Source organism: Pseudogracilibacillus sp. SO30301A, from assembly GCF_037072025.1.
Lineage (GTDB): Bacteria > Bacillota > Bacilli > Bacillales > Amphibacillaceae > Pseudogracilibacillus.
Genome location: NZ_JAXHDD010000022.1, coordinates 1 through 57671 on the forward strand (window position 1 = coordinate 1; position 57671 = coordinate 57671).

General features: G+C 35.2%; 57 protein-coding genes, 8 tRNA genes and 2 other annotated features (1 of these 67 running past the window's edge). Of the genes, 13 read left to right on the forward strand and 52 right to left on the reverse strand.

Annotation, left to right across the window (positions count from 1 at the left end; all coding sequences use genetic code 11):
- Window positions 1-180: 180 nt before the first annotated feature.
- From SPD89_RS11790 to SPD89_RS11825, 8 genes are all read right to left on the reverse strand, one after another.
- A tRNA-Ile gene (locus SPD89_RS11790) sits at window positions 181-254 on the reverse strand.
- Between the two features lie 16 nt (window positions 255-270).
- Window positions 271-344: transfer RNA gene (locus SPD89_RS11795), tRNA-Gly, on the reverse strand.
- Between the two features lie 77 nt (window positions 345-421).
- A tRNA-Leu gene (locus tag SPD89_RS11800) sits at window positions 422-504 on the reverse strand.
- Between the two features lie 60 nt (window positions 505-564).
- A tRNA-Lys gene (locus SPD89_RS11805) sits at window positions 565-637 on the reverse strand.
- 57 nt (window positions 638-694) lie between these two features.
- A tRNA-Gln gene (locus SPD89_RS11810) sits at window positions 695-769 on the reverse strand.
- 57 nt (window positions 770-826) lie between these two features.
- Window positions 827-898, reverse strand: a tRNA-Glu gene (locus SPD89_RS11815).
- Between the two features lie 10 nt (window positions 899-908).
- Window positions 909-999, reverse strand: a tRNA-Ser gene (locus SPD89_RS11820).
- Between the two features lie 5 nt (window positions 1000-1004).
- Window positions 1005-1079: transfer RNA gene (locus SPD89_RS11825), tRNA-Asn, on the reverse strand.
- Window positions 1080-1779: 700 nt separating this feature from the next.
- Here SPD89_RS11825 and SPD89_RS11830 point away from each other — a divergent pair.
- On the forward strand, window positions 1780-2778 hold the full coding sequence (locus tag SPD89_RS11830) for a proline dehydrogenase family protein (protein WP_336262155.1): 999 nt from the start codon (window positions 1780-1782) through the stop codon (window positions 2776-2778).
- 302 nt (window positions 2779-3080) lie between these two features.
- On the opposite strand, the gene SPD89_RS11835 is transcribed toward SPD89_RS11830, so the two are convergent.
- The 5 genes from SPD89_RS11835 to acpS form a co-directional block, all read right to left on the reverse strand.
- The gene (locus tag SPD89_RS11835) at window positions 3081-3452 is read right to left on the reverse strand and encodes a type II toxin-antitoxin system PemK/MazF family toxin (protein ID WP_336262156.1); all 372 of its coding nucleotides are present in this window, start codon (window positions 3450-3452) and stop codon (window positions 3081-3083) included.
- A gap of 4 nt (window positions 3453-3456) precedes the next feature.
- A complete protein-coding gene (locus SPD89_RS11840; protein ID WP_336262157.1) occupies window positions 3457-3741 on the reverse strand; it encodes an antitoxin in 285 nt (94 codons plus the stop codon).
- 187 nt (window positions 3742-3928) lie between these two features.
- Window positions 3929-5041 (reverse strand): alanine racemase, encoded by a 1113-nt coding sequence (gene alr / locus SPD89_RS11845; protein WP_336262158.1) that lies wholly within the window; start codon window positions 5039-5041, stop codon window positions 3929-3931.
- A gap of 162 nt (window positions 5042-5203) precedes the next feature.
- Complete coding sequence (locus SPD89_RS11850; protein ID WP_336262159.1) at window positions 5204-6232, reverse strand: LolA family protein; 1029 nt, start codon at window positions 6230-6232, stop codon at window positions 5204-5206.
- Window positions 6233-6375: 143 nt separating this feature from the next.
- Window positions 6376-6732, reverse strand: a complete 357-nt coding sequence (acpS, locus tag SPD89_RS11855) for a holo-ACP synthase (protein ID WP_336262160.1) — start codon at window positions 6730-6732, stop codon at window positions 6376-6378.
- A 127-nt stretch (window positions 6733-6859) separates the two neighbouring features.
- On the opposite strand from acpS, the gene SPD89_RS11860 reads away from it, so the two are divergent.
- A complete protein-coding gene (locus SPD89_RS11860) occupies window positions 6860-7630 on the forward strand; it encodes a rhomboid family intramembrane serine protease (RefSeq protein ID WP_336262161.1) in 771 nt (256 codons plus the stop codon).
- 306 nt (window positions 7631-7936) lie between these two features.
- Window positions 7937-8797, forward strand: a complete 861-nt coding sequence (locus tag SPD89_RS11865; RefSeq protein WP_336262162.1) for a cytochrome c oxidase assembly protein — start codon at window positions 7937-7939, stop codon at window positions 8795-8797.
- Between the two features lie 105 nt (window positions 8798-8902).
- Here SPD89_RS11865 and SPD89_RS11870 read toward each other — a convergent pair whose 3' ends face one another.
- From SPD89_RS11870 to SPD89_RS11975, 22 genes are all read right to left on the reverse strand, one after another.
- Window positions 8903-10051 carry a thiolase family protein gene (locus SPD89_RS11870; protein WP_336262163.1) on the reverse strand — a complete coding sequence of 383 codons (1149 nt, stop codon included), beginning with the start codon at window positions 10049-10051 and terminating at the stop codon, window positions 8903-8905.
- Window positions 10052-10346: 295 nt separating this feature from the next.
- Window positions 10347-10868, reverse strand: a complete 522-nt coding sequence (locus SPD89_RS11875) for a hypothetical protein (RefSeq protein WP_336262164.1) — start codon at window positions 10866-10868, stop codon at window positions 10347-10349.
- A gap of 282 nt (window positions 10869-11150) precedes the next feature.
- Window positions 11151-11579, reverse strand: coding sequence for a hypothetical protein (locus SPD89_RS11880; RefSeq protein WP_336262165.1), 429 nt, complete (start codon window positions 11577-11579; stop codon window positions 11151-11153).
- A 184-nt stretch (window positions 11580-11763) separates the two neighbouring features.
- Window positions 11764-11949 (reverse strand): hypothetical protein, encoded by a 186-nt coding sequence (locus tag SPD89_RS11885; RefSeq protein WP_336262166.1) that lies wholly within the window; start codon window positions 11947-11949, stop codon window positions 11764-11766.
- A gap of 61 nt (window positions 11950-12010) precedes the next feature.
- Window positions 12011-12811: a hypothetical protein gene (locus tag SPD89_RS11890; protein WP_336262167.1), complete on the reverse strand. Its 801-nt coding sequence runs from the start codon at window positions 12809-12811 to the stop codon at window positions 12011-12013.
- A gap of 61 nt (window positions 12812-12872) precedes the next feature.
- Window positions 12873-13727: a hypothetical protein gene (locus SPD89_RS11895; RefSeq protein WP_336262168.1), complete on the reverse strand. Its 855-nt coding sequence runs from the start codon at window positions 13725-13727 to the stop codon at window positions 12873-12875.
- Window positions 13728-13858: 131 nt separating this feature from the next.
- Window positions 13859-14182: a hypothetical protein gene (locus SPD89_RS11900; RefSeq protein WP_336262169.1), complete on the reverse strand. Its 324-nt coding sequence runs from the start codon at window positions 14180-14182 to the stop codon at window positions 13859-13861.
- Entirely contained in the window at window positions 14173-14577 is a 405-nt protein-coding gene (locus SPD89_RS11905) for a hypothetical protein (RefSeq protein WP_336262170.1), read from the reverse strand. The genes SPD89_RS11900 and SPD89_RS11905 overlap by 10 nt, the downstream gene beginning before the upstream one ends.
- Window positions 14578-14985: 408 nt before the next feature.
- A complete protein-coding gene (locus SPD89_RS11910) occupies window positions 14986-15534 on the reverse strand; it encodes a hypothetical protein (RefSeq protein WP_336262171.1) in 549 nt (182 codons plus the stop codon).
- A 297-nt stretch (window positions 15535-15831) separates the two neighbouring features.
- Window positions 15832-16479, reverse strand: a complete 648-nt coding sequence (locus SPD89_RS11915; protein WP_336262172.1) for a hypothetical protein — start codon at window positions 16477-16479, stop codon at window positions 15832-15834.
- Entirely contained in the window at window positions 16476-16937 is a 462-nt protein-coding gene (locus SPD89_RS11920; RefSeq protein ID WP_336262173.1) for a DUF5085 family protein, read from the reverse strand. Before SPD89_RS11920 ends, SPD89_RS11915 begins: the two co-directional genes overlap by 4 nt.
- Complete coding sequence (locus tag SPD89_RS11925) at window positions 16934-17392, reverse strand: DUF5085 family protein (RefSeq protein WP_336262174.1); 459 nt, start codon at window positions 17390-17392, stop codon at window positions 16934-16936. Before SPD89_RS11925 ends, SPD89_RS11920 begins: the two co-directional genes overlap by 4 nt.
- Window positions 17382-18182: a hypothetical protein gene (locus SPD89_RS11930; protein WP_336262175.1), complete on the reverse strand. Its 801-nt coding sequence runs from the start codon at window positions 18180-18182 to the stop codon at window positions 17382-17384. The genes SPD89_RS11925 and SPD89_RS11930 overlap by 11 nt, the downstream gene beginning before the upstream one ends.
- Before the next feature lie 15 nt (window positions 18183-18197).
- Window positions 18198-19394 (reverse strand): T7SS effector LXG polymorphic toxin, encoded by a 1197-nt coding sequence (locus tag SPD89_RS11935; protein ID WP_336262176.1) that lies wholly within the window; start codon window positions 19392-19394, stop codon window positions 18198-18200.
- Between the two features lie 57 nt (window positions 19395-19451).
- A complete protein-coding gene (locus tag SPD89_RS11940) occupies window positions 19452-19721 on the reverse strand; it encodes a TIGR04197 family type VII secretion effector (RefSeq protein WP_336262177.1) in 270 nt (89 codons plus the stop codon).
- Window positions 19718-20140, reverse strand: coding sequence for a YwqH-like family protein (locus SPD89_RS11945; protein ID WP_336262178.1), 423 nt, complete (start codon window positions 20138-20140; stop codon window positions 19718-19720). Before SPD89_RS11945 ends, SPD89_RS11940 begins: the two co-directional genes overlap by 4 nt.
- Before the next feature lie 14 nt (window positions 20141-20154).
- Entirely contained in the window at window positions 20155-24612 is a 4458-nt protein-coding gene (gene essC, locus SPD89_RS11950) for a type VII secretion protein EssC (protein ID WP_336262179.1), read from the reverse strand.
- 46 nt (window positions 24613-24658) lie between these two features.
- A complete protein-coding gene (essB, locus tag SPD89_RS11955; protein WP_336262180.1) occupies window positions 24659-25957 on the reverse strand; it encodes a type VII secretion protein EssB in 1299 nt (432 codons plus the stop codon).
- Between the two features lie 148 nt (window positions 25958-26105).
- Window positions 26106-26357 carry an EsaB/YukD family protein gene (locus SPD89_RS11960; protein WP_336262181.1) on the reverse strand — a complete coding sequence of 84 codons (252 nt, stop codon included), beginning with the start codon at window positions 26355-26357 and terminating at the stop codon, window positions 26106-26108.
- A 104-nt stretch (window positions 26358-26461) separates the two neighbouring features.
- Complete coding sequence (gene essA / locus SPD89_RS11965; protein WP_336262182.1) at window positions 26462-26956, reverse strand: type VII secretion protein EssA; 495 nt, start codon at window positions 26954-26956, stop codon at window positions 26462-26464.
- A complete protein-coding gene (gene esaA / locus SPD89_RS11970) occupies window positions 26931-30464 on the reverse strand; it encodes a type VII secretion protein EsaA (protein WP_336262183.1) in 3534 nt (1177 codons plus the stop codon). Before esaA ends, essA begins: the two co-directional genes overlap by 26 nt.
- Before the next feature lie 245 nt (window positions 30465-30709).
- Window positions 30710-31006 (reverse strand): WXG100 family type VII secretion target, encoded by a 297-nt coding sequence (locus tag SPD89_RS11975; RefSeq protein WP_336262184.1) that lies wholly within the window; start codon window positions 31004-31006, stop codon window positions 30710-30712.
- Window positions 31007-31361: 355 nt separating this feature from the next.
- Here SPD89_RS11975 and SPD89_RS11980 point away from each other — a divergent pair, with 355 nt between their 5' ends.
- Window positions 31362-31580: a hypothetical protein gene (locus tag SPD89_RS11980; protein WP_336262185.1), complete on the forward strand. Its 219-nt coding sequence runs from the start codon at window positions 31362-31364 to the stop codon at window positions 31578-31580.
- Between the two features lie 12 nt (window positions 31581-31592).
- The gene (locus SPD89_RS11985; protein ID WP_336262186.1) at window positions 31593-31868 is read left to right on the forward strand and encodes a YciI family protein; all 276 of its coding nucleotides are present in this window, start codon (window positions 31593-31595) and stop codon (window positions 31866-31868) included.
- A 134-nt stretch (window positions 31869-32002) separates the two neighbouring features.
- On the opposite strand, the gene typA is transcribed toward SPD89_RS11985, so the two are convergent.
- Both typA and SPD89_RS11995 read right to left on the reverse strand, forming a co-directional pair.
- Window positions 32003-33829, reverse strand: coding sequence for a translational GTPase TypA (gene typA, locus SPD89_RS11990; protein ID WP_336262187.1), 1827 nt, complete (start codon window positions 33827-33829; stop codon window positions 32003-32005).
- 105 nt (window positions 33830-33934) lie between these two features.
- Window positions 33935-34549: a yteA family sporulation protein gene (locus SPD89_RS11995; protein WP_336262188.1), complete on the reverse strand. Its 615-nt coding sequence runs from the start codon at window positions 34547-34549 to the stop codon at window positions 33935-33937.
- A 255-nt stretch (window positions 34550-34804) separates the two neighbouring features.
- Between SPD89_RS11995 and SPD89_RS12000 the strand changes: the two genes are divergently transcribed.
- Window positions 34805-35692 (forward strand): NAD(P)-dependent oxidoreductase, encoded by an 888-nt coding sequence (locus SPD89_RS12000; protein ID WP_336262220.1) that lies wholly within the window; start codon window positions 34805-34807, stop codon window positions 35690-35692.
- A 237-nt stretch (window positions 35693-35929) separates the two neighbouring features.
- Here the strand turns inward: SPD89_RS12000 and SPD89_RS12005 are convergent, their stop codons facing one another.
- The 3 genes from SPD89_RS12005 to SPD89_RS12015 all read right to left on the reverse strand — a co-directional run bounded on the left by SPD89_RS12005 (window position 35930) and on the right by SPD89_RS12015 (window position 37386).
- On the reverse strand, window positions 35930-36241 hold the full coding sequence (locus SPD89_RS12005; protein WP_336262189.1) for a hypothetical protein: 312 nt from the start codon (window positions 36239-36241) through the stop codon (window positions 35930-35932).
- Between the two features lie 173 nt (window positions 36242-36414).
- A complete protein-coding gene (locus tag SPD89_RS12010; protein WP_336262190.1) occupies window positions 36415-37104 on the reverse strand; it encodes a class I SAM-dependent methyltransferase in 690 nt (229 codons plus the stop codon).
- 81 nt (window positions 37105-37185) lie between these two features.
- Window positions 37186-37386: a cold shock domain-containing protein gene (locus tag SPD89_RS12015; protein ID WP_207519268.1), complete on the reverse strand. Its 201-nt coding sequence runs from the start codon at window positions 37384-37386 to the stop codon at window positions 37186-37188.
- Between the two features lie 259 nt (window positions 37387-37645).
- Between SPD89_RS12015 and SPD89_RS12020 the strand changes: the two genes are divergently transcribed.
- Window positions 37646-38362 carry a DUF421 domain-containing protein gene (locus SPD89_RS12020; RefSeq protein WP_336262191.1) on the forward strand — a complete coding sequence of 239 codons (717 nt, stop codon included), beginning with the start codon at window positions 37646-37648 and terminating at the stop codon, window positions 38360-38362.
- A complete protein-coding gene (locus SPD89_RS12025; RefSeq protein ID WP_336262192.1) occupies window positions 38363-38737 on the forward strand; it encodes a DUF4363 family protein in 375 nt (124 codons plus the stop codon). It begins immediately after the preceding gene.
- 560 nt (window positions 38738-39297) lie between these two features.
- Here the strand turns inward: SPD89_RS12025 and kynB are convergent.
- From kynB to kynU, 4 genes are read right to left on the reverse strand one after another with little or no spacing between them, the layout of a single operon-like run.
- Window positions 39298-39936: an arylformamidase gene (gene kynB / locus SPD89_RS12030; protein WP_336262193.1), complete on the reverse strand. Its 639-nt coding sequence runs from the start codon at window positions 39934-39936 to the stop codon at window positions 39298-39300.
- Window position 39937: 1 nt separating this feature from the next.
- Window positions 39938-41287, reverse strand: coding sequence for a sodium-dependent transporter (locus SPD89_RS12035; RefSeq protein ID WP_336262194.1), 1350 nt, complete (start codon window positions 41285-41287; stop codon window positions 39938-39940).
- Window positions 41288-41310: 23 nt separating this feature from the next.
- The gene (gene kynA, locus SPD89_RS12040) at window positions 41311-42165 is read right to left on the reverse strand and encodes a tryptophan 2,3-dioxygenase (protein ID WP_442961140.1); all 855 of its coding nucleotides are present in this window, start codon (window positions 42163-42165) and stop codon (window positions 41311-41313) included.
- A 21-nt stretch (window positions 42166-42186) separates the two neighbouring features.
- Window positions 42187-43470: a kynureninase gene (gene kynU, locus SPD89_RS12045; RefSeq protein WP_336262195.1), complete on the reverse strand. Its 1284-nt coding sequence runs from the start codon at window positions 43468-43470 to the stop codon at window positions 42187-42189.
- Window positions 43471-43673: 203 nt separating this feature from the next.
- On the opposite strand from kynU, the gene trhO reads away from it, so the two are divergent.
- Both trhO and SPD89_RS12055 read left to right on the forward strand, forming a co-directional pair.
- The gene (trhO, locus tag SPD89_RS12050) at window positions 43674-44639 is read left to right on the forward strand and encodes an oxygen-dependent tRNA uridine(34) hydroxylase TrhO (RefSeq protein WP_336262197.1); all 966 of its coding nucleotides are present in this window, start codon (window positions 43674-43676) and stop codon (window positions 44637-44639) included.
- A gap of 53 nt (window positions 44640-44692) precedes the next feature.
- A complete protein-coding gene (locus SPD89_RS12055; protein WP_336262198.1) occupies window positions 44693-45082 on the forward strand; it encodes a thiol-disulfide oxidoreductase DCC family protein in 390 nt (129 codons plus the stop codon).
- Between the two features lie 391 nt (window positions 45083-45473).
- On the opposite strand, the gene udk is transcribed toward SPD89_RS12055, so the two are convergent.
- On the reverse strand, window positions 45474-46112 hold the full coding sequence (gene udk / locus SPD89_RS12060; RefSeq protein ID WP_336262199.1) for a uridine kinase: 639 nt from the start codon (window positions 46110-46112) through the stop codon (window positions 45474-45476).
- A gap of 311 nt (window positions 46113-46423) precedes the next feature.
- Between udk and SPD89_RS12065 the strand changes: the two genes are divergently transcribed.
- Window positions 46424-48079, forward strand: a complete 1656-nt coding sequence (locus SPD89_RS12065) for a glycerol-3-phosphate dehydrogenase/oxidase (protein ID WP_336262200.1) — start codon at window positions 46424-46426, stop codon at window positions 48077-48079.
- Between the two features lie 595 nt (window positions 48080-48674).
- Here the strand turns inward: SPD89_RS12065 and proS are convergent.
- The 4 genes from proS to SPD89_RS12085 form a co-directional block, all read right to left on the reverse strand.
- On the reverse strand, window positions 48675-50111 hold the full coding sequence (gene proS / locus SPD89_RS12070) for a proline--tRNA ligase (protein WP_336262201.1): 1437 nt from the start codon (window positions 50109-50111) through the stop codon (window positions 48675-48677).
- Window positions 50112-50173: 62 nt separating this feature from the next.
- Window positions 50174-50409, reverse strand: a binding site (T-box leader).
- Window positions 50410-50545: 136 nt separating this feature from the next.
- Window positions 50546-50689, reverse strand: a complete 144-nt coding sequence (locus tag SPD89_RS12075) for a hypothetical protein (protein WP_336262202.1) — start codon at window positions 50687-50689, stop codon at window positions 50546-50548.
- 794 nt (window positions 50690-51483) lie between these two features.
- Window positions 51484-51681, reverse strand: coding sequence for a hypothetical protein (locus SPD89_RS12080; RefSeq protein WP_336262203.1), 198 nt, complete (start codon window positions 51679-51681; stop codon window positions 51484-51486).
- Between the two features lie 33 nt (window positions 51682-51714).
- Window positions 51715-51885: a hypothetical protein gene (locus SPD89_RS12085; RefSeq protein WP_336262204.1), complete on the reverse strand. Its 171-nt coding sequence runs from the start codon at window positions 51883-51885 to the stop codon at window positions 51715-51717.
- Between the two features lie 290 nt (window positions 51886-52175).
- On the opposite strand from SPD89_RS12085, the gene SPD89_RS12090 reads away from it, so the two are divergent.
- Window positions 52176-52301, forward strand: a complete 126-nt coding sequence (locus SPD89_RS12090) for a hypothetical protein (protein WP_336262205.1) — start codon at window positions 52176-52178, stop codon at window positions 52299-52301.
- A gap of 531 nt (window positions 52302-52832) precedes the next feature.
- On the opposite strand, the gene serA is transcribed toward SPD89_RS12090, so the two are convergent.
- From serA to thiD, 3 genes are all read right to left on the reverse strand, one after another.
- Window positions 52833-54419 carry a phosphoglycerate dehydrogenase gene (gene serA, locus SPD89_RS12095; RefSeq protein WP_336262206.1) on the reverse strand — a complete coding sequence of 529 codons (1587 nt, stop codon included), beginning with the start codon at window positions 54417-54419 and terminating at the stop codon, window positions 52833-52835.
- Between the two features lie 269 nt (window positions 54420-54688).
- Window positions 54689-54912 (reverse strand) — a binding site (T-box leader).
- A gap of 740 nt (window positions 54913-55652) precedes the next feature.
- Window positions 55653-56201 carry a cysteine hydrolase family protein gene (locus SPD89_RS12100; protein ID WP_336262207.1) on the reverse strand — a complete coding sequence of 183 codons (549 nt, stop codon included), beginning with the start codon at window positions 56199-56201 and terminating at the stop codon, window positions 55653-55655.
- A gap of 29 nt (window positions 56202-56230) precedes the next feature.
- Window positions 56231-57070, reverse strand: a complete 840-nt coding sequence (thiD, locus tag SPD89_RS12105; RefSeq protein ID WP_336262208.1) for a bifunctional hydroxymethylpyrimidine kinase/phosphomethylpyrimidine kinase — start codon at window positions 57068-57070, stop codon at window positions 56231-56233.
- A 137-nt stretch (window positions 57071-57207) separates the two neighbouring features.
- Here thiD and SPD89_RS12110 point away from each other — a divergent pair, with 137 nt between their 5' ends.
- Window positions 57208-57671, forward strand: the 5' portion of a protein-coding gene (locus SPD89_RS12110) for a hypothetical protein (RefSeq protein ID WP_336262209.1). 133 nt of this gene lie beyond the right edge of the window; only the first 464 of its 597 coding nucleotides appear in the window; its start codon is at window positions 57208-57210; the stop codon falls past the right edge of the window.

Here is a 57671-nt window from a genome sequence, read left to right on the forward strand (position 1 = left end):
GATTTACCACTTATGTGGTAAGTGATTAATTATATCACACACGTAATTTCGTGTCAATATATTTATTCTCGCTTCTAATAAAATAAGATTTTCATTCGCCTGCCAAGAGACAGCTTTACTAGTATGTCACATCTTTAAATCGATGTCAATACCATTTCGAAAAACTTTTTAGAAACGATATGGGCCTGAGTGGACTCGAACCACCGACCTCACGCTTATCAGGCGTGCGCTCTAACCAGCTGAGCTACAGGCCCACTATTAAAGATAGTTTGGAGCGGGTGATGGGGATCGAACCCACGACATCAGCTTGGAAGGCTGGAGTTTTACCACTAAACTACACCCGCACTATTTTTTAAGCACAAGAATTAATATAACACAAAGAAAAATAAAATGCAAGTATTATTTTAACAATTCTTGTTAATGCGGTCGAGAGGACTTGAACCTCCACCGAGTCTCCCCGACTAGGCCCTCAACCTAGCGCGTCTGCCATTCCGCCACGACCGCAAAAAAATCAGAGTATAATTCTTCAACAGATCAATGATGATGAATGTATAAAAATAAAAGTGAGCCATACAGGACTCGAACCTGTGACCCTCTGATTAAAAGTCAGATGCTCTACCACCTGAGCTAATGGCTCATAATCACTACGTAGCTTACCAGATTTAGAGCATCTACGCTTGTGTCATAAAAGTAATGGCTGGGCTACTAGGATTCGAACCTAGGAGTGACGGAACCAAAATCCGTTGCCTTACCGCTTGGCTATAGCCCAATCAAAATTATGTCGGATTCTTAATTCATCAATATTTACAGAGAAGAAAGATAGTAATGACCCGTACGGGATTCGAACCCGTGTTACCGCCGTGAAAGGGCGGTGTCTTAACCACTTGACCAACGGGCCAAAAAACAAATGGCGGAGAAGGAGGGATTTGAACCCTCGCGCCGCTCACGCGACCTACGCCCTTAGCAGGGGCGCCTCTTCAGCCTCTTGAGTACTTCCCCAAATATGGCTCCACAGGTAGGATTCGAACCTACGACCGATCGGTTAACAGCCGATTGCTCTACCACTGAGCTACTGTGGAAAATGATTAAATAAAAGAGATTAATTTATTCTTCGAGAAAAACGTAAAGAGAATGTTCAAAAGTCCGGTAAAAATGACACTGCGAATTTCGCACGAATGCTTGTTTCTCCGCTACTCATGTATCTAAATGTATACATTCCGTTGCTCGAAACTGCGCCGCCTCGAACTTCTTGATCCTTTTTATCCTTTTTTAAACACGCACTTAAATAACTCGTGAATAACAGTACTTCAAGTACGCTTAATTAAATAATCTCAACTTAATTTCTAAACTCTACTGCTGTTAATTATTCGAGCTGTAAGTTGTCCATCTATGACAGACTTTTCATCGTTGGAAATTACAACAGCAAGAAACAATATACATCATTTTTAAAATACTGTCAACAATAAAATGATATTTTTTTGTATTTATTTGAAAATCTACATTTTATAATGAAACACGCAACCCTTTAGAAATTTTTATCTATTATAATTTACCACGTGAATAAGGATTTCGTCAATTTATTTACTTACTTTTCAATTAATGAATAAAGATTTATCACCCTTTTAATTCTAGAAATATGTAATGTTCACTTCTTTTTCAAATAAGAATTATTTTTTCTTATTACTGACATAATAACGATAATGTTTTAATGCCATTTCATGATATTATAATTATTGTAACATGTAATATTATTTAGTCTGGAAAGGAGTTTTGAAAAGAATGGCTAATTTGACAAGAGATTTTTTTATCGCATTATCTAATAATAAGTTTTTAAATAAAAGTGCTAAAAAATGGGGTTACAATTTAGGCGCTGAGCAGTTTGTTGCCGGAACTGATATTGACAGTGTGATGAGATCCGTAAAGCGACTAAATGATAAAAGAATTAGCTGTACAGTTGATAATTTAGGTGAATTTGTAACGAAGAAAGCGGAATCTACTGCCGCTAAAAATAAAATTATCGAAGTAGTTGAACGCATTCATAAAGAACAAGTAGATTGCCATATATCAGTTAAATTGACACAGCTTGGTTTAGATATTGATGAGGAATTTTGTTTAGAAAACATGCGTGAAATTGTTGGTGTTGCAGATAAATATAATATTTTTATTAATATCGATACAGAAGATTATGGACATTATGCGCCAACAATGCGAGTGTTAAGTGAACTATTAAATGATTATAAAAATGTCGGAACAGTAATTCAGTCTTATTTTTATCATGCCGAAGAAGACATGGACAAGCTAAACGATGTACGACTTCGAATTGTTAAAGGAGCTTATAAAGAGAGTGAAGAAGTTGCATATCAGTCTAAAGAAGATATTGATCGAAATTTTTTAAAGCTTGCAAAGAAAAGACTCAAAGGAAATGCTTTTACTTCTATTGCAACACACGATCATAACATTATTAATGAACTTAAAACTTTTGTTGAAGAAGAAGGTATTGACAAAAATAACTTTGAATTTCAAATGCTTTACGGTTTCCGTACAGATATGCAGGAATCATTGGCTAATGAAGGATATCTATTCTGTACTTATCTGCCATTTGGCGATGACTGGTACGGTTACTTCATGCGACGATTAGCCGAGCGCCCACAAAATATTAACTTAATCTTAAAAGATAAGCTCTATACATCTGAAAATAAATTGAAAAAAACTCCAATCATTATAGGAGCAGCATCACTTGCAACTATCGCATACTTATTCACTAGACGGAAAAAGTGAAGTATTAATTAAAAAGCCTCCGATGTTTTCTGGAGGCTTTACCTATGTACCGTTACGCTAGATTTTCATTTCACTAAAGTTTTCACCCACTCTATTTGCGATTTAACTACGGATAGTTGGATTTGTCCATAGGATCGCAATATAACCACATAACCACGGAAGAAAACATTATCCACGAAATACACGTTTTATCCATGAATGTTGGATACCCAAGAGATACACATAAAAATCATGAAATCCGTTAAAAAAGTTGCAAATTAAAAACTCCCTCACATCCTATAAACATGGGGAGCTACTAGCCGTTATTGATCATCTTCATATATACTTTTAAAGCCCAGACCTAAGCTAATTTCCAAAGCACGATTGATTAGTTTCATTGTATCTATATCTAATTTCGTTATCTTATCTGTAAGTCTCTGTTTATCTAGCGTTCTGATCTGCTCCAATAATATAACCGAATCACGTTCAAACCCATGTTTTTCGGCTTTAATTTCAACATGGGTTGGTAGCTTTGCTTTTTGTATTTGGGCGGTAATCGCAGCGACGATAACGGTTGGACTAAATCTATTCCCGATATCGTTTTGGATGACCAACACTGGCCGCACGCCTCCCTGCTCAGAGCCTACAACAGGCGAGAGGTCAGCGAAGTAGACTTCGCCCCTTTGCACGATCAAATCGCTACACCCCGATCACTAAGCGGTCTGAGGTAATTTTAGCCTCCTCTTCAGCTAAAAATGCTTCTGAACAAAGATTTAAGTTGATTCTTGCCATTTCCTCGTAGCCTTTTTGCATCGACTCGTGCAGCTGACGTATCTCTTTTTTATACTGGACATAATTTTTCGTCGCTTGATAAATTAAATCATTAATATCCTTATTCTCTTGCTTTGCCATTCCATCCACCTCAATGAATAGATTTTTTGGTAATCTGATTAAGACTTCCTCTAATCTGTCTGGCAACACCATACACCTCCGCTGATAGTTAAACGACCTATGAAATTCTTACTTAATAGTACCATTTTAGCTACCAATTTGCAAAAGGAAATTGAAGAAAATGCGGTTAAAGTAGATCCATTATTATACATACTATAAAAATTATATATATATTACACTATTGACTCTGTGAAAATAATATCGGTATAATTTCAATTATTTATACATACATTCTTGGGATCCGATCCGTAAGCATACAAGGTATTTCATAATTTATCGTTCCTAAATAATTCGCAACATCGTCCATCTCAATCATAGAACCATTATCTTCACCAATTAGAGTTACTTTTTTACCTACCTCATACTGCTTGTCTAATTTAATCATCATAAGATCCATACAAATTCTTCCGACAATCGGCATCTTCTTGCCATCTACTAGAACATAAAACCCTTGTAAGCCCCTTCGCCAACCATCTCCATACCCAATAGGTACAGTCCCAATCCACGCATCTTCTTTGGTGATAAATGTTGCCCCATAACTAACAGATTCACCTGCGCTTACTTTTTTAACTTGAATCAATTCGCTATAAAGAGAAAAAGCTTGTTTTAATTTTACATTTGCCATTCCCCTAATATCTGCAGAAGGATAAAGACCGTATATTGATACTCCAAACCGGGTATATTGAAGCATTTTTTCGGAATACTGAATTCCGGCAGCACTATTTCCAATATGCGTTATAATTTGATGAGGATATAACGATGTTAGAGTCTCAAGCATCTCTTCGTAACGCAATCGCTGTTTATTAAATAATTCAGAGCCAATTTCATCAGCGGTTGCAAAGTGCGTATATGCACCAGTAAGTCGTACATTCTCCATCCTTTTGACCACATTGACAATTTCTTTTAATTGATCTTTTGTAACTATTCCCGTTCTGTTCATCCCTGTTTCAAATTCAATATGCAATGATAAGGGTTTATTAAAACGTTCATTCTGTATAGATTCTAACCAATCAAGTTGGAAAACGGAGAGCGTGATACCCAAATTTGCAGCAACATATGCATATCGGGGAGGTACTCGACCGATAACTAAGATCGGTTCTTCAATACCATGTTTGCGTAATTTTACCGCTTCTTCTAATATGGCTACCATTAAAAAGTCTACTCCCATATTTAAAGCTGTCTTGGCAACTTTAACACTTCCATGTCCATAACCATTTGCCTTTACTACTCCCATAACTTTTCGGCCTTCCGGAAGTAAATTTTTCAGTTGTTGTATATTATATCCAATTGCATCTAAATTTATTTCAGCCCAAGTGTTTCGATATCTATTCATATGCTCGCTCCTTTCATTACAACAATTATAATATGTTTAAACAATAATCTTATCTTGAATTTTACTCTAATCATTCTTGTATTTCAACCGATGTAAGCGTTTTCTCCGTTGTACAGTAAGTAAAGGAGCAGACTCAAGAAACTAGAGACTGCTCCGTTACAGTTATTTTATTTCCTCACCTTGAATAGATGATGCAACTTCAATCAATTCTTCCATTGTCATATCATCACTTGCTAGATAAAAGTCCGTCCCATTATAGTTCCACTCAATTGTATTATTCGTTAATGCTCCGATACTATAGCCCAAATTTACAACATCTCCAGTTACTTCTTCGATCATTTCTCCGCCAGATGTTGGTACAGAAGTAACTTTTTCTTGGATAAGCGTGAAATTACGATCACCTTTAAATGTCATTATCACCCGCTCACCGTCTTCCAAAGTTACTTCCTGCTTTTCTACCAACTCGGCGCCTAATGTCTTAAGCGGGAACATAACCGCGAGTTCCATTTCCTCCATATCAGAAACGGACATCTCATTCATTGTATTTTCTATAATACTTTCACGATCGAAATCATGTTTTGCAAAACTTGGATTTAGATCAATCGTATCAAATGCAACTTCAACAAGGACATTCTTATCTTTATCCATTATTTTTACACCAGTAGGCGTATAGCTCTTTTTATCAAAGTATACTTCTTGATATGGTAAATTTGTTGAATTTTGATAGTTGGTCTTTGTTAAAAAAACATAATGGGTTTCACTTTCTGTAAAAGTAGCATCTTTATCGGCAAGAACATCATTTACAAGTGATTGATACAAATATGGTTGACTACTGTTTTCTGGCCAATCTGTCTGAAACTTAAAACTCTTTTTAAGTGCCGGTGTTAATACGAAAACTCCTTCATCATTTTTTAAAATAACTTGACCGCCTTCTTCGTCTTCATTTTCCAAACCAACACGATAAAAATCTTCTTGTCCCTTTTTAAACCAAATATCAACTGCATAGCTCCGTTCTTCTTGTCCCGTTTTCATCGTCATTTCTGCTTTTGCTTTGTAGCCACTTATGTCCTCTAAAGTCCCGTCAATTTTTTTAATGACATTTTCTTGCGACTTTTCTCCACAACCAGCAGCAATTAATACGAGTAGACCGATAAAAATTAAGAACGAAAAATTCCTTTTATTTTTTGTCATCCACCTATCCCCTTTGTCTCATTTTCGTTAAAGGACTTTCCTGTTTTTGCAAACAGTAACACCTTCTCACCTGCACTAAACTATATGAGACAAGTTTTCAATTTATGCAAAAGTATTTGTTTGCTTATTGAAAACTATTAGAGTTAATTGGTGATGACAACTTGAGCAACAGCATATTGTTTACTATGGCTAATTGAAATATATATTTTATTAGGATCATATCCGGGGGCAGTAAGAGTTGGCGCCCCTTCAGATCCGGATAAAATTTCTATATGTTGAAAGCTCAATTTACCTATGCCTTTTCCGGTCGCTTTTGCAAATGCCTCTTTTGCTGCAAAGCGACCTGCTAAAAATTCTAGTTTCCTTTGTTCTTTTTTAAAACTAATATATCTTTCTTTTTCATTATTGGTTAATATCCGGTCAATAAAACGTTTGTTTCGAAACACTGCTTTTTGAATTCGTTGTAATTCGATCATATCAATTCCAATTCCACTAATCATTTTTCATTTACCTTTCAATCCCTTTCTATATATGCAAATATATTTTTTTACAATAATCATTATACATGACTTCAAGTATTAGAAGGTTTATATTATAATTCAAAGTTATTTTTCCTGGGAGGATGTTATGTTTATACGTACAGAACGAAGTGTTCAAGAGTTTTTACGCTTTTATCCTGTCATTTCAACAATTGTCATCATAAATCTTCTGTTATGGGTAGTAATAGACATAGTACAATTGCCGATCGGTTATACAATTTACAATTGGGGGATTGGCCATAATCTTTCCGTGCACCATGGTGATTATTGGCGTCTAATTACCCCGATGTTTCTTCATAGCGGGATTGGCCATGTTGTATTTAACTGCTTTGCTCTCGTTTTATTCGGACCTGCGTTAGAGCAAATGCTTGGAAAGACAAAATTTATTCTTGCTTATTTTTTCACGGGGATCGCTGGGAATTTAGGAACTTATGTAATCGACCCTGTTTCTATTACTCCACATTTAGGCGCATCAGGTGCGATATACGGGTTATTTGGCATTTATATGTTCATGGTTTTGTTTCGAAAAGATTTAATTGACCCTGGTAATGCACAAATCGTCAAGGTTATATTTTTTATCGGTTTATTGATGACCTTTATTCAACCAAACATCAATATCGCAGCCCATATTTTTGGGTTTATTGGTGGGTTTGCAATTGCTCCAATTATTTTAACGAATACACGTCCGTTTTCCATGGCAAGAAATCGTCCCCGTTACCGAGATAATACAGATGATGTTCAGTTTAATCCGAACAGATGGAATAAACGACGCATTATCCCTACAAAAGTTCGGAAAAATTTTTTTTGGATTATTTTCGGTATACTTGTTCTATTAGGATTGCTCAGCCGCTTCTTTTAGCAATAACTTACTTTGGCGATTTAACAAACTTTTGCTAAAATGGTTTAAAGGAGTTAATAGAGGATGTTCAAAAAGTCCGGTAAAAATGACACTGCGAATTTCCTTCGCTGGCTTGTTTCTCCGCTCCTTGAAAAAGGAAAGCACTTTTTCTGCGTGCTAGAAGCGTTCGCTCATGCATCTAAATGCATACATTCCGCTGCTCGAAACTGCGCCGTCTAGACTTCTTGGTCGTTTTTATCCTCCTTTTTGAACACGCACGAATTAACTACAAATCAATACTATAAAAGAAGCGGTGGTGAATAATTATTGTTCGGTTATTTACTTGAGCATCATTCTTTCTATACTTTATTTAAATTGCACTGGATTATTGTTCTATTAGCTGTCACTTATTTTTATATTAACAAATTAATCCATTCGCCGCTCTATCCTGTATCGCGAGGTCAAAAATATTATTTTTTCATAGGAATCATACTACTTTTTTTCGTAAAAGCGACACCGTTAGATATCATTTCTACTCATTATTTATTCAGTGCACATGTTTTACAATTATCTATCGTATTTTTTATCGCTATTCCTTTACTCATATTAAGTTTACCGGTGGATTTTCTCCGGCAATATATTTGGAATCATCGTACAAAATTTGTTCTTAAAATTCTAGCACATCCGTGGTTATCATTAATTACCTTTAATGGTTTACTAACAATTTATTTAATCCCAGCGGTATTTAACATCGTTCATACAAATATTTTCTTATCCTTTATTGCTCAAGCAATATTAATTGGTAGTGCCGTATTTATGTGGTGGGTTATCATTAATCCAGTCCCAGAAATAAAAGGGCTTGACTATTTGCTTCGTGCCCTGTATATATTTTTAGCATCCATTGCACTATTTCCAATCGGATTCTATTATGTTATTATACAGCATGCCCACTTTCCTGCTTACATCCCTTTAGAACGAGAAATAATTCATGCACTTACCTCTGTGTATGATCAACAGCTCGCTGGGGGAATATTGAAGATACTGCAATTAGCAAGTTATTCTTTTGCTTTATTATTAATGTTATTTAAATGGGGAAAACAAGAAGAAGCTAAAGAGGGTAGTGTTGATGAAGAGCATATCCGCTATGCTAGAGGTGTAGTAATTCATTTGGATAAAGATAAAAAGTAATAAGAAGCCAAATGTTAAGGCTTCTTATTTTTCTTGTTAAAATATATAGCTGCACTCATTATTTATTCGAGCCACTAAGCATTATTTCTAGCGACAATTTTACTTTCACATACGTTCAATTACCGTTGCATTCGCCATTCCCATTCCTTCACATATTGCGAGTAGTCCATATCTTCCTTCTATCCGTTCTAATTCATGAAGTAGAGAAACAAGTAACTTTGTCCCGGTTGCGCCAAGTGGATGCCCTAATGCAATTGCTCCACCGTTTACGTTTAATTTTTCCGGATCAGCTTGTAAGTCGTTTAGCCAAGCAAGTGGTATAGGTGCAAATGCTTCGTTTACTTCATAACGATCTATATCATCGAGTGTTATTCCAGCCCTTTTTAATACTTGTCGCGTCGCCTCAATGGGTCCTGTTAACATTAATGTCGGGTCAGAACCAACCACAGTACGAGCGATAATTTTTGCTCGTGGCTTTAATTCCAACGCATCAGCTTTTTCCCGGGACATTAAAAGAACAGCACTTGCTCCATCACTCATCTGGCTCGCATTTCCTGCAGTTATTTTTCCATCTTCTTTAAATACGGCTGGGAGGTTACCTAATATTTCTAATGACGTTTCCGCTCTTGGCCCTTCATCAATGGAAACAGTGCGCATCTCTCCATTTTCTCCTTTGACATCCACTGGAACGATCTCATCGTTGTATCTACCTTTTTCAATTGCTTGTAGTGCTAACGTATGGCTTTTTAACGAAAATTCATCGAGTTCTTGTCTTGAAAATCCCCATTTATCCGCAATCATTTCTGCTGAAATACCTTGATTCACAATATGGTGTTTCGAGGTAAGCTTTTCGCTTGGCGTTGTATCTCCCACATTTCTAAACATTGGTGATCTAGTCATACTTTCAACGCCACCCGCAATAACAATATCCATATCACCAGAAAGTATTGCTTGTGCACCAAAGTGAACCGCCTGTTGACTCGAACCACATTGACGATCAATTGTTACACCAGGAACGTGTACTGGAAAACCTGCAATAAGTGCAGAAGTTCGTGCAACATTCATCGCCTGTTCATTCACTTGCGTAACACACCCAGCAATAACATCCTCCACATCACTTTTATCAATACCTGCCCGACGAACTAGTTCATCTAATACTACCGCAAAAAGCTCATCTGCCCGGTAGGAACTAAATACTCCTTTTCTTCTTCCAACCGCTGTTCTGCATCCTTCTACAATAACAACCTCTCGCATCGTCACACCCCTTTTTCTATTCTACCATTATTATACATCTACTACTTCTTTTCTGAAACAATTTTCCGTAAACATTGAACGCTTAATATTAGAAAACTTTGCTTATTCACAAAAGAAAACACGTCAACTGGCAGGCCATTACTGGCGGTAACTCAGCGATTGTTGCACTTATGTAAATAAGTTAAAAACTCGTACCTAGTCCATACGGCGAGAAATAAAGTTGCACTTAGGCGAGTCGAGAAAAGTTTTTTATTTACCTGCCAAAAAAGAACCTTGACATTAAAGGTTCCTTTCACTAAGTAATTGTCTTATTTAATTTAAATCTTTCAACTGGAAGTCTGCATAATAATGTAACAAATATGATTAACAAAGCGATAGCTAAAAGTAGCATTGGTAGCCAATTATTAAATAGAAATAACAACAATACGATTATAAAAGCTATGAAAATACAACTAGTTGTAATCACTTCTATCTTTAATACTTTTTCTCCTTTTTCAATATAACGCTCTACCATATATTCTGACTGAAAAACTTCCTTTTTTTCTTCATAAGCAAATTTATAGAAATACAATCCCAGAATAATGCTTAAAGCACCAATAACAAATAGCAAGATGACATTTAACGTATTTATTGGATAATAAACATCCTTTAAAATACGTAGTAAAGCTAAAGCAAGCACGAAAGCAATCCAGTATAATACCGTACTTGTTTTTTTATGATACGCTTTATAAACTTTCTTAGACTTTTGATCTAAGAACAATGTATAAGCTTGGGTATCTCTACTTTTTTCCGTATAAAATGGAATTAAATTTTTCAACTGCTTCTCCCCCTTAAATTTGGAGGTTTTGGTTTCCCTACCTAGCTATAAATTGAACCGAGATTACAAAGAATCCAGAAACTGTGTCCCTTATACTTCATGCTACCTTTACCTCATTATCATAGATCCAATCAAAAAGCACCGATCCACGAACACCAATAGCAAATCAGTTTTTCACCAAACGGTATCACTGAACCAATTGCCATACCAACTAGACCTGTTCCAAGATAAACCTGTTGCCTTAATAGCTGCGTCTGATAATAAAATAAATTTCTTCCTTGATTATGTTCCGTCCTTTATATTATCTCCACTGTTCCAAGGGTGTAAATTTCCTTCTTTATCAAAGTTAAAACTATCGAAACGTGATTTGCAGTATTGTATAACAAGTTGCTCCGGCAAAACAAATAGCATCGTATAAAATATTAAAATACTTAGTACTGTCATTCCCAATGCTTCAATATCTACTAAGTGAAATGTGTTTACTATATATCTAATAATGAGAACCATCCCTGTACTACCAATAATTACTGCTGGCAGATAAGATTTTGTTTCAAACCTTCCTCGTATTTTCTCTTTTTGCGAACCGATTCTGTATGCACCTTTTCGCAACAATATATAAAATCGAATAAAAGTGGCTAAAAAAATTAAAATCCCGAAAGCGATTATTAAAAGGGTAATATTCAACAGTGAATAATCCGTCTGAATTACCACCAGGTCGGATCCTATTAAAGATAGTGATCCTATAAGAAAAAATCCAGTCAAGTTTTGAGAAACTAATATTACGATGAAATATTGCACTTTTTGGTTTTTCATGTAAACACTAGGAATAGCATAAATGACCGATAAGATGACTAGAATTACTGTGATCCCCAAATGAAGATAAAATAAGACTTCTTTATAAGGATATATTGTATGGCTTGAAATAACTACGGTAAATTAAGAAAAACAATAAAACTTGAAAAAATATCGACAACACCAATGTTCCACCTAAAGATTTAGGGCTCTGCCTACCAGATTCAAAAGGACCTCTTAACACTGCAAAATCTTGTTCATCTAAATTGTTTAACTTTTTAAAGATCAATCTCTTTACACCTTCTTAAATTAATAAACTTTCAGATTGAAATAAGGCTTAGTGAACTTCTCTAATGTTCGTGTGAATGGTTCATTTCATTAGACAACGGCTTTAAGTTCCCATCTTTATCAAAATTAAAACTATCAAAACGAGTTTTACAATATAAAATAACTAATTGTTCAGGTAAGACAAATAACATAATGTAAAATAATATGGGACCAAGGATAATCAAGAAAATTGTATTCCCGTCAAAACTAACTATGTTTTTGAATGTGTATTGCATAAATAAAGTCAATCCTGTACTTGCTAAAATTGCTATTGGAACTAAAGATTTTAATTCAATTTTCCCTCTCAGTAATGCTCTTTTTGATCCAGATCGATACTCCCCTTTTTTTAATAAAAAGTAAAATCGAATACAGGTGATTATAAATATTAATATACCAGCACTGCTTGTGACTAAAATGATGGTAAAAAGTGATTCTTGGTTTACGACGAACAATTTTTCTGAGCCAATTAGGAATAAGGATACGATATAAAATGATACCCCGGCAATGTTTTGTGATACTAATATTACGGTAGCATATTGCATCTTCTGACCTTTCATGTACACCGCCGGTATAGAATAGATAATCGACAGTAATATTAAGATTACAGAAAAAGTCGAGTAAACTAATAATATAGTTTCTTTAAAACGAAATAATGAATCCCCTTCTGATATGTCATATACCATATATAACATCAATACTTGAAAGACAATACCAAGAAGCAATGTCCCTCCAAGGCTTTTAGGGCTTTGTCTACCAGATTCAAAAGGCCCCCTTAACACTGCAAAATCTTGTTCATCCAAATTATTTAATTTTTTACAGATCAATCTCTTTACACCTTCTTAAATTAACAAAGTTTCAGATTGGAATAAGGTTTAGTTATCATCTCTAATGTTCGTTCAAATGATTCATTTCATTGGACAACGGCTTTAAATTCCCATCTTTATCAAAATTAAAACTATCAAAACGAGTTTTACAATATAAAATAACTAATTGTTCGGGTAAGACAAATAACATCGTATAAAAAACTAGAGGGCCCAATAGAATAAGCATCATTATATTTCCATCAAAACTTATCATATTTTTAAAGATAGACTGTAGTAGTAAAGAGATCCCTGTTCCAACAATAATTGCAAAAGGTAATAATGATTTAGCCTCAAACCTAGTTCTAAGTCGGGCTTTCTTAGAACCTAAACGGTATTCACTTTTACTTAAGAGTTTATAAAACCGAATAAAAGTTACGATAAACGTTAGTATTCCAAGGCCAACCATGATGAGTGTTATCTGAATTAATTCGGATTGTTCAATAGTAAATAACCTATCTGAGCCAATTAAAAATAGAGAACTAATGAACAACATCACGCCAAATAAGTTTTGTGAAACTAATATTGAAATGAAATATTGTATTTTCTGCCCTTTTTTATAAAAGGACGGGATAGAATATAAAACTGAAAATATAATTAATATCGTTGTTCCTACAAGATGTATATAAAACAAGATATCCTTATAAGGAAATTTCGTATTATCAGCTGCAACTAAATATGTTAAAGTAAATAAAAGGGTCTGTAAAAACACCGATAATATTAGAATCCCCCCAATAGTTTTTGGACTTTGTCTCCCTGATTCCAACGGTTCTCGTAATACAGCAAAATCTCTTTCTTCCAGTTTATTTAATTGACGATAAATCATTTTTAAAAATTCCCCTTTAGCTAAACCAACATCAAGCTTATTTAAAAATTCCACTCTGATAAACCTTCTTTTCCTCGTAAGCGGATATGCTATCAGGTACACTATGCCCGATTCTTAGCTTTATCCCCACTCTCCCAAGGCTGTAAATTTCCATCTTTATCAAAGTTAAAACTGGTGAAACGTTTTTAACAGTATATGGATATTGCGGAGTAAGCAAATAAATATATTCCCATAAAAAACACTGCGAAAAACAAGATAACAAAAATCATGTTTTCTATATCACCTGATAAAAGGCCTTCAACCAAAAATCGTAAAATAAACACGAGACCTATTGCAACGATAATAAATTCGGGTAACTTTGAAAGTGTAGAACGCTCTCTTTCTAAGACTTTCTTATGATCATATTTTTTAGAGCCCTTTCGGTAGTCTCCCCTTTGTAGCGAACGTTGTAATCTGATGAATATGGCAACCAAAAATGCTATCCCTAATAATAAAACACCTACTGCCAAATAAATGCCCCCTCGGTAAGATCCACTGACCGAACCAACATAAAAAGTGCGGCGAAGTAGGGGAATATGCTGATAAAATTTAATAGTGTAAGACTTCCTATTATTAACTGACCTATTTGATTTTTACGATAAATAGCTGGTATAGCAAAAATTATTGATCCTATTATTAAGATAAAAGTTAGAACATATTGTATTGTCAAAAGCAGTCTTTTGTTGTACTCAGGATGCATAAATGGATCAGCTGCTGCAAAAATCCCGAGAGCGAACAACAGTTGACCGATTATTCCTACGAGGAGTACATTCCGCAAATTATTTGGAGTTTGTCTACCCGATTCAAATGACGTTCTAAAAAGTGCGAAATCCTCTTCTTCTAGTCTATCTAGGATTTTAAACAAAAACGATTACTCCTTTCCAACAAAATGAACAGATCGGTTGATATTAAAATTGCTTCTAAAAAACATTCCTTCTTCCGATTGGTTCGTGAATTTTTCTTCATTTAGTAAGAAAATCTCTGCTAACATTATCTCATTAGTGGGGTCACTTATTATGGAATAAAAGCGAGGATCACTCACACGGTATCCTTGCTCATCTAAAATTCAGTGGAGTCTTGAATCGCTTCATCAATATCTTCAGGTGAAAACTTAAATTTTGATTTTATCACCGTATACTTCTAGTAAAACGCAATAAAATGTATTTTTCAATGAAATATTGTGAGGATGAGAATGGTCTTTTATTTTTTGGTAGGCAGCTGAAAATCCACCTCTTGATCCGCTTGACGTAAATCTAATGCTCCTTCTATAAAGTTAATTTTTATCAAATTCCAGTTTATTTCTAAATAAAATTTGATATCTTATAAACGAAATATTACAAATAATACAACCTAAAATAAGAAAAAAAGAAAATGATACTATTAGCCAGATCAAGGAAAGATAAATAAGAAATAAAACTGTAAAAATAATCGAGATAGCAAATAAAAGTACCGCCATTAACAATTCATTTCTATAATACTTTTTCCCATCCTGCATATAATCCTTAATCGATTCTGTAGAAATATCCAAAGGTCGTAACTCTCCAATTGTCCCTTTATAAAAGGAAATACCAATTCCCATTCCGACTACTATTGTAACTAGTGTAAAAGCAAACAGGGTAACTGGATGTTCATAGGTTATTGGAATTGCTTTAGCGACCCTCAACAAGGCTAAAATAAGCACAAATGCAATCCAATAGAAAATCTGATTAATGGATTTATGGTTCGCTCTATATACTTCTTTGGTTTCTGGATCGATAAATAAAGTAAATGCATTTTTTCCTTTAGTCATTTCCGCATAAAATGGAACAGGTTTTTTTCTCATTTCTATCTCTCACTTATCTTTAAGTTATCCAAATACGGATCCTAGATCTATAAACAAGCCTTTAACCGCTTCTCCAATTTCTTTACCGACATCGTTTACTGTTTCAGTACATTCCACAAATTATCCGGCGTTTGTCTACCTGATTCAAATCACGTTCTAAAAAGCGAGAAATCCTCTTCTTCTAGTCTATCTAGAATTTTAAACAAAAACGATTACTCCTTTTTCGTAAAGCGAACAAATAATATCTGTTTTATCAGATGTAAAAACCATAGCAAGTTCGCTATGGCTTTTACATTTTTATTCAACAAAGTCTATTCTAAAATTATCCATTTCCATATGCACATTTTCATCACTTAATGTGTCAAATACTTCTTCATCTTCTTCAGTAATATCTACAAAGAATGGTATAGCACCATTTTTCTCAAGTACACCAATATAGTCCTCTGTCAGATCTATTTCATAATTTTCAAATATATATTCTCCGTCTTGATTTCCAAAAGTTAAATCAAAAGCAATATTTTTTATCGGATCTTTCAAACGATTGATAGCTAAAAACATTAAAGAAATACTATCATCTTCAAAATAAACTACATCTAAAGGTAGTAAACTAAAATCATCATGATCACCCATTTTGGGGTCATTCTCTATCTCAGCCTGAATAGCTTGATAAATTTCATTATTTTCTACCGTTATTCCATCTTCTTCATCAACTTTTAAAACTTGAAGAGTTAAGTCTTCTTTTTCTTCTCCTTCAGCCAATTCCTCACCCTCATATTGATTTTTTCCTTCAGTGTTAGTCTCACCCGAATTATTATTTTCTGTTTCTTCTACTCCCTCTTCAGCGGTTTCATTTTCTTTATCACTTGTATCATTACTCGTCTTATTTCCACAAGCAGCTAGACCCAGAACTAAAACAAACGATAAAATCAAAATTAATTTCTTCAAAATAACAACTCCCTTTTTATTCCTACGCTCATTTCTAGATAATGTTTTCCTTTGTTATTCGTTTTAAATTCAAAAAATACCGGTGTTCTTTGTTCCAACCCATGTTGTCTAATATAATGCATGAGATCCCAATATTTTACTTGTGACTGTTCGTCAAACTCATCGAATACACGGGTCATTATCATCGGTTGGATAGTAAAATAGCTTCTAAAAAACATTTCTTCATCCGATTGGTTCGTGAATTTATTTTCTTCAATTGGTAAGAAAATCTCTGCTACCATTACCTCTTCAGTTGGTTCACTAATTAGCGAATAAAAGATAGAACCACTCACATTATATCCTTGCTCATCTAAAATTCGATGGAAGTCTTGAATAGCTTCATCAATATCTTCAGGTGAAAACTTATAGTACTTCGAAACAACATTTTGATAAGCGATTTTATGATTCTCAAATATCACAATTGATCGCCCCGTTTCTTAACTGGTACAAACAAATCAATAATGTATTCACCGTATATTTCTAGTAAGACGCAATAAAATGTATTTTCCAATGAAATATTGTGATGATGAGCATAGTCTTTTATTTTTTTGTAGGCAGCATGGAAATCCACCTCTTGATCTGCTTGACGTAAACCTAGCGCTTCTTCTATAAATAATTTATCCAAGAAGCTAAAATTCGGATCCTCCTCTACCTTTACCTTCTCGTTAATCGGTAAATAATACGTAAATCGACCGAATTTATCTTCATTTTCTTCTGGTGTAACTGAAAAGAAGATAGGACCATTTTGATAAATATCTTTAATAAGCGTAAAATCTTCCATTAATAATATTCCTTCTTGCCAATCTTCTCTTAGCTGTCTTGTTTCATAAATTAATAGATTATCAAAACTAAGTGATCGGATTTCAAATTTCATTTACTTCATTCACCTCACTTGAAAACGGCTTTAAATTTCCTTCTTTATCAAAGTTAAAACTATCGAAACGAGTTTTACAATATAAAATAACTAATTGTTCTGGTAAGACAAATAACATCGTATAAAAAACTAGAGGACCTAATAAAATAGCCATCATTATATTGCCATCAACACTTATCATATTTTTAAAAATATACTGTAGCAACAAAGAAATCCCTGTTCCAGCAATAATTGCAAAAGGCACTAAAGATTTAGCTTCAAACCTAGTTCTTAATTGTGCTTTCTTGGAACCTAAACGGTATTCTCCTTTACTTAGTAGTTTATAAAATCGAATAAAAGTTACGAGGAATGTTAGTATTCCAAGGCCAAGCATTATGAGTGATATCTGAATTAATTTAGATTGTTCAATAATAAATAACCTATCTGAACCTATTAAAAATAAGGAACTAATAAACAACATCAATCCAAATACGTTTTGTGAAACTAATATTGAAATGAAATATTGTATTTTCTGCCCTTTTTTATAAAGGGACGGGATAGAATATAAAACTGAAAATATAATTAATATCGCTGTTCCTACAAGATGTATATAAAACAAGATATCCTTATAAGGAAATTTTGTATTATCCGCTGCAACTACATATGTTAAAAAAAATAAAAGAGCCTGTAAAAATACCGATAAAACTAATATTCCTCCAAATGATGACGGACTTTGTCTCCCTGATTCTAAAGGTCCTCGTAATACAGCAAAATCTTTTTCTTCCAATTTATTTAATTTACGAAAAATCATTTATTAGATTCTCCTTTAGCTAAACCAGCCTTTTAATTTACGAAAACCACCTTTTACTCTATCCATTACCGACTTTTTAGTTTTACCTAATTCTACATTCAACAATACATTCACAAACATTCCAGCAACTACACCCGCTGCCGTTCCAACACCCGGTATCGGAATCAATACTGTACCTGCTGCCGTAAATCCAGCTTGAACAGCTCCACTAACTGCCGTATCAATAACCGTATCTTCTGTGGCACGAACGTGAGCATCTTTCCCTTTAAGTCCTGCTGCTTTGGCATCATGATAGTTACTATAATAACTGAGACCCGCACTCGCTGGTCCCAACGCCTTACTAGCACCTTTACCAAAACCAGCCATTCCTTTAACTCTATCCTTTACACCTTTCCCTGACTCTTTCAAAACATATTTTGCTTTTTCACTAGCAGTTTGCGTACTTGGGTGTGGATCAAGCTTTGGGGTATTGTAACGACCCTTTTGGTTATAATGGGCATGCTCAGTTAGACTATCATTCGCCCCATTCAATACAGTATTCATTTTAGAAATATAGCTAACAAGATCTTTCGTTTCAAGAACATCTTTGTTCGCTGTTCCACTTTTAAAGTCTGAAAAACGGGCTTCACCCGTAGCTGCATTTGCTTTTTTCATAATGACTTCTATATGGTGCATTATTTCTTTTATTGTATTGTCGTGTCCTTTACCTTTATTTGTAAAGGAATTTAAATTCTTATCTAATTCATCTATAATTTTTACTGTATCTCTATAATCATTTATTACCGAATAAAATGAAGGTGTACTAATACTAACAATGTCAGATATGTCGTCAATGATCCCCGACACTCCTTGTTGGTAGCCACTGAGTTTTTTATATTCTGTATCTAATTCCTGTTTTATTGTCTCTAAGTAATCAGTTTGCACAATAGCTTCTGAACTGGAATCCACTCCCGATTGAAACTTTTCAATATGTTCTTTTAAATGCTTGTTCAAACTGATAAAAAGTACTTGAAAAGCATCGGCAAGTGAAAGATGTAACTCGCCAAAATAATTTTTAGCCGACGATGCTGCGCTACCTGTAAATGACTCCATGGATTGAATTTTGTTAACTCCGTCAATGACAGCATCCAAACTTAACTCCACATTTTGCGAAGAAGTATTAACTTTACTTGAAAATGCAGTAACTTCAGCTAAATATACCTTATGTCCCATATTCCTTTCCCTCCTTTATGTTCGAAGCGGTTGATACCCATCTCTAATATCATGTCGTTATACTTGTGACAACTGGGTATCTTTCTCTCTAATTTTCTCACCAACATCTTCAAGAACTTCCAAATCAGCTTGAAACAATGCTTTATATTCAATTAAAAGCTCCAGGGCTCTGATTGTATTCTCTAAATCATCAATAAATGGGGTAATATTTGTCTTTTCAAGTGTTTCACTTGTACTCATCTGTCCATCAATACTTGTAACAGAATTTCTTAGACTAATAACATTATCTTTAAATAAAGCAATATTTAGGCTAATTTTTTCACTCATTCACTATTCCTCCTTGCTTCAATTTGGGAATTGACATTAGTCAAACTGGAACGGAAACCACTTATCGTAGATTCGACTGATTCCAAATTTGCCTGACATCTCCTAAGTTCTTCTTCGACACGAGTACGAGCATCTTCTGTTTGACTTAAAAAGTTTTTCGTGCCACTTTTTAAAGATTGGTGACTGTTATCAAATTTACTCTTTTCTGTTCCGTGCCATCTACCTTCATCAATAGTCAAATCGGTAATTTTCTTGTGAGAGTCTTCAATTGCCTCAATATAATTTTGTAAGGAGTTGGATGCTTTTTCTAACCTTCTTATTTTTCCTTCTAATTCTGTTTTTTTAGCCTCTTGTTGACTTATAGCAGTGGTTAACGTTCTTCTTTGACCATAATAATCATTAAGCGTAAACCTGCTCATCTCGCTCACTCCTTTTACTTTGGAATTTTAATTTTTACATGGTGATGATCCATTGCGAAATAACATTCATATGCTTCCGGTGATTTTTCATTCGACATAAACCGTTGTTTGAAAATATCTTGGTCGCCAAGTCGCATACTTAATAACCCTGCTAACGCCTGCCCTCTTACATATTTTGGAACTTGTTCAAAACTTTGCCCTAAATAACTGTATTCACTACAGATGATAAAGTGAATCCCGAGATTTCCAGCATTCATTAACATGGCTATTTCTTCATCATTGACCATACTATTCGCACAAAAGTCTTTAAAGTTAGCAATCATAATTAACCATTTCGGTTCATTCGTTTTATGTTCTGTTCGGTATTTTATTTCACTTAAGAGATCATTCTTTAACCCGGAAAATTGTTCGGCTTTCGATATATATGCATTGAGCGTTTCGCCTACTTCAGCTAACTTTTGATCAGACGTATCAAGCAACATCGTCCGGTATGATTCTGTTAGAAGCATCATATTTTTCGCCAAAGCTACTCGCATATTTTCTATACGATCTAATCGATCACCAATAGCAATTAAATGACCAAACTTCTCGAAATCAAAGGCTAATGGTTCAACTTCTTCAAAATCGAGTCCTAATGGTAATAAGCTTTGTTTAATTAACTGCTTCGTTCTTTTTCTTTCTTTAAATTTATTAAATTCGATGACTCCATCTGGCATCATCGGAATTTCTTCTGGTCGTTCTCCATCCCAGAAGCTATCCATTTCTTTTGCTTCTTTTTGGATTCCTTCAATGATTTGTAATGTATCTTCTCCCTTTGTTGGAAGGGCAGTTTGAAACACCGCCGGTTCTTCCAGCTTTATAAGACCACGACCTGGGAACTCTTCCACTTCTAATTCCGTACGCCCTACAATCGAACGCGTTTCTACATGATCGATTAAAAAGAGCGAAATTTGTGTTTTAATGTTGGATAATAACGGCATTCTGAGCACATTTTGACGACTACCACTGATGACTAAATGGATACCGATACTTGCCCCTTCTCTAGCGATCTGTGTTACTGCTTTTTCAAATGGCTCTACAAAGTCAGCCTCTCTGACAGCGTCATAATTATCAATAGCAATCACCATATGAGGGACGATATTCCTACTTGCTTTTTCATACATATCCATCGTAGCAACTCCAAATTCACTCAATAGTTGTTTTCGATGTTTTATTTCAGCCTCTAGCCGTCTGACCAATTTACCGATTTTCTCACTTTCATCAATAAGTATCGTATCTGCAACATGTGGTAAGTCTTTAAGTGGCAGAAGCCCATTCGTTCCAAAATCAAGCAAGTAGATATGCAGATTACTAGGATTTTGTACACGTGCGACATCCATAATTACAGTTTGAATAAATGTAGATTTACCATAACCAGGGCTAGAAAAGGCCGCTAAATGTCCTTCTTTTGTTAAAGGAATTTCGAGCATGCGCTGTGCCTGTTCATCTGGAAAATCAGCCATCCCGATAACGGCTTGTAATTTTTGCTTTTCTCCTTGCCAGTTACTCCGAAAATCTCTTTTACAAATATCTGTAACAAAGATCTGTTTTTCTAAAGGAGGTAACCATGGACTAGGAAGCTGTTCGATCTTTTGCTTTTCTGTATAATCATGAATATATTCAATAATCGCTTCGAGTTCTGTCTTTGTTTTTGAAATCTCTTCTTTTTTATCTAATCCACTTAAGTCTTTAGTTAAAATTTCATATTGTCCTAAATCATTGATCGCATAGACGGTTGTATCGACTAATTCCGGATCATCCTTATCCAATGTATAGTCCGCTCCACTCCATGCACTCTGGAACAGTTCATAGATTTCATTATTTCCTACTTGCAAATACGCACGACCCGGTAGAGTAATCTCAGCAGCATCTGGTGTTTTTAAGATTTCATTTGAATCACTTTCGTTTTGAACCTTTAATGCGAGTTTAAATTTCGAGTTGGACCATATTTGGTCATCGACAACCCCACTCGGTTTTTGAGTCGCTAAGATGAGGTGGATTCCAAGTGAACGGCCAATTCGAGCTGTTGAAACTAATTCCTTCATAAAGTCCGGTTGTTCCGCCTTTAATTCGGCAAATTCATCTGAAATTAAAAATAGATGTGGCATTGGTTCGGAAGCCTCTCCTTGTTTGAAAAGCTTCTGATACTGATTAATATGGTTTACATCATGTTCACCAAACAATCGTTGCCTCTTTTTTAATTCAGCTTTAATGGATGCAAGAGCCCGCATCGATTGTGCACCATCTAAGTTAGTTATTGCTCCAAGAGTGTGCGGCAAATCTTTAAATAAATTTGCCATTCCTCCACCCTTATAGTCAATTAATAAAAAGGCTACTTCATATGGATGGAAATTTACAGCTAAAGACAAGATATATGACTGGATAATTTCCGATTTACCAGACCCTGTTGTACCTGCAACGAGTCCGTGAGGTCCATGGGCTTTTTCATGTAAGTTTAAATAGACGATATCATCTTTTGCTCTTAAACCAAGTGGTACAGCAAGTGTTTTATACGTCTCATTTACTGCCCAATTCTTACTTAGGTTAAACTCTTCTACACGCTCCACCCCATACATTTCCAAAAACGTAACTGCTTCCGGGATAGAACTTTTTAAACTCTGTAAATGATTTAGTGGTGCAAGCGCACGGGATATTTCTTCTTTTACAAATTTTTTTGGAAAATGATCAGGGACAAACGCTTGGTTTACTAGCTCGCCTTCTTCAAGTAACACATTCCCACTTTTGGCATCCCGTATATCAATAACAGTTCCCACATGCTCAGGAAGAGATTGAAGTACATCCTGAACAAAAACAAGGGAGACTCCGAGTAGACTCGGATCTTCATTGAAAAATTCCATAATTGTGTGATCTAAAATAATTTTTTCATCGGTAATTAATACAACATAATGGGGTGTAAAAAATTGTTTCTCCCTTTGATTTTCTTTTTCTGTAAGAATCAGCTTACGTTCTTTTAAAATTTGATATAAAGAAGTAAGTACTTGGTCACGGGAACGCTCATGATAAACAAATCCACGAACATTTAATTCTTTTAAACGTGCATGCGACAACCAACGCACCCATTCCCATTCTTGTTTTTCCTCTTCTGGGAAAATAACAATGAATTGCAGTTCATGATAACTATGGAAAAAAGCTGTTTGCATTACCAGCAACTGAAGTTGTTCCAATACTAGTGAACGCTGCCCTATATAGCCTACAGGTCCTTTCATTAATGAAGTGGTTACGGGTACTGACTCAATTCCTTTAAATCTAGAATGAAGCTTGCGCGCTTCTTTTATAAGATCATCTTGCTCTTGTGTGAACTCTTCTTCCCTATATTCAATTTCAAAACTCGTATCGACATTTCCAAGACCAACTCGGTATTTTAAAAAGTCATGATGAAACATCGTTTTCTCATAGATACGTGCATTTACTTCTAACGCCATATCTTTTATTTGTTCAACACTTGGGTAGTGATAAAAAAGTGCATGTCGTTGATCTTCTGTTGTGTGAAATAACTCTTTCGTCTTATCTTTAAGGTACTTTTTATAACTTTTGTCTCTTTCCTTTATATCAATACGATATTGTTTGGCGTTTTTCACATAAGAAGTTACCGACAAAATGACTGTAGTCACGGTCATCGCTAACATCACAACGATATATATACCTCGAGGCTGAAATATTGAAACTAAAGCAAGTGCTGCAATCATCACGATAGGTGGAATGATTGTTCTCATCAATTGTTCACTCGGTTTGGAAGGCTTTGATGATGGTTTAGCAATAACCTTTTTCTCCTCAGGTTCACGATAAATAATCCTAGGGGACCGATGATAATCTGGATAATTGTCCTCATAAGCACTTTGCGATTTTTTTAAACCTATTAATTTAGTCACTAGTTTTTCAGGAGAGATAATTAGCTGGATTTCTCCTTCCCCGACAATCAGTTTTACACCGTCGAAGAAGATTTGATCACCAATCTCCAATTGGATGTCCTTGTCCACTTTTATAAAATTATGATATACATTTCCGTGATTTAGATATAACTGAAATAGACAGGTTAAATCATCTCTTGCCATGATGAAATCGACTTTTGTATCACGAATGGTGATATCATCATAATTATTTTTTCCAATTGTTAAACTAAGCTTTGAAGTACAATCAAAAACTTGTTTACTCTTCTCATCAATCTGAAGCAAATAGAGTTGCATCGTTTTACCTTCAATGAGTAACTCTAATTTTTCATTGATTTGAATTTGTTTTCCGTCTATTTCACAATTATTTCCGTTCCATTTGACTACGTAAGACTTGGTCAATGTAGCAAATGTAAGGTGATGAGACAAACTGCTTCCTATAGTAACTTCCTTTTCTTCCTCGTTTGGTAATATACTTTTATGTAATTGATCACAATAAGTGACTAGTAATTCAATTTGAGTCATCTCTTATTCTTCCTCCAAAAGATGTCAGCTTTACCTGCTACATGAACTAATCTTTCTCTTGCTCTTTTTTATCTTTTTCTATCTTATCTTTTTTACCTTCAGTCCCTACTTCTGTTTCACGTTCCTGATTCACTGTCTCTTCTTCATCACTATTTTCTTCCGTTTCGTCACCAAGCTCTTCGTCTTCAAATAACTCATATTCATCCTTATACTTTTCCAATTCATCACGTAAATTATTTACTTCTTCATCACGCTCTGTGCCCGATAACTCAGGGTCATTTTTAACTTGCTCCGTTTTCTGGATTAAACCATAAATGATTAAAGTAGGGTCATCTAAATACTTGGCAATGTCAATGGATTTTTCAAAATCTCCTAATCCGTTATAAATCCAATACAGTAAATAATATTGATCACTTTTTAAACTGACGTTTTTCATAATGGACTCTTTTTCTTTATCCGATAATTGCTCTACATTGATATAGGAATTAGCCAAGATATATTTAGCTTGATATGGTAACTTCTCCATATTTTCATGTTGTAATGTATGAATCACTTCACTATAATTATTTGCGAGATATTCATTATGTGCCTCTAGTATTCGCTCCTGGTACGGTATTCTTATAAATGTCGTATAAACTAGCAATGATACGAGTAAAACAGAAAAAGCTGTCATCCAAATAGCCATATGCTTAAAAAGCCGAAATCTTCTCTTTGGTACTAGCTGCATCGTATTTTCCATTCGCCGCTGTTCTTCAAAATAGCTCTGTTCCAAAAAGTCTAACATGCCCGCAACAGTATCTTTTTCAATTACTTTCTGCTCAAACTTCGTATCTGTAGCCCTTTCCAACGAACCGTTATATAGTTCGTCAAACGTATATTTTTTTGAAAAAAGAGCAATGGTCAAACATTTTAATTGCTTTAATACATCCTCTTCTGTCATTTCATATGGTTGTAATTGATTACGAATTCCACGATAAATAAGTAGTGGCATTAAGTTATTATCAAATACAAGATTATTAGGGTGAAGCAAGAATGTTACCCGACTTGATAAAAGGGAGTAGATCGTTGAAAGATTCATTAGTGCTCGTAATTTCTCATTTCGACTCTCATTTTTTAAATCTACAAATCTCTTTAACTCTTTTTTGACTGTAAAGGAAAATAAGTAAGCATCTTCTTTCTCCTCTACAGTAAGCGGAACGAAATAATTTGAACTTTTTGTAATTAATTTTAATTGGTCTTTATATTTAATTTGTGTTTGTGACTTTGGAATTTCTATCTTCCAGTTTTCTTCATTAACTGAAAATGTTAAATCTAACGGATCAATTTTTACTTCATTTTTATTCATGTCGTGCAACTCCTTAAAGATCCAAACTTTTAAACATTAATAGATTAAAGATGTATGCGTTCAAAAAGGAGGATAAAACGGGACGAATCGGCTAAAGTCGAAGTTCCCCTTTCGATGTGTCATTTTTACCCGGACTTTTTAAACTACCTTACAATACGATAAGAATATCGCCATCAGCAACAGGATAATCAAGTAAGTTGTCATCGTCAGCAAGAACCAGTTGTTTCGTCGGTACTTTTATGGCAAATCTTGATATCACTGGTAATGGAATATTTAACGTTTCCTGTAAGTTAAGCAATAGTTGTTTTACTGTTTGATGTTTCGGTACCCGAAGGTCATATGTTTCACCCATCCAATTGGTAAAGTCCAAAGTCACATTGATATGTGTTTCCCTTGCCACATTACTCACCCTTATTAAAAATTCCCTTAATTTATAGTAGTTGTTCAAAACTCCTATGTCTTGCCAGACACCGCATTATATGAGAGAACTTTTTGAACATCCTCTTATAATTCAAATTTTCTAAATAACATAATGACTCCACCACCGATTATACCTATGAAAGTAACTAGGCTGCCATAGACAACAAGTGATGTAAAGTTTGTCGACTGTTCATCCACTGGTTCACCTGCAAAAACGTTTGGTGATTGATAGTCTTCCGTAAATAATTCGGATTGAACGTCATAAAGCGAAGTGGTTTCTGGTATCTCTTCTAAGAAAATATGACTTTTTACTCCTTTGATCGCTTCTTCATTTTTTTCCTGTCTGTCATCAATCTTTTCCTTTGTTTCTGCATCAAATAAACTTGGAAAAGTTCGATCCAGTTCTGTTTCAACGATTTCTCCTTCATCGTCAGGATTTTTTAAAATTCGATCTGTCTTAATCTCCATCTTTCCTTTTTCAGGCCCCTTTTCATCTGCAAAAACGTGGAATGGAGCGAGAAAAAAAATAGAAAGAGAGAAAAGAAGCAAAAATTTAATTTGCTTCTGGCATATTCTCATCTTCCATCCCCTCTTTACTGTCAAGTCGTCGATTTACTACGAACAAATTAAGTACAAAGCCAGTTACAGCGATTAAAGCTAGTATTACTATAACAAGTAGTGAAATAGCTTTTCCTTCTAAAATATTAGTTAATAACGTTTCTATATACTGAAGTGGAGATATCTTCTGTAATGTTTCTACTAAATTTTTGTTTTCAAATCGAAAACCAAGTGATTTTGTTAACAATAAGTATAAGCTAAAAATTGTCATCAAGATAAACATTCCGACCATTTTTAACTGTCTTAATAAATAGGTCGCAATTAGTAAGAACGTTATGGTTAACAAGAGAATTAAACCGAGCCAAATATACATTTTTCCATCATCAAACTGCAATAAGAAAAATGAAAGAATTCCTATTACTAAACCTTCTATTAATCCAACGCCTGCGGTAACAGCAGTTATTGGCAAATTAGCGTGTAAAAGTTTACGTTCTTCTGTAAAGGCATCTGTTGTCATCCGTTTTTGATTAATAGTAGATATAACGTATGCCGTAAAGAGAGTTACGATTGACAAAATAATTACTAAGAAATAGGCTGTAAAATCTTCCCCCTCTGTAATGACACCATCATTTTTCGTTTGAACTGGATTTGCTAAAAAGCGATACAAATTCTCGTTTTGTCGGTCCCCAATTCGGCTATTTGCTAATACTTCACTAAAGTTCTCAGCATAACTAGCATCTTCTATCGCTTTTTCTGTCAATTTATTCGCTAAATCATCTGCATGTGTAATTAAATTAACACCACTCTTTTGAATGTTTCCTGCTTGTTCATCTATTGCATCAAATGTTTGATATACGTGATCAGCCGTACCGAAATTAGCTTTAGCTTGATCTACAAGGGACTGACTTGCCAGTAAGAGCGGTTGATATCCACTGTCTAAATTCATGACAGCTGATTGGACTTCTCGATCTTGATCAAGAACTGTCCTATTTTCATTAGTTAATTCGTTACTAGTATCACGCCACTGGGCTAACTCATCTAGTATTTTCCCAATTTCATTGTTTAAAGAATTAGCTTCTTCTTTTGTTAGGGCGATTTTTTGAACTAAATTGTCTGATTCCTCGCTATATTTTTCCAAATCATTTTTATAACTATTTATCGCTTTATCAATATCTTTTATTGAATCATCAACATCGTCCGTTATTTCTTGCATCACATCTTTTACAATATGATCCTTAATTAGATCTTTAATCTCTTTTTCATAAAATATATGATAAAGTGAATTTTCAGTCGCAAGCGTAACTAGCGGTTTTTCTTTTGGTAGAGATTCTAACTCTTTTTCAAAGTTTTGATGTTCCATATCAAACCCAAAATATAATTCATATAAAGAATACAGCTTATAATAACCGCTTATAAATTCTGCAACCTCATTAACGGCTTCCATTAAATCTTCTTCATTTAAATCTGCTAATAAAGAAGTTTGTACTTTTTGGTATAGATAGTTATTCGTTATTTCCTTGACCTCTTTTATTGGAGGTTCAGTTTCTTCACCTTCTCCAGCTTTGTCATCTTCCTCATTCTCTGAAGATCCTTCATCTTCTCCAGCTTTGTCCTCTTCCTCATTCTCTGGAGATCCTTCATCTAATCCTTCCCCTGCGTTATCTCCATTCGATGAATCATTATCTTTTTCCTCTGTTTCTATTGAATCATCTTCGTTTGAGACAGAATCATCCTCGTTGTCTGCTTTAGCACCTGGCTGTAGCGCCTCTTCACGTTCTCCCGTGTCGGTGCCGTTATCTTGGTCCTGCTGTTGTTCCTCTTGTTTGTTATCTTTATCTGATGGTGGAGCAGTGAATTTTTGATCAGTTTTATCCTCAACTTCTTCTGGAGCTTCATTCTCCTCTGGCTCTTCTTTTTCAATGCCTTCTTGGGAAACAGTCCACTCCCATTCCAATGGTGAGAAGATGTCTATCTCTTCTCTAAAGCCTTTCTTAAGTTTTAGTTCTAGACTTAGAGTAAGCTCTTGATTTGATGGCTTTATCTTGATACCAGTATCGGGATCATAGTTCCTGATCTGTCTCCCATTTAACTCAATCTGTTCTAAATCAAACCCTTTAGGTAATTTACTAAGGTATAAATAAACCTCACCTTTATCATAATCAGTTAAATTTATTTTATCTGATACGGTAATTCCAGATTCTAAACCTTCTTTTATTTTATCAATTTTATCTTTTATTGTTGTAAGCTCCTGATTTGAAGACCCCGCTCTATTTTTATAGTCAGCATTGTATTTATCAGTCACTTTAATGACTGTTAATAGATCACTTTCAGCCTGCTCATCTAAGCCAATCTTCTCAATTTCATTTACATCTAATGTTGGTAAGTTTTTAATTTCTTCACGGATATCAGTATGAACAATATCATCTAAACCTGTAAATAAATCATTTATCTTCATATTTACATGAGAGTCATCTTTAAAAGCATCCTCCAACTGCTTTCTAATCTGTTTTTCCAACTTAGTATGTATATCTTTATGCAGCTGATTTTGAAAATAGCTTATATTTTCATCCATTTGCCCAAAACGATGCTTTATTAAATTAGCGTTAGACATAATCGTTTTCGTTCTAGGCTCATTTTCTCCTACAAGTTGAAATTCACGATATACCTGTTCATTCGCTTTTTCTAATTCAGCAAGTCGGCTCATAACATCTTCATGTCCCAAACGGTTAACAAATTGTTCGAGAAACTCCCCAAATGTAGCTGCTATTTGACTTTCATCTTCCTTTATTTTAATTACACTATCAATTTCCTCAGAAAACTGTTGATTAACTTGAGCGTCTTCACTTAAACTCGATTCAAAACCACTTAAGACATCTTCCAATCCTTTATAACTTTCTTTAGAAACTTTTGTATAGTCTTGCACCGTTTTAAATTGATCGGTAAAATTCGATAAAGGATCATTGACTTGATGATTATAAATGCTTGTATATTCTTTTTCTTTATCAATAATTTCTTTAATATTATCTTGGGCTTCTTGTAAATTTCCAATAACACTTGCAAAATAAACGTCAATTAGTCGTCTGTTAAAGTCGTTTAAAATTTGTCCTGCTGTTTTTTCTGCTTCTGCTCGAACACTTTCGTGACCTGTAGCATTAATCTTATAATGTAATGAGACCGGTTCAGGTCGCTCCAAATGAATCGATAAAGAGCGGGCAGAAAAATCGTTTGGAATAATGATCATCATGTCATAGACTCCGCGTTCAAATCCACTCTCGGCAACTCCACGACTGACAACATACCAATCATGTCTATCATCTTTTACAACACTATTTGCAAATTGATCTCCAAACACAATTTTATCATCATTAAATGGCGCACCTTCATCTTCATTTACAAGCGCAATCGCCATTGGTCTTGCTCTTTCAACATGGTCAATTGAATTTTCATTAAATGCAAGGTAAGATAAACCAATCGATAAAATAAAAATAATCAGAAAAAAAACAATTCCTTGCCATCTGTATTTTTTCATTTACTACAACTCCATTAGAGATTATTTGTTGATATTTAAAAAGAATGTAAGGGAATAATGAGAGTATATCTTAGAAAACTTGGCTTATCGCCGAGCCTTTATGGCGAAAGCCAAAGTTGCACTTATGAAGTAAGAAAGTTTTATACTTTCTTAACCTTCAATAAAATTTCACGTAACAATAAGGAGTCACACAACTGACGTTATGTGACTCACACTGTATACAGAACATATGTGTCCCCTGTTGTTTATCTAAAGCCGAAATTTTTTGATAATGCCTGGTCTTGCTCTTGCATTGCATCAGCTGTTTTCGTGAGTTGGTCTTGGATTTCCATCATCAGCTGAGCGAAGTTTTGAACTTTTGGTTTTAAATCTTCAAATTGAGTGTCAAAACTTCTGAAAGCTTGACCCTCCCACTGTTGACTTAGCTCACCTTGCAAAGCTTCTAGTTTTCCAAGGATTTCTTGGATCATAGCCGAACTTTCTCCATACTGTTTTGCCTTATGAGTCAGTTCAGCTGGACTCATTTTTATTTGCCCTGACATAAAACTCATCTCCCTTTTTAAATATTAGGTAATTAGTCTTGTTTGAAAAACTACATTCCTACTTACCTTGAAAATGTATACTAAAAGACAATAAAATCAATGTCAATAGCTTTTACAAATTTTCTTAAAAATAATTCAAAAGTCATGCGATGTTATTCCTTAATATCGAGAGGATAATTGAATAATAAGCTTAATTACCTAATATTTAATAATAGATGCATTGAAAAAGAACCAATTAATTTCCGCTCCTAATTTACTAGCTTATTTTTTAAATTTTTCAACATCGCACCTATAAACTAATTTATATATATATGGTAAGATAATTCTTAAGGGAATTTTATTTGGAGGGGGAGCAATGAAACGTTATTTAACAGCGATTTTTATTGGAATCAGTATCATTTCAGTCATTATTAGTTTCAGCTTTAATGTAAGATGGAATGGCATTGTTGCATGGGGGTTAGCATTTATCTTCCTACTCTTCGCAGCATTTTTCACCAAATATATTCCAAATGAAAAAGAAGAATGTAAAAAAAGAACCGTTATACCAATTCTATTAATAATATTTGAAGTTTAGGAGAGATAAATTTTGAAATACTATGCCGCATTTTTAACAATGAAAGATAAAGAAAAAAGTCGAAAGTATCGCCCGGAGCATCTTGATTATTTAAAAGAATTAAGAGACCAAAAAAGAATTCTTCTTTATGGACGTCTAGTAGATGGAGCAGGTGGACTTATTATATATCAGGGAGATAGCCTGGAGGAAGTGACTGAGTGGGTTAAAGAAGATCCTTATGTAAAATTAGGTGCAAGAGGCTACGAAGTACATGAATGGGAGATGCAAACAGATTATACAATCAATTAATGTTAGAGCACTGAAAAGCAATGCTTTCAGTGCCCTTTTGCTTTTTGTATTGTTAAAAGAAGACACACTCCGTATTTTACTTTCTGCAGTTTGAAACTATTTAACGGTATTTTTTTCCCTCGTTTTTTAGTAACCTAATGATTAGCTCGTTTCGCCATCTTTTCCCGTTCATTTTTGTTTAAGATTTTTTTACGTAAACGAATTGAGTTAGGTGTTACTTCACAATATTCATCGTCATCGAGATATTGGATGGCCTCTTCAAGCGACATGTCTCGTGTTTTTCGAATAATCGAAGTTTGATCTTTATGAGCAGAACGAATATTCGTCAAATGCTTTTCACGTGTAATGTTTACCGTCAAGTCATTTTCTCGATTGTGTTCTCCGACGATCATCCCAGCATATACTTCCGTTCCGGGTTCAACAAAAATAGTTCCTCTGTCTTCCAAATGAAGAATTCCGTATGTGGATGCTTTTCCATTTTCTAAAGCAACGAGTACACCTTGTCGTCTGCCTCCTACAAATCCTTTTACTACCGGCTCATAATCACTGAATGTATGGTTTAAGATTCCATAACCTCTCGTTTGTGACATGAATTCGGTTGAATAACCTAATAGACCACGTGATGGCACTTTAAATATGAGGCGAACTTGTCCATTGCCATGATTGATCATGTCGAGCATTTCACCTTTCCGTTCCCCGATTGACTCCATCACTGACCCAGTGTATTCTTCGGGAACATCGATTTGAACACGCTCCATTGGCTCACACGTTTTACCATCAATCTCTTTTAAAATAACTTGTGGCTTTGAAATTTGCAATTCAAAGCCCTCCCGCCTCATATTCTCGATCAGAATAGATAAATGAAGTTCTCCACGTCCCGAAACTATCCAAGCATCTGGTGAACCAGTTGGATCGACACGTAAACTAACATCCGTTTCCAACTGTGTTTTTAAACGCTCTTCTATTTTTGCAGAGGTAATATATTTTCCTTCTTTTCCCGCAAACGGACTATTATTAACGAGAAAGGTCATCTGTAATGTTGGTTCATCAATATGGAGCGGTGGTAAAGCTTCTGGATGATCTACTGGACAAATGGTTTCCCCAATATTTATTTTATCCATTCCTGAAACGGCGACAACATCTCCTGCTTTTGCTTCATTGATTTCAATCCGTTTTAATCCGAGAAACCCAAATAATTTCGTCACACGAAACGTCTTCTTAGAACCATCTTGTTTCAAAACAATTACTTGGTCGCCGACTTTTATTTTTCCACGAGTAACTCGACCAATTCCAATCCGCCCCACATAATCGTTATAATCAAGTAACGTTACTTGTAACTGTAAAGGTTCTTCACTAGAATCAATTGGTGCCGGAACTTTATCTACGATCGTTTCAAAAATTGGTTCCATTGTCTCCGACTGCTCTTCCGACTCATAACTAGATGTGCCATGAAGTGCAGAAGCATAAAGTACGGAAAAATCAAGTTGCTCATCATTAGCCCCAAGTTCAACAAATAAATCAAAGACTTGATCAATTACTTCTTCTGGTCGTGCGTTAGGTCGATCGATTTTGTTTAAGACTACAATTGGTTTTAAATTTTGGTCCAATGCTTTTTTAAGAACGAAGCGAGTTTGCGGCATTGTTCCTTCATACGCATCAATGACTAAAATAACCCCGTCCACCATCTTCATTATCCGCTCAACTTCCCCACCAAAATCGGCGTGACCAGGTGTATCCAGGATATTAATCGTTTTATCTTTATAGTGAATCGCTGTATTTTTGGCTAAGATAGTGATACCCCGTTCTCTTTCAATATCACCCGAATCCATCGCCCGCGACTCTACTTGTTCATGTTCCTTAAATGTTCCCGAATATTTTAATAATTGATCAACTAATGTTGTTTTTCCATGATCAACATGGGCAATTATAGCAATATTCCGGATATCTTCTCTTAATTTCATACATGTACGCTCCTCATGAATTAAAAACTCTAAAGCGTTACTAGTATACCATATGAATGACTGTACCCCGAAATTATTTTTCCTTAATTAAAATAAATGATTGCGTTATTTATGGTGTGATGAATATCGTTCTACGTCCTCAACATACCCGACATCCTCATCACTATTGGGATACATTTCATTATAATTATCTCTGTCACCGTAAAAATCTGATGCAGTTTCTGAAGTCCCGTATCGACTTACTTCTTGCCAAGCATCCTCCGCATCATAGCCTACCTGTGTTTCATCTGTTTTTTCATCAGGGTTTATATTCGGGCCAATTACCTCTTCTTCCACTGGACGATTTCTGTTAAAAATCACATCATTATCTTCTGCGTGTTCCCGACATGTATCAGCTGTCGGAATAGCTTTTAGACGGTCATATGCGATGTCCATACTGCAAACACGGCATATACCATACGTACCTTCATCTATCGCATGAAGCGCTTCATTAATTGCTTCAAGTTCTCTTTCTGCATGTTCGTTTAGGGTGATGTCTTTTTCCCTTTCATACATTTCCGTTCCCATATCTCCAGGATGATTATCATAACTTGATAATTCCCCAACAGCATCCATAAATGAAGTTTCTAATCCAAAACGATCTTGCACTTGGCTGATCATTTCACTTTGTCTGGCTAACAATATTTCTTTAAATTCACTTATCTGCTCATTTGTCAGCATAAAAATCTCAACCTCCAATTATATAGATAAACAACAAGCATCTCTTTACTGTTGCGGAATTACGATCCTTTATATCCTATATACCAGTTATCATTACTTTTTAAACATTATTCCATATCCTTCCTCTAAGGTGCGTTAAACTCGCCTTCGTTCTTCTTTATACTATGTGTTGTAAGTAGAAAATGATTCTTTATTTCCGCATAAAATGTATGTTATTATGTGGGATAGATGGTAATTTCGTTTAATACTTTTTTTATGAAGGAGAAGATCACTTTGGCAAAAAAACAAACGATTGGTTTTATTGGTACAGGAGTTATGGGAAAAAGCATGGCACATCATCTAATGAAAGCCGGGTATCCATTACATGTGTATACACGAACAAAAGAAAAAGCGAATGAACTTGTTAAAGAAGGAGCTATTTGGGAGTCGACAGTTGCTGAATTGACGAGTGCATCTGATGTGATAATTACGATGATCGGCACACCAGCTGATGTAAAAGAAGTCTATTTTGGTAAAGCTGGAGTTATAGAAAACGCGAAACCAGGTACATACATTATTGATATGACAACATCAAAACCATCTCTTGCAATCGAAATATACGAAAAAGCAAAAGAGAAAGAGGTCTATGCATTAGACGCTCCCGTTTCTGGAGGAGATGTCGGCGCAAAAAACGCAAAACTTGCGATTATGGTCGGTGGTGACCAAAATGCTTTTGATAATATGTTACCAATCTTTAACATTATGGGAGAAAATATCATTTTACAAGGTGAGGCTGGTGCAGGACAACATACAAAGATGGTCAATCAAATCTCAATCGCTCCTACTATGATTGGTCTGTGTGAAGCGCTTATGTATGCAGAAAAGGCTGGACTAAACCCAGAGTCTGTTCTCGGATCTATTTCAACAGGTGCAGCTGGCAGCTGGTCTTTATCCAATTATGCTCCACGGATGATCAAAGGTGATTTCGCTCCAGGTTTTGCAATTAAACATTATATTAAAGATATGAAGATTGCGCTTGAATCTGCACAAGAAATGAATCTTACTACCCCCGGACTTTCTCTTGCGTTAGAGATGTATGAAGAGCTTGCAGAACGAGGGTGGGAAGAAAGTGGCATTCATGCTTTAATAAAATATTTTGAGTAATAAATTTATGTATCCCTTTTTGTCACTGTACTAAAAGACATAAGGTGACCATTTTAATGCTTCCAAGAAAAAACAGGCACATAACGGTATGCTTTGTGACCGTTATGTGCTTTTAGGATGAAAAGGGACACATAACGTCGTACTTTGTGACCATTATAAAAACGGGCACATAACGGTGCATTTTGTGACCATTATGGTGCTTCCAAGGCGAAAACAGGAATAAACCTGCATACCTTTTTAAGGTTTACCATTTTTCTTTTTCTTATCTATTTCTTCCTGAATAATAAATGCTAAGTCATCATTGCCAAATAATTGCAGGACTTGTTGCAGCACTGCTACAGAAATCTCTTCAGACTCTTCTTTAGAAACTGTTTCTGCCATTGCTTCAAGTAACAATTTATTTTCAAGCTGACTAGGGTAGGCCTTTTCATAAAGTACTTTAGCATCTAAATCATTATTAACACACCACTGGGCGAAAATTAAAACCATCATTTTTTCATCGTTTTGGTACTGCTCAATTATATTTTTATCCTTTTCGCTCATTTTCATTCGAATCACCTATTAGCGCGTGTTCAAAAAGGAGGATAAAAAGGACCAAGAAGTTCGAGGCGGCGCAGTTTCGAGCAGCGGAATGTATGCATTTAGATACATGAGTAGCGGAGAAACAAGCCAACGAAGAAATTCGCAGTGTCATTTTTACCGGACTTTTTGAACATCCTCTATTATTGTTCAATTTTTCTCAACATAAACACCCACATAAAAGATAAAGCTTGCTTCAACTGTCTGGATAAACCGTTAATATGATGATCTTTTACCTCTTTTTTGTAGACACCATAACTATCTAAAAGTTGAAAACCACTTTCTTTTGCTAGTTGCAAAAAATCCCATGGCATCATTGCATTAAGAATTACTTCTTTTCCATAGACTTTAGGGTAACCATGAGCTCTAGGTCCTGCTGTCGGTCCCAAAATTCCCGCACACATAATCCCATTGATTTTTAATATTCGTTTTATTTCCTTTAATGACTTTGCCGGGTTATCTGTCCACTCCAATACATTAATCACCATGATTCCATCATAATAATTATTCGAATAAGGTAACTGATTTACATCTCCTTGTTGAAATCTGATTCCTGTATCATTAAATCGCTGGTTTGCTAAATCAACCATCTTCTTAGAAATATCAATGCCAGTTGCATCATATCCTGACTTTTTTAATTTATATGTACCATATCCATCACCACAACCGATATCAATTATTTTAAGCCCTGGTTTAAAATGGTTTTGGATAAAGGGAATGATGTCTTTCCGACTTCCTAAATCCCACACATTTTTACTTCTTTCACTCCAAAATGAAGCTTGGTTATCCCACTCTTTCTGTGTTTGTTTTTGCCAATCAAAAGATTTCGTCACTTTCCCCTCTCCTTCTTATTTTCTCCTAAAATTTTAAAAGGACTTACCTCTGTTTGAGATAAGTCCTTTAACGTCTATGAATTATAGTGCAGAAACGTTAGCTGCTTGTGGTCCACGGTTTCCTTCGACGATTTCGAATTCTACGTCTTGGCCTTCTTCAAGCGTTTTAAAACCTTCAGATTGGATAGCTGAGAAATGAACGAATACATCGTCTCCGTCTTCACGCTCGATAAATCCGAAGCCTTTTTCTGCATTAAACCATTTAACTTTACCAGTCATCATGATGAATGACCTCCTTATACAAATATCGTGCAAAGTAATTGAATCAATACTTTTACACCACTTTGTTAAAGAGATCGTAAAGTATTATTTTAATCAATTGCCTTTTGCTATTAATAACTTTACCCTTTATCGCAATAAAATGCAAGTGAATAGCTAATTTTATTGAATTATTTTTTCGACATGAGCTTTTTCAACATAAATCTTTCAATTTCGACACAACCTAAGCACAATTATCTTTATTATGATGAGGTGCGTAACATTGATTGAATCTCTTGTAGTTTTTGTTCGTGCAATTATAGCCTTTTTTACATTGCTTATTTTCACAAGAATTTTAGGTAAACAACAAATTAGTCAATTATCTTTTTTTGATTATATAACAGGTATAACCATCGGTTCCATTGCGGCAACTTTGACCACAGATCTTACAAGTAGAGCATGGCCTCATTGGGTCGGACTTTTTGTCTGGGCATTTCTTGTTTTTGTATTGCAATGGGGAAATTTAAAAGGACGTACCATTGCTAAATATATTGACGGAGAACCAGAAATCGTTATTTTAAAAGGCAAAATCATGGAGGAGACATTAAAAAAGACGAGATATCGAGCGGCAGATTTATTAAAATTACTTCGTTCCAAAGATGTATTTGATATTAGCGAAGTTGAGTATGCAGTACTTGAAACAAATGGAGAATTATCTATTTTAAAAAAGTCAGAAGTTCAGCCGATAACTCCTAAAGATATTGGACTGTTAACTCCTTATAAAGGATTAAGCAAAGAATTAATATATGACGGAAAAGTAATGGAACGAAATTTAAACTATATCAATCGAGATAAGGAATGGTTACTTAATCAAATACGAGCCCATGGATACGGCTCTTTTGATGAGGTTTTTTTAGCACTTATAGATGAATCAAATAAGATGTTCATTGATGGATATCGGGATTCCATAGAAAAAGGCAGCGAAAAAAGACTAGAATAGGTGATTGAAATAAATAAAAGTGTACGAATTATAATTCCAATCCTTTTATTAGGAATATTTATTTTAGTAATGACAACTGGAGGAATTTTGAAAAAGCCGATGTCTGATGAAGATGACCTCATTTCCTTTATAGAAAAAACAGAAAAAGAAGTGTTACATCAAGATTGGGAAAAAGCTTCTATACACCTTGATGATGCAAAAAAGGCCTGGAAAAAAATAGTCAGACGTATTCAATTTAGTGCAGAAAGAGATGAGATTAATGAGCTTCATAAAACATTAGATAGAACAAAAGGATTCATTGAAGCAAAAGATAAAGGTGGGGCAATGGGGGAACTTGCCGAAGCACGTAACATATGGAAAGAGCTTGGAAGATGAATACTTTCTCCATTTAATTTTCTGCAAAATTTGAAGAGAGGTTTCATAATTTCTTAATTATTTTTAATGTAAGACGAAAGCCCTATTAGTGCGTGTTCAAAAAGGGAGGATAAAAAGGAGCAAGAAGTTCAAAGCGGCGCAGTTTCGAGCAGCGGAATGTATGCATTTAGATACATAAGTAGCGGAGAAACAAGCCAACGAAGAATTTCGTAGTGTCATTTTTACCGGAATTTTTGAACAACCTCTTTTAGTTTGAAGATTGATTTCGGATACATTTTTCTAACCTCCAACCATTTCATAACTTTTGCTCCGTCTCTTCCTATTTATCTTCATTATACCATCTGATCATATTTCAATGTATAGTCACTTACAAAAAGAAGTAACCTCCTTTCTGCCAATGGGTAGCGGATTATTTCCTGAGTTATTGAGACTCATTGGTCAACCGCTCCACAATCATAGTTACTGAAACTTGAGCAGTTGAGGTGCTTGACAACTATCACGAATTGAAAAAATATATATTGCTAAAATAAATTCGGTTCAAAATTATCCTAACATGTTGCTTAAGTTTTTAAATCGATCGGCCGAATGACCGCACGGACGGGACTCCCATCAGCACCTACCAATTTTAAAGGCAAAGCTATTAGTTCATAATATCCTGACTCTACCTTATTTAACAATAGATTTTCTAAAATATAAACTCCATTTTTATAGAGTGCATGGTGAGCACTTACTGACTTACTATCAACAGGGTCAACAGACGGAGCATCTGTACCAATTAAAAAGATACCTAACTCCTTTAAGTACGCTCCTACATCCGTGTCTAATACAGAAAATTCTTTAGGAAAACTAGCTGGGTCACGCTCTTTTTCCGTTTTAAGTAAAAGACGCTTAACTCCTCTTAAATCAAACGCTTCTAAAATAGATCTATCTATCATTTTGTGCTCTGTTACGTCAATTATTTTAACCGGTCCAATATAAATATTCGGATCTATTTGATGTATTTTTTCTCCATTATTATCAAAATGAAACGGCGCATCGACATGAGTCCCTGTATGAACGCTCGTCGTAAACTGACCAATATTTACAGAACCTGTTTGTTTTTTAGTATAACTTAGATCAAACTGATATGGGGTGTCTCCAGGCCAAACTGCAATGTCTTCCGTAAGCGGTTGTGTAATATCTATCCATTTTTTCTCCATCCTATCCCCTCACAATACCCAATGTATTTAAGAAAACAATCACAATTGTAATTGGAACAACCCATGTCATTAGTGCTCGCCACAGGGAATACATATTACCTGTTCCTTTCCCCCCTAATTGGTATTCTTCTTTTACAAGAGCTTTATCTGCTTTATGAATAATAAAAATCGCAATTAGCAAACTACCCAATGGTAACATGATATTACTAACTAAATAATCCGTTGCATCAAAAATACTTTTATTAAATATTTCCACCCCTGCCAATGTACTTGAAGAAAGAGCAGAAGGAATCGCAACGACCATTAATATCGCTCCCAATATCCAAGTTACTGTTTTACGTGAAAATTTACCGTTTGCAGTAAACGCTGCCACAATAATTTCATATAAGCTAAAAGATGACGTTAATATCGCAAATAAGAATAATAATAAAAACAAACTTAAAAAAATGGAACCAAAAGGCAGCTGGGCAAATGCAGCTGGGAGAACCATAAACAATAAGCCAGGTCCTTCAGCGGGTTCTAAACCGAAAGCAAATACAACCGGAAAGATTGCTAAGCCAGCTAATAGAGAGACAAATATATTCATCCCGACTACCGCTCCGGCAGAGGAAGTTAAACTAACATCACGTTTTAAATAAGAACTGTACGTAACCATGCAAGAAAATCCAACCGCTAAAGAAAAGAACGACTGTCCAAGAGCGTATAATAATGATTCAGCAGTAATATTTGAAAAGTCTGGTGCTAGAAAAAATCGGATACCTTCCATTGCTCCATCTAATGTCACAGAACGAATTACTAATATAATGAAAAAGATAAATAACAATGGCATCATATATTTATTCGCTTTTTCGATACCATTTTGGACTCCCATTGATATGACAAGAACATTAATAATTGTAAACAAAAGTAACCCGAACATCGTAATCCCTGGACTGCCTGCTACTGAGCCGAACAATGCTTCATAATTTGCGCCATCGGAAATTATTTTTCCTGGCAGACTCATCCCACTGTAAATTAGTACCCATCCACCGACAACACTATAAAATGTTAAAAGCAAAAAACAGCCCAACACTCCTAGTCTCCCTACCCAAACCCACATACTATCTGGAGCCAACTTTTTATAGGCACTAACCGCTTCTCTCGCCGCTCCTCTACCGATAATAAACTCAGAAACTAACATTGGTAGACCTATGACTAGCGTGAAGATGACAAAGATAAGGAAAAATGCTCCCCCTCCACTCATTCCTGTGACATAAGGAAGCTTCCAAATTGCTCCAAGTCCTATTGCTGCTCCAGCCGAAGCTAGGATAAATCCTAATTTGGATGTCCACTGATCCTTTTTTTCTTCCATCCCAATCCCTCCATTTTCATCTCTTATAACGTTGTTCGTAAATCCCATAATTCTGGAAAAAAACGATGTTCTAAAACTTCTTTTAAATAGTTGACACCAGTTGACCCTCCTGTCCCTATTTTAAATCCGATAATTCGTTCTACTGTTTTCATATGTCGAAAACGCCATTGTTGCAACCAATCTTCTATATCAACTAATTTTTCAGCTAACTCATATAAATCCCAGTACTTATCCACATTTTTGTATACTTTTTCCCAGGCAGCTTTTACAGTCGGATCCCCACGATATACGACAGAGTAATCTCGGGACAATAGTTCTTGATTAATTGGAAAACCTGCACTCGCTAAAGCTTTAATAGATACATCATAAATACTCGGTGCTTTATACGCTTCCATAAGAGCGTTATAAATTGCGGGGTCATTTTCGTAAATTTTTAATATATGTTTTGATTTATATCCAAGTGCAAATTCGATTAACCGGTATTGATAAGATTGAAACCCGGAAGCTTTTCCTAATCTATCCCGAAACTCCAAATATTCAGCTGGGGTAAGTGTGGCTAAAACATCCCATGCTTGGATAATTTGTGTTTGTATTCGTGAAACACGTGCCAACATTTTAAATGCATTAGATAGTTTCCCCGCGGCGATAGAGTCAATCGCTGATGTTAACTCATGAAGAATTAATTTCATCCATAATTCACTCACTTGATGAATAATAATAAATAACATTTCATCATGGTGACCAGATAGACGATGCTGACTAGTTAAAACTGTATCCAAATGTAAATAGTCGCTATATGTCATGTCATCTTTGAAATCAGTATGAATTCCTTTCTCATTCTGCAAATTTTTATATAAGTCAGAAATGGACTTAGACACGTTTATCCCTCCCGAAACATATTAAGCGATCACATTCCGTTCATTTTTAAATTGTTTATATGTCTCTTTCTCCATAATGCTTTTTAAAACTTGCACCGCTTCCCAAACTTCTGTAAATGTACTATAAAGAGCTACTGGTGCAAGGCGTATTCCATTTGGTCCTCTATAATCTGGAATAACATGTTGTTTTTTTAGCGCTTTACAAATTCGTGCCGCTTCCTCATGTTCCAAAAAGATATGTGCTCCTCTATTTTTCGGGTTCGTCGGAGTTCGATTAGTAAAAGCATATTTCTTAAGTTCTTGGTTAATGAGCTTTAATAAAAATTCTGTTAACAGTAACGATTTTTTTCGGATTTGCTTCATTCCAACTTCTTGAAACATCGATAAAGAACCAAGTAAAGGTGCAGCACTTAACAATTGAGGCGTTCCTGTTTGATATGCGCCTGCATGTTCAGCCGGTGTCATCTTATGTTCTAAATCAAATTGTTTTTCTTTTTTAGACCCAAACCACCCGGCTAATCCTGGAGATTTACCAAAATGTTTTTTGTTTACATAAAGTCCTCCTACAGAACCAGGACCTCCATTTAAATGTTTATATGTACACCAAAAGGCAAAATCTACTCCCCAGTTACTTAATTCATGTTCCACCGAACCAATAGAATGGCATAAATCAAACGCAACAAGAATTCCATGTTTATGAGCTTCCTTTGTTATATATTCCATATCAAGCACTTGCCCACTTCTATATAAAACTCCACTTAATACTACCATCGCTACTTCATCTGAAAATGTCTCCATAATATCTTCTTCATTAAGCAAGTGTCCATCTCTACTCTCTACACGAATTAAATGATCCTTCGGTTCCAATCCACGAGCCATCAGATTAGATTTTACTGCATAAATATCTGTTGGAAAATTTAATCCATCGATTACTATTTTATTTCTGTACGAGTTTGGTTTGTAAAAAGTTGTTAAAATTTGATGAAGGTTGATTGTTGTAGAACCGGTTGCAATTACTTCTTCTGCTTCAGCACCCAATAAAGAAGCCGTCATTTCCCCCAATCGTTCAGATAAATAAAACCAAGGTTCATCCCCTTCCGTCCATCCATCTATTCCAAATCGCTTCCACGATTCAAGCATACGTAGAAGCGCTTCCTCTGAACGCTTTGACAGAAGACCTAAAGAGTTTCCATCAAAATAGATGCTATTCTTTGGAAAGTAAAATTCTTGTCGATACTTTTTCAGTTCATCTTGTTCATCCAGTTTTTCAGCTGTACTCCTAGTAAGAGGAAAGTCATTAAGCATATTAAAACCTCCTTATTTAGATTATTATTATATACAATATACATAACCAGGTTAAAAGAGTAAATAGCCAATCTTATTGGTAAAAATAAATACTGGAGTCAAGTTGCAATTTTTGATACAATTGATTATTGCAAGAGTATAAAAAGCATATAAAACCTCCAATTTTTGTATCTTGTAAATATAAAAAACAGGTGGTAATAGTAATGGAAAAAGAAAAATATCAAGTATTACTCTACTACAAATTTGTTCCTATCGACGATCATGAACAATTTGCAACGGAGCATTTAGAGTTTTGTAAAAACCTTGGTTTAAAAGGTCGTATTTTAGTTTCTCATAACGGGATAAACGGCACTGTTTCAGGAACTGTTGAGCAAACAAATGCTTATATGGAAAAAATGCATGCAGATCCACGTTTTGAAGATATATTTTTCAAAATTGATGAACATGACGGTCATGCGTTCAAAAAAATGCATGTTCGTCCAAGAAAAGAACTTGTAACGTTACGTTTAGAAGAACCTGTTGATCCAAATGAATTAACAGGAGAATATTTAAAACCAAATGAGTTTTATGAAGCGATGCAAGATGAAAATACAGTTATCTTAGATACTAGAAATGATTATGAATATGATGTAGGTCATTTCCGTGGCGCAATTCGCCCAGATATTCATAGCTTTAGAGAATTACCAGATTGGGTGAAGGAAAATAAACATTTACTTGAAGGCAAACGCGTATTAACCTATTGTACAGGCGGTATTCGTTGTGAAAAGTTCACTGGCTGGTTAATGAAAGAAGGAATTGAAGATGTCGCTCAACTAGAGGGCGGTATCGTCACCTATGGAAAAGATCCAGAAGTACAAGGTAAATTATGGGATGGCTTATGTTATGTGTTTGATAACCGACTAACTGTACCAATTAATCGTACGGAACATGTTGTTGTCGGAAAAGATCATTTTGATGGGAAACCGTGTGAGCGATATGTTAACTGTGCTGATCCAGTATGTAATAAACAAATTTTATGCTCCGAGGAAAATGAACATAAATATTTACGTGGATGTACAGACGCTTGCAGAAGAAGTCCAAACAACCTGTATGTAAAAGAGCACGGATTAACAAAAGAAGAAGTGGAAGAACGTTTAAAGGCAATTGAACAAGAAAAACAAGAAGTTTAAGCAGGGGACGACCTTTGGAAAGGGTCGTCTTTTTTGCAAAGGAGAGGATGAAAATGAGTAACATTATTTTATTTGATGGAGAGTGTCATTTCTGTAACTGGAATGTCCGGTTCATCATAAAAAGAGATCCTAAAGGCATATTCAGATTTGCATCCCAACAAAGTGAAATTGGAAAAGATTTATTAGAAACGTATCATATCCCTAAAAATGTAAACAGTTTAGTGTTAATTGAAAATGATCGCTTTTACACGAAATCAACAGCGGCGCTTAGAATTAGTAAAAAACTGAAATTTTTATGGAAATGTGTTTATATTTTCATCCTTGTCCCTAGACCAATTCGTGACTTTATTTATCAGATCATAGCAGCCAACCGATATAAATGGTTTGGAAAAAAAGATACATGCCCAATTCCATCTCCCGAAATAAAGAAAAGGTTTCTGTAAAAAAACTCTTTTCATCAGTTTGTTTTGCTTTTATTTTTGTAGTTGAAGGAAACTGTGACGTATTTAGCTGGGTCGTTTCTCGCTGTACCCTTTGTGACCTCTAGATCGTATAAAGAATATTTATGCTAGTATGCCCATCAGAGCAGGGATTCATGAAAAACGGGGCACATAGTAAACCTTTTTGAGCCCGACAGATTAGGAATTCATGAAAAACGGGCACATAGTGAACCTTTATGTGCCCATCAGAACAGAAGTCCATTGTAACTCATTTATTATGTAACAGTTTATGGATTTTGACACACCCTAGATTTTTTCAATGGGAGTATCCAAGTACAGTCCAAAACTTTATGGAAAACATCCTTACACAAAAAAGCAAAACACCAAAGTTCTGCTAAATTTTGTTATTATCTGCAAGTATTTTCTCTATTTTTGTTGCCATAATATCTATTGCCACATGATTTTGTCCACCTTCCGGAATGATAATATCCGCATATCGCTTTGTGGGCTCTACAAATTGTAAGTGAGCTGGTCTTACATCGTTAATATATTGATTAATTACCGAATCAAGTGATCGACCACGTTCCTTTATATCTCGTAGCAATCTCCTGATAATTCTTAAGTCAGAGTCTGTATCAACAAATACTTTAATATCCATTAATTCAACTAGGCGCGGATCTTCCAAAATGAGAATTCCCTCTACAATAATGACTTGTTTCGGTTCTACCGTTATCACTTTATCTGAGCGGGTATGAAGTTTGTAATCGTAAACTGGTTTCCCTATTGGTTTAAGATCAATTAAATCTTTTAAATGCTGGATGAGTAAATCATTATCAAACGCTAGAGGATGATCGTAATTCGTCTTTAGTCTTTCTTCAAAGGACAGATCGCTTTGATCTTTATAATAAAAATCTTGCTCGATGACAAGAATAGTTTTATCACGGAATTTTTTGCAAATTGAACGAGTTACTGAAGTTTTTCCACTGCCACTGCCTCCTGCAACTCCGATAACAACTGGTTTTTTTAAAGACATATTTTCGCTCCCCTGTTCCTTCATTTTTCTCTTACTAAATCATACAGGATTAGACATAAATTTGCTAAATATATATGAGGACAGATTTATTTCTGTTTTTATCCCTACACATATATGTGTTGTTTATAAAACATAAATTTGTTACTATATAGATAGGTTAATATATCTTGGATAGAGAATGGAGAAACCGCAAACACTTACACCATCGAGTGCAAGTACGTTTTGTGGTTTTTTTATTGGTTTATGAGAAATGATAAGTATAGGAATCAATATAAAGTCAATGTTACAAATACACGATTGGAGAGATAAAAATGTCATTATTTTCAAGTCATTATCGAAATGATCGGTTTAAACAAATGAAACAAGAAAAATTAGACGTGCTAGTAATCGGAGGCGGTATCACCGGAGCAGGGATTTCATTAGATGCCGTAACAAGAGGATTAAAAACCGCAGTTGTTGAAATGCAAGATTTTGCCTCTGGTACTTCCAGTCGCTCTACTAAATTGGTTCACGGTGGCTTACGCTACTTACAACAACTTCAAGTTAAATTAGTTGCTGAAGTCGGAAAGGAACGAGCGATTGTATATGAAAATGCTCCACATATTACAACACCCGAATGGATGATGTTGCCATTTTATAAAAATGGCACATTTGGCCCCCTTACAACAAATATCGGATTACGGGTCTATGATTTCCTTGCTGGGGTAAAGAAAAGTGAACGTCGTAAAATGTTTAATTCTAAAGAGGCGATACAAAAAGAACCGCTTATAAAGAGGGAAGGTTTAAAAGGCGCCGGCTATTATGTTGAATATAAAACAGATGATGCTCGTCTAACTATTGAAGTATTGAAAAAAGCAATTGAACGTGGCGCCCATGCAATGAATTATGCTAAAGCAGTTGATTTGATTTATAATGCATCAGGTAAAGTTTGTGGCGCTAAAGTAAAAGATATGATTAGTGGGGAAATACATGAAATTTATGCAAAAAAAGTAATCAGTGCCAGTGGCCCGTGGATTGATGATTTACGAGAGATGGATCATTCTAAAGAAGGCAAAACGTTACACTTATCTAAAGGGGTCCACCTTGTCTTTTCTAAGAAAGTCTTCCCACTTAAACAAGCTATTTACTTTGATAGTCCGGACGGCAGAATGATTTTTGCAATTCCGCGTGACGATAAGACTTATGTAGGAACGACAGATACGTATTATGAGGGTAATATTGAAAACATCACCGCTACAACTGAAGACCGGGATTATATCTTAGACGCCATCCAATTCATATTTCCGTCATTAAATATTCAAGCTGATGATGTTGAATCAAGCTGGGCGGGAGTAAGGGCTTTATTCTCAGACGGAGATAGTGAAAAACCGGGTGAAATTTCACGTAAGGAAGAAATTTTCATTTCTGAATCAGGTCTTATTTCTATCGCTGGCGGCAAGCTAACAGGCTATCGTAAAATGGCAGAAGAAGCTGTTAATACTGTAGTAGAACAATTAAAAGAAGAAGATGGCATTCTTTATTCAAGTTCCGTGACAAAACATTTACCTTTATCCGGTGGGAACGTCGGTGGTTCAAAAGGGTTTGAATATTCTAAAAAACAAAAACTAACAGAAGGAAAGGCTTTAGGAATTCCGGAAACTATCGTTCGAAAACTAATTAATATGTATGGAGGAAATGTGGATACACTCTTTTCTATTTACCAAGAAAATATAGAAAAAGCTAAACAGGAACAGATTGATCCATTTGTTTTGGCAGAGCTGATATATAGTATCGATTATGAACTAACTTTTATGCCTGTAGATTTCTTTATTCGCCGCACAAGTGCCTTATTCTTTGATATTAATTGGGTGATGGACAATAAAACTCCTGTTATAAATTATATGGCTAAATCATTACGATGGAATGTAGACCAGAAAAAAGAGTACAGTGAAGAGTTAGAGAGGGCTTTACATGAAGCTGCTATTTAATTTAAAGTCAAATACCACCAAAGAGGCTTCTATTCGATTAGTAAATAGCAGCCTCTTCTTTAAGAGGATGTTCAAAAAGTCCGGTAAAAATGACACTACGAATTTCTTCATTGGCTTGTTTCTCCGATACTCATGTATCTAAATGCATACATTTCGCTGCTCGAAACTTCGCCGCCTCGAACTTCTTGGTTCTTTTTAACCTCCCTTTTGAACACGCACTTTAATTAATAATGTTTTTTGATCAAATTCAGTTACAATCGCATTTAGATCAAAATGTTATAATAATTTCGAGAATAACATTTTCTACGTTTTCCCATATAACTATTTATCTCTCCCACCTCTTCCTAAAAGTAAAACCGTCTCTTCTGTATCGTGCACGATTTTCCTTGCTGCTTCTTTTAGTTAGGTTGGATTCATAATTACTTATTACAAATGAAGATATTTTTGTTAAAAGTTAGAGTGAAAAGTCATTAAAAAAGAAGAATTACCAAGTATTTTAGTACATTATATCTACAGGGATAAAAAAAACACTATTAAAGAGATTCTAATTCTTTTCCAAATAAAAAACAGACCCTCATAAGGATCTGTTTTTATCTTAATATGCACGTGCCCAATACACCATTTCGTTTGCTTCTTTCCCACAGCAAAAGCATTTGTCATCAATTTTTTCTTGTTCAAATAGAATACATCTAGAGGTCACTTGTAATTCCTCTTTTACTTTTTCCTCACATGCATCGTTTCCGCACCACATCGCTCTCATAAAACCTGGATTTGCTTCAAGTGCTTTTTCCATTTCTTCCATACTTTTAACGTCTGTCGTTTTTTTATTTCGGTGTGCTAATGCTTGATCATAAAGATTTTGTTGGATTTCATCTAAAAGAGCTGGTAGACGTTCTTCTAATTGATCCATGGAAACGAATTCTTTTTCATTTGTGTCACGACGAACGAGTACAACTTGATTTTTCTCGATATCCTTTGGTCCAATTTCAATTCGAACAGGATAACCTTTCATCTCACATTCATTGAATTTCCAACCAGGCATTTTATCACTAGCATCGATATCCACACGAACAATATCAGCTAACTTATCACGTAAATTATACGCCTTATCCAAAACACCCTCTTTATGTTGAGCAATTGGTACAATCATTGCTTGGGTTGGTGCGATACGAGGTGGCACAACTAACCCACGATTATCTCCATGTACCATGATGAGTGCGCCCATGATACGTGTTGATAGACCCCAGGATGTTTGATGAACATACTGGCTTTTTCCTTCTTTATCTAAATACGTAATGTCAAAGGCTTCTGCAAAACCGGAACCAAAATTATGTGATGTACCTGCTTGTAATGCTTTTCCGTCATGCATCATACACTCAATCGTAATCGTATATTCAGCACCAGCAAACTTCTCCATTTCTGTCTTTCGCCCTTTAATTACAGGGATTGCTAAATAGTTTTCCGCAATATCTGCATATACATCAAGCATTTGAGCTGTTTCTTTTGCCGCTTCTTCGTTTGTCGCATGTGCGGTGTGCCCTTCTTGCCAATGGAACTCCGATGATCTAAGGAATGGCCTCGTTGTTTTTTCCCAACGTACCACATTCGCCCATTGGTTATATAATTTTGGTAAATCCCGATACGAATGAATATTCTCCGAGTAGTAATCACAGAAAAGCACCTCAGATGTTGGTCGAATTGCGAGCCTTTCAGCAAGTTCTTCATCTCCACCATGCGTTACCCAAGCTACCTCGGGAGCAAACCCTTCCACATGATCTTTTTCTTTTTGCAGGAGACTTTCAGGAATAAATAGTGGAAAAGCTACATTTGAATGACCTGTCTCTTTAATTTTCCAGTCTAATGCATCACGGACGTTTTCCCAAATTGCAAAACCATATGGCTTCATGATCATCGTCCCGCGAACCATTCCGTAATCCACTAATTCCGCTTGTTTTACAACATCGGTATACCACTGTGCGAAATCTTCTTCCATCGCAGTTATTTTTTCGACGAATTGTTTGTTTTTACCCATTACGAACACCTCACGTGTAATTAATTATTCTCAAAAACGCATAAAAATATCCTCGTTATCCGATAAGGGACCGAGGTTTGGTGGTACCACCCTTGTTTACATTTAAAATTCACAAATATACACTCTTCAAGATAACGGTTTTAAACCGTGCATATCTTATGTAATCCAATGATTCATTAGATCCGTTCGATAGCAAACTCGGGTAGGCAGGTTCTAACTTACATCTTTGGAAATTCCCATCCCCATTTCCTTTCTGAAAAAGATTATAAGTTATACTATTCCTCTTCATCGTTTTATGACTATATATAATGTTAATATATATGTTGAATTTCATAAAGTCAAGCAGGTAAAAAAGAAAGCGTCAAAGAACTAACTTTGACGTTAACCATAAGCATTTTCTTGTTTAATTTTCTCCAAATGTTTTACGGTTGGCGTTAAATTGACCAAAAAGTATGCCCAAGCCTTTCGATATAATGCTTTGGATAAAGTGCCTCACGATCTATCCGTTTAACATACGGCATTAAGTAAGTGTCAATAATTTCATTGATACCGACTTGTTCGCCTGCTTTATCGTTCATTGTCACCACCACCTACTTTTTTCAATCGTTATTCTTTCCTAACGACAAAATCCAAACCTTATACGTTTGATAAAACGCTTAGATGGCTGGCTTGATAAATCGCTCTTACTTGAAAAATAGCAACCAAACTAGATCAAAACAATTGTTTTATCTTTAAGATAATCTAAAAAGGTGGAAAATTGTGAGTATTTCCACGCTTCTTTAAATCTAAGAGAAAGGAAAAAAACGGATTCAAATTCGCTTAAAGTCAGCTATCCTGAACCCGTTTTAGATAATCATTCATTTTTTGTTTTTTTTTGGATTTTGATAAATTCCAAATAAAGAATTAAAAAAACAATAGGGGTAATTATAAAGAAAGTAATAACATAGGTGTATATTTTCTCCTTATCAGTAATGTACATACTCGTATAATACGCAACTGAAATTAAAATAATTAGATAAATAATGTATCTTAAATACTTCATTTTAAATTAAACTCCTCACTTTGTTATATCAATCCACCCATTATTTCTATACCAATCTTTGGAATCTATAACCCTAGCTAGGGCTACACCAACATCTAAATAATCTAAGGGCAACATAAATAGCACTAGAAATTACTGTTACTATAGCTACCCCTCTAACTGACTTTATTTTTAATTTTTTCGCTTGAGCAGTAGCTACCCTAGATAAATTCTTTGCGACTACTTTCTTGCCTTTCTTTTTAATATAGCTTTTAAGTGCACTAACACCGCCACCAACAACCCCACTAATCGCTACATTAAATACGGCTCCAGCAAGATTAACACCAACTCTTATTTTACCCTTTTCCTTTTAGCTACGTATGCTTTATTTGAACCAAAAATCAACTTTTTCGTCCTGGAAAGAAGTGCTATTTCTTCAGATTCGAGTTTTTCTACATAAGCTTCTTCTAGGTTTTCCTGAGTAGCCTCTAAATCATTAAATGTTTCAGAATCGCTATCAAAAATATCAATAAGTGCTTCCTCTAACAATTCAACTTCTTCCGTACCAGAAGTTGCTGCTACTTATTCAATAACTTGTAGAAATTCATCCTTTTCCTCTTTGTCCATTTTTGCTATGTCTAAATCATTAACAGCAGCCTCAAAATCAAAATTCTCATCCAAAATCTCAGTATTAAATTTACCAGCATTTTCATCCGTATTTATTCCAAATTCTTCAAGTTCATCTTCACTCATTTTTTCTAAGTCATCAAAAGTAAGATCTTCTAAAGGTAATTCATCATTAAAAAATCCCTCTTCAAAATCATCAAAAGAAGTTAATGCATCACCCCTAACTAATAGCTAGCGGTTCTGTAATAGTTGAAACTAAAAAAATAATAGCATGAATTATATATTAACTAAAAACTATTGGCTACACTATTTTTACGACAATGTTCGACATAGTGATAATTATCTCTTTCACTTAGTTCTATATGCCATGCGTCGATTCTTGTATTATAATTAAAACCATTAAAGGAGTTTTTTTGGTGGAACAAGTTGCAATGTTTGCAGTATTGATTGCTATGACTTCTTTATTCTTAGCGGTCGGAACTCTTATAGTTAGTTTACTTAAGTCTGGATTGAAAGTAGGATTTTCTTTAAATCAAAATTAAGTAAAATATCACTTGGATTAATGGGAGTTTATGCAGTTTGTATTACAACATTTTTAGTGTTAGTAAATTAGTTTTAAATACAGTTACCATTGGGTTACAAGTTACATGGTTTTTCTCTATTATTCAAAAGCAATTAATGCGTATAAATGGTTAGTCCCCAAAAAGGAAGTTTTCTAAAAAGGGGAATTCAAAAAACACAATATATAGTAACTATTTTACTGTTTCAATACCATATATAGTATAAAAAATGAATGAATGACCTTTTTGGGAGTGAACCGTATAAATTAGTTTTCAAAAAGAATCCATTTTGACCATTTTCTTTTATCAATGCGGATTCTTTTTTGATTTTATAATATTAACTACCGATTTATAGCAAAAACGACATGCTCCACCCCGCCCAAAGTGTGGTTACTGTTGCAAATTTATACAAGCACGGCTCAAAATAACAGTTATTTTTCGATCTACCAATGCATGAGCATCTAACCAAAAAACTGCTTGAATTGATCAACATAATCAATTCAAGCAGTTGTATTATAAATCTACAGTTGTAACACGATCGAATCCTTCCATAGATCGGATTTGAGCCAATTCATCTTTTGTTAAAGGGCGATCAATCGTAAGCATCATAATCGCATTTCCACCAATATGTTTACGTCCAACTTGCATTGTAGCAATATTTACATCATTTTCTGCAAGTAAGTTACCGACACGACCGATTGCACCAGGCTGGTCAACATGGTGAACGAACACTAAGTGACCTTCAGGAATAACGTCCATACTGTAATCATCCACTTTTACAATACGTGCGCCTAGACCATTTAATAATGTTCCAGATACTCTTTGTTTTTTGGATTTTGTAATTATTTCAACTGTAATTAAATTTGTAAAACCTCGAGCTGCGGATGTTTTCTTTTCATGTACCGTAATGCCTTTTCGTTCAGCTAGATAAGAAGCATTCACATTGTTAACATGTGTTCCTAAATAGCGACTTAATAAACCCTTTAATGTGTTCTGAGTAAGTGGGGCAATTTCGAGTGCTGTTAAATCTCCGGCATAATTAATGTTAATTTCTTCAATAGCTTCTTCTGCAAGATGAGCTAAAAACAGACCCAGCTTTTCAGACAAGTAAAAATATGGTTCAATTTTACGCATTACTTCTCTTGGTACAGAAGGTATATTAACCGGGTTCCTTGCAAGCCCGCCAGACAGAATACGTACTACGTCATGACTGACATCAATGGCAACATTTTCTTGCGCCTCAATCGTGCTAGCTCCTAGATGAGGAGTTGCAATTACTTCATTTAATTCAAGCACTTTATGGTCAATGGCAGGCTCTTCTTCAAAAACGTCAAGTGCCGCACCAGCTACTTTTCCATTAACGATTGCTTCATAAAGATCATCTTCATTAATAATACCGCCTCGTGCACAGTTTATGACACGAACACCGTCTTTCATTTTTGCAAAGGCTTCTTTATTAATAATATGGCGTGTTTCTTTTAGGAGCGGTGTATGAACAGTTATAAAGTCTCCAGCTTCTAACACCTCGTCCAATGTACCGTAACCAATTCCCATAGCTTCCGCTTTTTCTTTTGAAAAGAACGGATCATAGGCAATAACATTCATTCTTTGACCTTTTGCGCGCCGTGCAACCTCTGCCCCAATTCTTCCAAGTCCAACAATTCCAAGTGTTTTATCACGTAATTCGATACCGACATGCGATTTACGATCCCACTTTTTGTTTTTGATGGACATATATGCTTGTGGAATATTTCTCGCTAATGCCATAATCATTGCCATCGTATGCTCTGCAGCAGAGTTTGTATTTCCATCTGGTGCATTTACGACGATAATCCCATTTTCTGTCGCAGCGTCTAGATCAATGTTATCGACGCCCACACCAGCTCGACCAATCACCTTTAAGTTATGTCCTTTTTCAATCACTTCGCGAGTTACTTGTGTTTGACTGCGAACTAATAAACCATCGAAATTACCAATCTTATTTAGTAGTTCTTCCGGTGAAAGACCTGTATCAATTTCTACTTCGATGTTGTCAGCTTCTCGTAATGGAAAAATACCATCCTCACTTAGTGGATCACTAATTAATATTTTAAAAGCCATTTTTCTCCTCCTCATTCCTCTGGGGTCTAAATATAGTTTAAGCCGTTTTGGCGAAATATGCATATGCTGTTGGGTTACCCCTTGCCCACACTTGATAACTTGTCTAAGCTTTTTTTATCAATTTCAAACATACTAAATACTTTCTACATATCAACTGGTTTCAATATCCCCTATGAGTTTAGAATCCGTAATGGTTCATCTTGATGCACAGCTCCTTTTATAATGGTAAATCATTAATAAAAATAAAAAAACTTTCCACCCCTAAATATGTAAGGGGCGAAAAGGTATTTTTCCGCGGTACCACCCTTGTTCACTGCAAAAATAAACAGTCTTCGTTGGTTACGTGTTTAACGCACACATACGTACGAATCTACTCACGTTCAATTCGTCTATTCAGTAAGGGCTATTTATTATCTTAAGCACTAGTTTCCACCAACCACTAGCTCTCTAACTGTCTTAAAAATAATAAACGTATCTTCTTCATTATAATTTTAATATTGTTAATTTACCTCTTTATCATAGCAAATTAGCTTCAATTGTCAACATTTTTAGACAACAAATTTTGACAAGTTTTTGTCTGATATTTTCCAAAACTTTATTTCTTTACTGCATAGTTGAAGGGTACTGTGCAGTAGTGAAATTTAAAAACTAGTAACAATTTCGTTGATTTTCACTTCGAAAATGTAGAGAAGTTGCAAAATAAAATACCGCTACGGAAATACACTGCGCTTTCCGTGGGCGGCTGATGAGCCTCCGACGTACAGGACGTAGTGTCGATGACATCACAGGACGTGACGATTGTCATCGACCTCGTCGCTTCGCTCCTGCTTAGTCTCACCGAGGCCTTTCCTCCCACAGGGGTCTCCGTGTATTTCCTTCGCTGGAAGGATGCATGTTTTTCCAACTAGCGTAGGCAGAATATGTAGACTCCTGCGGGAACAGCAAACGGTTTTCGATGGGACGAACGATAGTGGCAGTCCCACGTGTCCGAAGACCCCGCAGCGGTAATTTAATGATGGCCGACTAAAAGCGTCCTTTGCGGACAACGTCGGCATACCCCTTGTCGGGGCAAGGAGGCTGAGACCGTGCCCGCGGAAAGCGAAGTATTCTTCCGAAGCGGTATTTCATCACCAATTTTGCAAAGAAGTGAGCAAGCACTCATTGTATTTCCGTAAGGACTATTGCTATTCAAACCTTACTGCACATTTTATGGAAATTGTCCAAATTAGTGCTTTACTTTACTGTTGCTCCTAATGTATTTTTAAAATGTTCAAGCGCCCATTCATGTCCTGCTTGATTAAAGCTGGCAACAGCATCTTTATGCACAACGATATCAAATCCTTTATTATAAGCATCTACTGCTGTATGTAACACACAAATATCTGTACAAACACCTACTAAATGGACTTCTTTTATATCTCTTTCTCTAAGTTTTAACTCTAAGTTCGTACCGGTAAACGCACTATAGCGAGTTTTCTCAAAGTAGAATACATTTTTATTTTGTTTATGTTCCTCATAAAGCTCTTTGAGTCCTCCATATAGATCCATTCCACTCGTACCTACAATATTATGAGCAGGAAATAGTTTGGACTCTGGATGAAGCTCGTCTCCTTCTTCATGAGCGTCAATTCCAAAAGTTACAAAATCACCAGCATCTAGAAACTCTTTAGTAATAGCAACAATTTTTCCCTCAATTGCCTGCCCGGGAACACCGCATGTTAACTTGCCATTCTCTGCCACAAAGTCATACGTATAATCAACATTTATTAAAGCACGCTTCATTTTTATTCCCCCATTATTTAAAAAAGTACTTATGAAACACTATCTTTTTGTACAATAATTGAGTGTGCCTCTCCATATTTACGTTCAGCTGCATGATATGTCGGCCCAACTTGATCAGTATACGTAAAGCTATGTTCAATTGCAGTAGTAATAAAATTTTTTGCCAGTAAAACCGCGTCATGGATTGATTTTCCTTTAGCTAAGTAAGCCGTAATCGCTGCAGAATAAGTACATCCTGCTCCACTTGTATTTACCGTATTAATTCGCGGTGCTTCAAAAGTAGTTAATGTAGTCCCTTCATATAGAACATCAACAGCGGGACCTTCCAAACGTCCTCCCTTAACTAATACAAAATCTGGACCTAATTTATGAAGATCGATCGCCGCTTGTTTAAGGTCATCGACACTACTTAATTTACGATCATCAAGCAAAATAGACGCCTCTGACATGTTTGGCGTTATGACTGTTGATAATGGTATCAACTTATTTTTCAATGCATCGATCGCATCATCTTTTAACAGTTTGGAATCCAATTTTCCTACCATAACTGGGTCGACAATAATATTTTTAATAGCTATTGACGATAGAAGTTCAGCAGTTTTTTCGATTACTTCTTTAGAGAACAACATCCCTGTTTTAATGGCATCGAAACCAACTTGATTATTTGCAGTAGAAAATTGGGCTTCAATCGCTTCTATCGTTTGCGGGTGAACATTTTTATTTGTTATTGGGTGACGTCCAACTATCGCGGTTACGACACTCATTCCGTATACATCCAATTCCTGAAATGTTTTTAAATCTGCCTGAATTCCCGCACTCCCTCCGGCCGCTGATCCGGCTATTGTTAATACTCGTGATGGCTTGTTCATGATAAAATCCCTTCTTTATAGATTGACTAAAGTATAGTAAGATACGTATTATATCTTTAACTGAAAATTTATACTTTTTAACAAGTATATCATACACAAATAGTTGTTTTCAAAATAATATTACGGAGGTCCTGGATTTGAAACGTCTCATCATGATACTTTTCATCTTCCTCATTAGTTTTCTCACTGCATGTACGAAAAAAAATAATAATGATACTCCCGTAACAATCGACAGTGCAAATTTATCCACTTTTGAACAGAATTTGCTTGAATTAATTGGCGACTATGCGAGTGTGATTGAATTACAGATTAACAATAAAAATGCGGAAGTCATTGAAGTATCAATCGATCAATATAAAAATGGAGAAAAGCAGGAAGAAGTCATGTTATTTAATTCTTACCTTGATGATACCGATCTATCAAAGCCAATTCGTGTGCTTATTTCCAAGCAAACGAATCGTAAGGAATTAGAATGGCTCGTCTCTATCATGTCAGAGGGAGGAACAACGAGTATGGAATCGAAAACAGTACTTGAAAAGGAGTATATGGGTTCTGCTTTTGGGATGGTCAATATGCCAACTTCAATTCATTTAGATGAGAA

Excerpts from the sequence above, each read along its gene's own strand:
- SPD89_RS11830 (WP_336262155.1), top strand. The coding sequence starts at position 1,780 with ATGGCTAATTTGACAAGAGATTTTTTTATCGCATTATCTAATAATAAG.
- SPD89_RS11840 (WP_336262157.1), bottom strand. The coding sequence starts at position 3,741 with ATGGTGTTGCCAGACAGATTAGAGGAAGTCTTAATCAGATTACCAAAA.
- alr (WP_336262158.1), bottom strand. The coding sequence starts at position 5,041 with ATGAATAGATATCGAAACACTTGGGCTGAAATAAATTTAGATGCAATT.
- SPD89_RS11850 (WP_336262159.1), bottom strand. The coding sequence starts at position 6,232 with ATGACAAAAAATAAAAGGAATTTTTCGTTCTTAATTTTTATCGGTCTA.
- acpS (WP_336262160.1), bottom strand. The coding sequence starts at position 6,732 with ATGATTAGTGGAATTGGAATTGATATGATCGAATTACAACGAATTCAA.
- SPD89_RS11860 (WP_336262161.1), top strand. The coding sequence starts at position 6,860 with ATGTTTATACGTACAGAACGAAGTGTTCAAGAGTTTTTACGCTTTTAT.
- SPD89_RS11870 (WP_336262163.1), bottom strand. The coding sequence starts at position 10,051 with ATGCGAGAGGTTGTTATTGTAGAAGGATGCAGAACAGCGGTTGGAAGA.
- SPD89_RS11910 (WP_336262171.1), bottom strand. The coding sequence starts at position 15,534 with ATGAGAAAAAAACCTGTTCCATTTTATGCGGAAATGACTAAAGGAAAA.
- SPD89_RS11925 (WP_336262174.1), bottom strand. The coding sequence starts at position 17,392 with ATGAAATTTGAAATCCGATCACTTAGTTTTGATAATCTATTAATTTAT.
- SPD89_RS11930 (WP_336262175.1), bottom strand. The coding sequence starts at position 18,182 with ATGATTTTTCGTAAATTAAATAAATTGGAAGAAAAAGATTTTGCTGTA.
- SPD89_RS11935 (WP_336262176.1), bottom strand. The coding sequence starts at position 19,394 with ATGGGACATAAGGTATATTTAGCTGAAGTTACTGCATTTTCAAGTAAA.
- SPD89_RS11940 (WP_336262177.1), bottom strand. The coding sequence starts at position 19,721 with ATGAGTGAAAAAATTAGCCTAAATATTGCTTTATTTAAAGATAATGTT.
- SPD89_RS11945 (WP_336262178.1), bottom strand. The coding sequence starts at position 20,140 with ATGAGCAGGTTTACGCTTAATGATTATTATGGTCAAAGAAGAACGTTA.
- essC (WP_336262179.1), bottom strand. The coding sequence starts at position 24,612 with ATGACTCAAATTGAATTACTAGTCACTTATTGTGATCAATTACATAAA.
- essB (WP_336262180.1), bottom strand. The coding sequence starts at position 25,957 with ATGAATAAAAATGAAGTAAAAATTGATCCGTTAGATTTAACATTTTCA.
- essA (WP_336262182.1), bottom strand. The coding sequence starts at position 26,956 with ATGAGAATATGCCAGAAGCAAATTAAATTTTTGCTTCTTTTCTCTCTT.
- esaA (WP_336262183.1), bottom strand. The coding sequence starts at position 30,464 with ATGAAAAAATACAGATGGCAAGGAATTGTTTTTTTTCTGATTATTTTT.
- SPD89_RS11975 (WP_336262184.1), bottom strand. The coding sequence starts at position 31,006 with ATGTCAGGGCAAATAAAAATGAGTCCAGCTGAACTGACTCATAAGGCA.
- SPD89_RS11980 (WP_336262185.1), top strand. The coding sequence starts at position 31,362 with ATGAAACGTTATTTAACAGCGATTTTTATTGGAATCAGTATCATTTCA.
- typA (WP_336262187.1), bottom strand. The coding sequence starts at position 33,829 with ATGAAATTAAGAGAAGATATCCGGAATATTGCTATAATTGCCCATGTT.
- SPD89_RS11995 (WP_336262188.1), bottom strand. The coding sequence starts at position 34,549 with ATGCTGACAAATGAGCAGATAAGTGAATTTAAAGAAATATTGTTAGCC.
- SPD89_RS12000 (WP_336262220.1), top strand. The coding sequence starts at position 34,805 with ATGAAGGAGAAGATCACTTTGGCAAAAAAACAAACGATTGGTTTTATT.
- SPD89_RS12005 (WP_336262189.1), bottom strand. The coding sequence starts at position 36,241 with ATGAAAATGAGCGAAAAGGATAAAAATATAATTGAGCAGTACCAAAAC.
- SPD89_RS12015 (WP_207519268.1), bottom strand. The coding sequence starts at position 37,386 with ATGATGACTGGTAAAGTTAAATGGTTTAATGCAGAAAAAGGCTTCGGA.
- kynB (WP_336262193.1), bottom strand. The coding sequence starts at position 39,936 with ATGGAGAAAAAATGGATAGATATTACACAACCGCTTACGGAAGACATT.
- SPD89_RS12035 (WP_336262194.1), bottom strand. The coding sequence starts at position 41,287 with ATGGAAGAAAAAAAGGATCAGTGGACATCCAAATTAGGATTTATCCTA.
- kynU (WP_336262195.1), bottom strand. The coding sequence starts at position 43,470 with ATGCTTAATGACTTTCCTCTTACTAGGAGTACAGCTGAAAAACTGGAT.
- trhO (WP_336262197.1), top strand. The coding sequence starts at position 43,674 with ATGGAAAAAGAAAAATATCAAGTATTACTCTACTACAAATTTGTTCCT.
- SPD89_RS12055 (WP_336262198.1), top strand. The coding sequence starts at position 44,693 with ATGAGTAACATTATTTTATTTGATGGAGAGTGTCATTTCTGTAACTGG.
- udk (WP_336262199.1), bottom strand. The coding sequence starts at position 46,112 with ATGTCTTTAAAAAAACCAGTTGTTATCGGAGTTGCAGGAGGCAGTGGC.
- SPD89_RS12065 (WP_336262200.1), top strand. The coding sequence starts at position 46,424 with ATGTCATTATTTTCAAGTCATTATCGAAATGATCGGTTTAAACAAATG.
- proS (WP_336262201.1), bottom strand. The coding sequence starts at position 50,111 with ATGGGTAAAAACAAACAATTCGTCGAAAAAATAACTGCGATGGAAGAA.
- SPD89_RS12075 (WP_336262202.1), bottom strand. The coding sequence starts at position 50,689 with ATGAACGATAAAGCAGGCGAACAAGTCGGTATCAATGAAATTATTGAC.
- SPD89_RS12085 (WP_336262204.1), bottom strand. The coding sequence starts at position 51,885 with ATGAGTGAAGATGAACTTGAAGAATTTGGAATAAATACGGATGAAAAT.
- serA (WP_336262206.1), bottom strand. The coding sequence starts at position 54,419 with ATGGCTTTTAAAATATTAATTAGTGATCCACTAAGTGAGGATGGTATT.
- SPD89_RS12100 (WP_336262207.1), bottom strand. The coding sequence starts at position 56,201 with ATGAAGCGTGCTTTAATAAATGTTGATTATACGTATGACTTTGTGGCA.
- thiD (WP_336262208.1), bottom strand. The coding sequence starts at position 57,070 with ATGAACAAGCCATCACGAGTATTAACAATAGCCGGATCAGCGGCCGGA.